Raw genomic sequence first — 56,665 nt, forward strand, 5'->3', positions numbered from 1 at the left:
CGGGATGGAGATCGAGGTGCTCGTCGAGGGCGCGGACGACGCGCAGGGCTACGTGCTCCGCGGCCGGCACCGCGGCCAGGCGCCCGAGGTGGACGGCGTGACGTACCTCGTGTCGTGCGAGGCGAAGGTGGGCGACATCGTCCGGGCCCGGGTGATCGATTCTTCCGACCACGACCTGGTTGCCGAGCCGATCTAGGCGCTGGCGCCCAGAACGGCGGAACCGCCGTGGTCCGCCGCCGTCTTGCGGCGGTCACGCCGCGACGAGCGACGAAAGGCTCGAAACGACGGGACCGCGCGTGTTGGCGTGACCCTTGCCAAGCGCTTCGCCCGGGAGGTGCCCATGGGCGAACGCGATCGCGGATATCGGAAGCTGTTTTCACACCCGGAGATGGTGCGCGACCTGCTCACCGGCTTCGTGAAGGAGGACTGGGTCGAGGAGCTCGATCTCTCGACGCTCGAGCGCCAGAACGGGAGCTACATCGCCGACGACTTGCGCGAGCGCCAGGACGACGCGGTGTGGCGGGTCCGCTTCCGCGACTCGTGGCTGTACGTCTACGTGCTGCTCGAGTTCCAGAGCGCCGTGGATCGTTTCATGGCGGTGCGGATGATGACCTACGTCGGGCTGCTCTATCAAGACCTCGTGCAGCGCAAGGAGCTCGTCGACGGCGCGCTCCTACCGCCGGTGGTTCCCATCGTTTTGCACGCAGGCGACGAAGGCTGGAGCGCAGCGACCGACGTCGCCGAGCTCGTGTGCGACGCCCCCTTCGGCCTCGATCGCTGGCGGCCGCGCGTCTCGTACCTGCTCCTCGAGGAGCACGCGCTCGCGACATCGCTGGATCCGTCGCTGCGCAACCTCGCCGCGGCGCTGTTTCGCTTGGAGCACGACCGCGGCGCGCGTGCTACAATCGAGCTCGTCGCCGCACTCGCCGAGTGGCTGGGGGCGCCGGGCCAGGCCGAGCTGCGGCGGGCGTTCGAGGTGTTGATCGAACGGGTGCTGCGGCCCGAGGCTGAACCGACGGGCACGGCGCCGACGCTGGAGGAGACGAAGGCGATGCTCGAGACGAAGATGGCGCGGTGGGAGCGCGAGTGGCAGGAACGCAGCGAGGCGCACGGGCGGGCTGCCCTGTTGGTGCGGCTCTTGGAGAGGAAGTTCGGCGCGCTCGACGCCGCCGCGCGCGCCAGGGTCGAGTCGGCGGATCCGGAACGGCTGCTCTGCTTCGCGGATCGCGTGCTCGACGCCACTGATCTCGAATCCGTTCTCGCGGATTGACCACGACCTCGTCGCCGAGCCGATCTGAGCCCTGTACAAGTCTTTCGTCCTCTTGCACCATCGCATCCATGAGACTTCACCACGCTGTCCCGTTGCTCGCTGTAGTGCTCGCGACCCTTGCCGGTTGTCAGCCGAGTGCACCTCCGAGGTCGGCAGCGGATCTGTGCGCGGCCCAGACGGGCGAGGGGCAGCAGGTCGATCGGGCGGTGCCCGCCACTGTCGGCGACATCAAGGACTGGATGACGGAGAAATCAAGAGGAGCCAAGCTGCTCGGACCGGACGGAAAAACGTCCGATTTCAAATTCGACTGGTCCAGCTACTCGGACGTGCTCTCCGGCGAGCCGCTGGACGCGAGGGTCGCCGTGTGTGTGATCTCCGCGGTGAAGGGGATGATGCTACTGTCGGAGAAGTTCTCGGCGGATTTCGGCTGGGTCGAGGCGATGGTGATCATCGCAGGCCCCGGCAAAGGGTGGACGTTCCACACGGCCGGACCGCGAGACAAGATGCTCTCCATCGCGCCGGCGAGTTTTCCGTACGAACCGCCGCCGAAGCCTGAACGGGAATCGCCGTAGGTTGGGGGAAAGAGGCGCGGTTGAAGAGCGTGTCCCTCCCTGGCCCCGAGCTCCGTTCCACCCCAGGCCAGGGAGGGTGCTCCCGCGTCTTCGTCCCGGCACCGCGCCCCTCGAAAGGTTAGTGGCCGGCACGTACGGAAATCGCCAAACGGGTTTTCGGGCGGCCTATCAGGGCTGCGCGCTGCAGCCCGCGTAGGACGGCAGCACCGCCCGGAGCGACTGGACGACGTTGGCGGCCTCGTCGCCGTAGATCGCGTTCAGCGTGCGGACCGTCTCCTCGACGTCGACATCGCGATCGTCGTTCGCGACCGGCCGACGCGTGTCGAAGGAGTGCTCCCAGACGGAGGTGTCGGCGCTCGGATCGCGCAGCCGCAGCGTCATCGCGAGCCGCGCCTCGATGAGCTCGCCGGTCGCGACGAGCTCGATCGCGTCGATCGTGGCGAGCACGGTCAGGTGGGTGCGGGCGCTCGCGATCTGCGGGTCCACGGCCTCGAAGAGCCGGGCCCGCTCGAGCTTCTGCGCGAGCAGCTGCTGGAACATCTCCTGCGGCCGGCTGACCCAGAAGTCGTAGTTGAAGTACTTGACCTCGTAGTCGCCGGTGCGGAACACGATCCGGTCGTCGTCGTACGGGACCGCGATCTCCACGGGCGTCACGACGGCCGTTCGGGCGCACGCGGGGCCGGCCGCGGCCTGGGCCTGCGCCTCGGCCCCGTTGACGATCGCGTAGAAGTGCTTGTCCGGGACCGCGCCGCACCCGCAGAGGAGGGCGAGGGCGGCCGCCGCGGCGAGGATCCTCATTGTGCATTCGCGTCGCGCCATGATCACTTGTCCTTCTTCGGATCGCGCTCCTTGGGCGCCTTGGAGTTGATGATCAGCGACGGCTGCTTCTTCAGGTCCGCGGTCAGCTCCTCGAGGTTCTGCATGGTCCTGCGCAGCGAGCGCGCCGAGGCGTAGATGTCCCCGCGCGACGCCTCCACGAGCTGGCGGACGCCCTTGATCGCGGCCTCCGCCTCGGCCACGGTCTCCTGCGCGCCCTTGGAGATCTTCCCGATCTCGGCCGCCTTCACCTGCTCGTTGAAGCTGTCGAGCGTGACGTTGATGTCCGCGAGGATCTTGTCGACCCGCGAGAGGCTCGACGCCACGCGCTTGAAGCTCTCCGTCGCGTCGGCGGCGTTGGTCAGGATCTTGCGCACCTCGGGCTGCGCCTCGGTCATCACCTCCTCGAGCCTCTCCGCGCTGCGGTTCGCCGAGGCGAGCCCCTCCTTGAGATCCGCGCTCGCGGCCTCCGCGTTCTCGATGAGCGCGGTGACCTTCGTGTCGTTCTCCTGCACGAGCATCGAGAGATCGCCGGAGAGCGTCGCGACGTTGGCGATGATCTCCCGGACACCGCGGATGTTCTCGTCCGTGAGCACCGCGTTGATCTTGTTGAGCGCGATCTCCATCTTCACCGCGATGTCCTGGGCCTTGCCCTCGAGCGAGCCCATGAACGACTGGCCGGCCTTGATTTCGGAGCCGACCGGGAGGAGATCCGCCTTCTTCGTGCCGCCGGTCAGCTCGACGAACTTGAGCCCCGTGATCCCCATCGAGACCATCACCGCCGTGGTGTCCTTCTTGACGGGCGTCCCCTCGCGGAGTTCGAGCACCGTCACGACGCTGTCGATATTCTTCGCGTCGATGCGGATGTCCGTGATCTGGCCCACGCGCACGCCGTTGTACTTCACCTGCGCGCCGACCTCGAGGCCGCTCACCGACTCGATGAAGCGGACGGTGTAGCGGTCGCTCTTTTCGGTGAGGCGGAACCCGGCGAGCACGACGAACGCGCCGACCGCGAGCGCGCCCGCGACGATGAGGAACACCCCGAGCCTGATCTTCTCCGCTCTCGAGATCATCGGTCCACGCCTTCCATGATCGACCGGAGCGACCGCGCGCCCCCGCGCCCGATCGACGGGATCCGCGCGAAGTAGTCCCGCACGATCGGGTGATCGCTCGCCTCCACCTCGGCGAGCGTCCCGCGAGCGAGGACGGTCCCCTCGTGGAGCATAACGACCTTGTCCGCGATTTTTCGCACGCTGTCGAGATCGTGCGTGACCACGACCATCGTGATGCCGTAGAGCGCCTTGAGGTGGAGCAGGAGCTCGTCGAGGCCGGCGGCGACGATCGGGTCGAGCCCGGCGGACGGCTCGTCGCAGAACAGGATCTCGGGATCGATCGCGATCGCGCGGGCCAGCGCCGCGCGCTTCCGCATGCCGCCCGAGAGCTCCTCCGGGTACTTCGTGATCGCGTCCTCCATGCCGACCTGCGCGAGCTTCATGCGGACGATCTGCCCGATCACCGGCTCGGGGACGGCGGACGTCTCGCGGATCGCCATCGCCACGTTCTCGCCGACGGTCATCGAGGAGAAGAGCGCCCCGCCCTGGAACAGGACGCCGATCCGCGCGCGGATCGCCTTCAGCTCGGCCTCGCCCATCGCGCCGAGCGGCCGCCCGAACAGGCGCACCTCGCCCGCCGCGGGCCGCATGAGCCCGAGCGCGTGGCGCAGGAGCGTGCTCTTGCCGCAGCCCGAGCCGCCGAGGATCACCGTGATCAGCCCCTGCTCCGCCGTGAGGTCCACGCCGTCGAGCACGGTCTCCGCCCCGTAGACCGCGACGAGGCCGCGGACCTCGACCATCGGGATTCGGCGCGCGGCTTCCGTCAACTCTCCTCCCGAGCGCCCCCGCTCACACGAAGCTGAAGGCGCAGTCCGCGACGATGATCAGGAAGATCGACATGACGACCGATCGCGTCGTCGCCCTGCCGACCCCCTCGGCGCCGCCGCTCACCTTGAACCCGTAGAACAGCCCGACCGCGACGATGATCCAGCCGAACACGGCGCTCTTCACCACGTTGAACACGAGATCTTCGGTGAACACCGCCGTGAGCGTCTCGTTGAAGTACGCGGTGGCGTTGATGCCGAGCACCGTCAAAGCGATGACGAACCCGCCGGCGATCCCGACGAGCGCCGCGAGCACGCCGAGGAGCGGCTGCGTGATCAGCGCCGCGTATACGCGCGGCACGCCCAGGTACTCGATCGGATTGACGCCGATCAGCTGGAGCGCGTCGATCTCCTCGTTGACCCGCATCGTCCCGATCTCGGCGGTGATCGCGGCGCCGCAGCGCCCGGCCACGAGGATCGCGGCCATGAGCGGCCCGAGCTCGCGGAGCATCGAGATGCTGACGAGGTCGGCGATGTAGATGTTCGCGCCGAACGTGCGGAGCTGGTACGCGGACTGGAGCGCCGTGGTGAGCCCGACGAGCAGCGACACGAGGAGGACGATCGGGGCGCTGCCCGCGCCGATGCGCGACATCTGCTCGACGAAGAGGCCGAGGCGCATCTTGTGCTTGCAAAACGGCGACACGGCCGCGTGGTAGAAGAGCTCGCTCATCAGGAAGAGGAAGTAGTGGACGTCGCTCAAGGCGTCGATCGCCGCGCCGCCGACCGATTCCGCGAGCCGCGCCTTCGGCTTCGCGTACAGGGCGATCGGGCCGTCGACGCTCCAGCCGGTCATGTCGAGGCGGCTCGCGACCGGCTCCGGGATCGCGTGCAGGCTCACCCGACCCGCGGAGCCCCCGCGCTGGCTCGCGCAGTGCCCGAGGAGCGCCACCCCGGCGCTGTCGATCTCGTCGACGCCCGACATGTCGATTTCGATAGCCGCGCCGCGCCCGAGCACCGGCCGGAGCCCGGAGAATGCCTCGGCAACCGTCCGTCGGGTCAGGGCCCCCTGGAGCCGGACGCGCGTCGCGCCCGGCCCGGCGATCATTTCGATGTGAATGTCGTTCATGTGACAGACCGACGTCCATGGTAGGGAGCCGAAAGGCAAAGGTCAAAAAAGGGGAAAGGATTCGGTTGATCAGGCTGATTCGACCGATCAGTCAGATCATGCCGCAGTTGCCTACTGAGAGCAGACTGTGCCAACATGGCGCAAATTGGCACGAGTTGAGCCATTCCAACACCGGGGATACGCTTGGAAAATCAAATCAGTCGTCGATACACGAAGGTTCGCGATCTCGGGTCCGGTGCCCAGGGGTCGGTTTCGCTCGTCGCCGACAGGTACCGCGGCGGGCGCCTCGTCGCCCTGAAGAGCCTGTCCTCCCGCGGGGACGTCGAATGGTTGAAGCTGTTCAAGCGCGAGTTCGAGGTGCTCGCGCAGCTCAGGCACCCGCGCCTCGCCCGGGTCCACGACTTCGGCACGACCGCGGACGGCCGCGCGTTCTTCACGCGGGACTACGTGCCGGGCGACGACTTTCGCGAGCGAACGTCCGGCATGGATGTCCTCGCGCTCCTCGCCGCGGCCGTGGACGTCTGTCGCGCGCTCGAGCCGTTGCACAGGTGCGGCCTCGTGCACGGCGACCTGAAGCCCGGAAACGTGATCGTCGGCGGAGACGGCGTCGCGCGTCTCATCGACTTCTCGTTCGTCCGCACGAACGACGAGGGCGGCGGCGGCCGCGGGACGCTCCAGTACATCGCTCCCGAGCTGCTCGAGGAGAAGAGCGCGGACGCGCGGGCCGACCTGTACTCGCTCGGCGCCATGCTCTTCGAGGCCGCTTCGGGCGAGCCCCTGTTCGAGGGCACGGCGCGCGAGATCGTCGCGGGCCACCTCGGAGACGCGCGGCCGGCGCCGAGGCCGGACCGGATCGCGATCCGCGGCGCCGTCGATGGCGCGGCGTGGCGCGGGCTCGCGGGCGTCATCTCCCGCCTCGTCGAGCGGCAGCCCGAGGCGCGCTACCCGTCGATCGAGGAGGTGGAGGCGGCGCTCACGGCGATCGCGCCCGCGGCGATCGCCCCGGATCCCGTGTCCGAGATCCCGGCGCTGCCGTCGGCCGCAGGGCGCGAGGCCGAGACGCGGCGCGTGCGGGAGAAGGTGCTCGGGCGGCTCTCCGAACCGAAGGGGCGGGGCGCCCTGTACGCCGTGGAAGGCGAGGTGGGCGCCGGCAAGAGCGCCGTGCTCGCGGACGTCAAGTGGCACGCCCAGCTGTCGGGCTACGGCACGATCGAGGCGGTGTGCTCCCGCGGCGGCGGCCCGGTCGCGCCGATCATCGCGCTCGCCGAGCAGATCGCGGATCTCCAGTCGGGCGACTCCGCGGACGCCGCGCGGGCCGAGGCGCTCGTCGCCGCGCTCCGCTCGCTCGCCGCGGGCAGGGCGGAGCTCGACACCATCGCGGTCGGGCTGGGCCGGGCCGCTGCGCGCGCGGCGCAGAAGCGGCCGCTCCTCGTGCTCGTCGACGATCTGGACCAAGCCGCGGACGAGGCGGCGGCGCTCCTGCGCGGGCTCATGGCGGGGGCGGGCTCCGACACGCCGCTCGCGGTCCTCGTCGCGTGCCGCACGGGGCACCCTTGGAAGGATCGGATCGGGCGCGGCGACGGCATCGCGCTCCCGCTGCTCGACCGCGCGGCGATCCGCGGCCTCGCCGCGGCGTACTTCGGCGCGGTGAGCGACGAGAAGGTCGATCGCATCCTGGCGCACACGGGCGGCAACCCCCTGTTCGTCGGGTCGCTCCTCTTTGACGTCGCGAAGCGCGGCGGCGGGCTCGAGCGGCTCGAGCGGCTCGGGCCGCCCGTCGAGCTCGGCGAGTACTGGCGCCAGCGCGTCGCGTCGCTCGGCGAGGGCGAGCGGCGCGCGGTCGAGGCGATCGCCGTGCTCGGGGGCAGCGCCGCGCCGAGCACCGTCGCGCAACTCGTCGGCGTCGCGGAGGATCGCGTCGAGCCGCTCCTCGCGAGCCTCGAGACGATGCGGCTCCTCAACGCGGACGCCAGCGGGCTCCGCCTGAGCTCCGGCTCGCTCGCCGCGGAGGTGCTCGCCGCGGGCGACCCAGGCGTGATCGCGGCGCTCCATGCCCAGGCTGCCGAGCTCGAGACCGACGAGGCGCGCCGCCTCCTGCACGCCGCTCTCGCGAAGGACGCGGGGGCGATCCGCAGGCGCTACGCGGAGGTCGCCGCGGGTCTCGAGCGCGCCGGCGCCCTCGCCGCGGCGCAGGAGCTGCTCGCGGCGGTGGCCGCGGTGCTCACCGAGCCGCCCGAGGCGGCCCTCGTGCGCCTCGGGCTCGGCCGGATCGCGCTCGCCCAGGGAGACCACGCGACCGCCGCGCTCCACCTCAAGGCGCTCGTCGACGAGCCGGCGCCCGTCGGGATGGAGGCGCTCGCGCTCCTCGGGAAGATGCACGGCGCGCGGAGGGAGCTCGTCGAGGCCGCGGAGGCGCTCGATCGGGCGCTCGAGCGGGCCGCCTGTCCGGCGGACACGGCGCGCATCCTCGCGGAGCTCGCGCAGGTCCAGTTCCGCCGCGGGGAGCTCGATCTCGCCGCGGACGCGGCGAGGCGGGGGCTCGACCTCGCGCCGCGCCGCGACCCGACGCGCGCCGAGCTGTACGGCGTGCTCGGGAAGATCGCGGCCGCGCGCGGGGATCTCGGGGGTTCCGCGGCGCACTGCACCGAGGCGGTCGAGGCGGCGCGGGCGAGCGGCGACAGGCGGGCGCTGGGCCTCGCGATCAACATGCTCGCCTGGGCGCGCCAGCAGGCCGGCGATCTCGCCGCCGCAGCCGAGGATCTCGCGACCGCGCTCGCCCTGTACCGCGAGATGGGCGATCTGCGCCGGCTCATGCGTGCCGAGATGATGGCCGGAGATCTCCACTGGTGGCTCGATCGCCAGGCCGAGGCGCTCGTGCACCACGAGGAGGCGATGCGGCTCGCCGCGGCGGTCGGCAACCCCGTGCAGGAGATCGAGGTGCGCGTGGGGCTCGGGCAGGCGCTGGCCAAGGTCGGGCGATTCGAGCGGGCGGCGCTCCTCCTCGTCGAGGCCCGCGAAGACGCCGCGCGGCTGAAACAGGAGGGGCTGGGCGCGACCGCGACGGCGTTCCTGGGAGACGTCGCCGCGTGCCGCGGGAACACGGACGAGGCGCTCGCCCTCTGGTCCGAGGCGCGCGCCGCCCAGGAGCGCGTCGGCAAGGCCGGCGTGTGCGCCGAGCTGGAGCTCGAGATGGCCGAGCTGGAGCTCGGGCGCGGCACCGCCGACGGCCTCGCGGCGGCGAAGCGGCTCGCCGCCGCAGCAGCTGGGCGCGCCCGGGAGGATCGGGGCCGGAACTTCGAGGGGATGCTCGCGCTCGTGCGGGGCGCGATCCTGGTCGCCGAGGGGCGGTTCGACGAGGGGATGCGCGCCTGGGACGAGCTCGGCGCCGGGCTCACGGCGCACGGCTCGCGGGAGCTCCTGTGGCAGGTGCACGCCGCCGCGGCGCGGGCGCTGCTCGATCGCGGCGCGGAGATGCTCGCGCGCCAGAGGCTGCGGACCGCCGAGCGGATCCTCGAGCAGATCGCGGCCGAGCTGCCGTCCGAGCACCGGCTCCCGTACTGGCAGGACGTGCGGCGCGCGGAGATCCGGCGCCTTCTCGCGGTGACCGTGCCGTCGTCGGCCGCCTCGCTCGCGCGGGGCGCCGCCTTCGCCGCCAAGCCGGACGAGCTCGATCCGGAGGCCGCGGCGCTGTACCGCGTGCTCGAGTGCAACAAGCGGATCTCGTCCGAGACGAATCACGATCACCTGCTCGAGGCGATCCTCGACGCCGCGATAGAGATGACCGGCGCTGAGCGCGGCTTCGTCCTCACGCGGTGCGGGGAGGGGCTCGATGTCGGCGCGGCCCGCGAGATCGGCCGCGGCGAGCCCCGCGATCCGCACGAGCAGTTCAGCCGATCGATCGCGGAGTCGGTGTGCCTCGACGGCGAGCCGGTGGTCACCGTGGACGCGGCGGGCGACGAGCGCTTCAGCGAGTTCCTCTCGATCCACGCGCTCAAGGTCAAGTCCGTCGCGTGCGTGCCCGTCAACTACCGCGGGACGTCGTTCGGCGTGCTGTACCTCGAGAACCGGCTGCGCCGCGGGCGGTTCGGCGCCCGGGATCTGCGCGTGCTCACGGCGTTCGCGGACCAGGTCGCGATCGCGATCGCCCACACCCGGCTCCTCGACGAGGCGCGCCGCCGGGAGGAGGAGCTCGCGCAGACGACCCGCGCCCTCGAGGAGGTGTGCGCGCGCCAGGCCGCGGATCTCAAGTCGCGCAAGACCGATCTGCGGCTCGTCGAGGAGAAGCTCGAGCGGGTCCGCGAGAGGCTCGAGGGGCGCGGCGACTACCACGGCCTCGTCGGGGCGGGCGACGCGATGGGCCGCGTCTTCGCCGTGGTGGAGCGCGTGAAGGATCTCGATCTCCCGGTGGTCGTCGTCGGCGAGAGCGGCACGGGCAAGGATCTCGTGGCCCGCGTGCTGCACGACGTCGGCGCGCGGCGGAACGGGCCGTTCGTCGTGCTGTCGTGCGGCGGCGTGCCCGAGACGCTCGTCGAGGCGACGCTGTTCGGCCACGGGCGCGGCGCGTTCTCCGGCGCGGACGCCGAGAGCCCGGGGCTTCTGGCTGCTGCCGCCTCCGGCACGCTCTACCTCGACGACGTCGGCGAGATGACGGCCCGGATGCAGGTCGATCTCCTGCGCGTGCTGCAGGAGGGGAGCTTCGTGCCGCTCGGCAAGTCGGAGCCCGTGCGCGCGCAGTGCCGCTTCGTCGCGTCGTCGCGCGTGCCGCTCGAGGCGCTCGTCGAGCGCGGCCGCCTGCGCCAGGATCTGTACTATCGGCTCGGCGTCGTCGCGATCGAGCTCCCGCCGCTGCGCGAGCGCCGCGAGGACATCCCGTCCCTCGCGCGGTGCATCGCGCACCGCGAGGCGGAGCGGCTCGGCCGGCCGGATCCGGGGCTCGACGCCTCCGCGCTCGAGGCGCTGGCGGCGCACCCATGGCCCGGCAACGTCCGCGAGCTCGAGCAGCTCCTGCGGCGGGCGCTCGTCGTCGATGACGAGACCGGGCCGCTCACCGCCGACCGGCTCTTCGGGGGCGCTGCGCCTTTGCCGCAGCCGATCGTCGCGCGGCGGGGCAAGATCGCGGCCGGCGCCGAGGCCGCGGAGCGGGACCGCTACGTCGAGGCGCTCGAGGCGAGCCAGTGGAACCGCAGCCTCGCGGCGCAGAAGCTCGGCGTCCCGCGGCGCACGTTCTACCGCCGCCTCGAGACGCTCGGGCTGCTGAAGGGGAAGTGAGGTGATGCGGATCGTCTCGACGGGTCGAAGCGTTCTGGCCGTGATCTCGATCCTCGCCCTCGGCTGCGGTCCGTCGCTGCGGCCGGCAGAGGAGACGCTCGATCCGATCCCGGCGCAGGCCGAGCCCGTCGCCGCCGATCCGAACGACGAGCTCGTCTACCCCGAGAGCCCGTCCGCCGAGCCCGAGGACCCGGTCGCCGAGCCCGACGCCGGCGCGCCCGCGGACGCACCGAACCCGCCTGAGGAGATCGCGAAGCTCGATCCCGGGCTCGCGAAGACGCTCGACGCCGCCGAGGCGAAGGCGTCGGACGAAGGAAGGCTCGTGCTCGAGACGGGGCGGCGGATGGCGCTCGTCGATCGCGTGGTGATCCTGGGCGCGTGCTGGGACTACGCGAACGCGATCTACAAGCGCGCCGGGTTCCCGGCCAACAAGCGCAAGACGGTCTTCAACAAGCCGAAGACCGGCCCGTACGCCGACCCGGGGCTGTTCGAGCCCGGTGACTTCCTCTCATACAACCGCGACGAGAAGGGGAGCTGGGTGCACAGCGCAATCTTCGTCGACTGGACGAAACCCGGCGGGCGCGTCGCCCTGATGCTGACCTACGTCGGCAGGCGCCAACCGATCCCCGCGCTCTACGCCCGCAACGATCTTTCCCGCGTCTTCCGCGTCGTGCGGCCCAAGCCGTGAGCCCGGCTCGTCCTTGGACAGATCCGCAGGGGGCAGGGCGCGTGCCATGCGCCCCTACTTCCGCAGGACGACGCTCCCGTACAGATCGCACAGCGGCACGAACGGGATCGCGACCTCTCCCTTCAGGCAGAACTCCTCGACCGCGGCGCGGGGGCCGGGATAGTTCCTGTGGTTGTTGTAGTCGTGCACCATCAGGAAACCCCCGGGCGATAGCCTCGGATAGAAGTAGCTCAGCCCCGCGAGCGTCGGGGTGAACAGATCGACATCGATGGAGACGAAACAGAAGATCTCGTCGATCCCCGCCGCCGTTTCGGGGAAGCGCCCTTTCTCCACGACGCAGAGCTCGGGGTGCGGCATGGCGGCGAGGGCGGTCTCGACGTCCGTGTCCTTGAAGTCCTTCGTCGGGTTGTGGAATCCGAATCTCCCCTCGTATTCCAGCTCCGCGGGGTCGAAGCCCGTGAACGTGTCGAAGAGGTACAGCTTCCGGTCGAGGAACAGCTCGTTCACGAGCCGCGCGAACTCGCCGCGGTACACGCCGAGCTCCGCGCACGCGCCGGGCACGTCTCGGCCGTGGATTTCGTGGCTGATCACCTCGAGCGTCGAGACCCGCACGTAGTCGTCGTAGTCGCCGAAGTCGAGCATCCTCCGGCGCTGGTTCTTCATGACGATCATCTCGGGCGCCGGGTAGCGCCGGTCCCGGTAGATCCATTCCAGCAGCTTCCTCGCGATGGAGCTTCTCATCATCACAGACTACACCCCGCGCCGGCATCGAACCGCTTCGCGATCTCCCGGCCACCGACACGTAGGATGATGTGCTCAGAGTCCACGCTTCACTCATCCGCGCCGTAGAACGTGTGCCAGTCGTAGCCGCCGCTCCCGTCGAGCGCGAGGATGTACGCTTCAGAGGGCGAGCCGAAATCGTGGAGAGGAGTCTCGCCGGAAGGACCGTTCCAGAGCTCACCGGACGAACCCACCACGTAGACATCACCTTCGAGCGACGTTGAGATCCCCCAGCCCGGATCGAATTTCATCGATCCGAAAAATGAGTGCCAGGCGTAGCCGCCTTCCGAGTCGAGCGAGAGCACGAAGGTGTCGACGTTGCCGGAGCCACCGGCGAAGGAATCGAGGGGATCTTCTTCCGCTGCACCGACCCAACCCGCTCTCGATTGGCCGATCGCGTACAGCGTCCCGCTCGGTCCGGTCGACAGCGAAAACGCGACGTCCCCGTCCGTGCCGCCGTAGAACGTATGCCACTGGTAGGATCCGTCTGGAGCGAGCTTCAGAAAAAACGCGTCTTCCAACGGTACGTCCTCACCCAGGGAGTGAGCGTGCAGCGGGGGCTGGCCGCTCGGCCCCGTCCACGAGGTCTCGGAGTTGCCGGCGACGTACAAGTCGCCAGCCTCGTCGACGGCCGCGTCGTACGCGATCATCATGTCGCTCTCATCCTCGATGGAGCCGAAGAAAGTGTGCCACTGGTAGTCACCGAACGAGTTCAGCTTCACGACGACCGCGTCGCCGAAGGTCCCGCCGCTTTGCGCATGGAGCGGCGCCTCGCCGCTTGGGCCGTTCCAGGTCGTCGCCGAACCGCCGGTCACGTAGATCTCGTCGGCGGAGCCCACGGCGATGCCGTATCCGTAGTCTCCTATCGGTGTCGCGTCTGAGCCGTAGAACGTGTGCCAGAGATAGTTGCCGCCGCCGCCCACCGCGAGCACCAGGATGTCGCTGTCGCCGCAGTGCGCGTGGAGCGGGGCCTCGCCGCTCGGGCCGTTCCACGGCTCGGACGAATGACCCACAACGTAGAGGTTCCCGTCCGCGCCAGCGCAGGCGGACGAGCCGAAGTCGTCATCGCTCGAACCGTAGAATGCGTGCCAGAGATACGCTCCGGATTCACCGACCGCGACGATGGCGATGTCCTTTCCGCCACTGTGATCGTGGAGCGGAGGGGTGTCGTCCGGGCCGTTCCAGCTCCCGTCCCCGTACGCGGTCACGAAAACCGTACCGGCGGAGGTGACGGCGACGGAATACGTCGCGTCGTGCACCCCCGGGGATCCGAAGATGATGTGCCACTGATACGTACCGGTCGCATCCAGCTTGAGAAGGAACACGCGGAGGAAATCGTCATCTCCCGCCTCTCCGCCCGTTTCTCCCCATACGCTGGCAGGAGGCTCCCCGTCCGGTCCGGCCCACGTTTCGCGGGTTGTTCCGACGACGTACACGCTTCCGTCCGGTCCGACTGCGACACCGGTCGCGTCGTCGAAAGTTTCGTCGCCGTCTGCGTCGCCATCGACGTCTGAATCGATGTCGACATCTGAATCCGAATCGATATTGGCGTCTCCGTCCGCATCGGAGCCGCTGATTCCGGATCCCTCGTCCGTGCATCCCATGGTGGTCAGAACGAGCGCGGTCGCGCCAAGCGCTATCGCAAAACTCTCAAGAAATTCCGGGAGCCGGTTTCGATTTTCTGACAACATGTGCCGTTCCTCCTCTTTTTCTTTCAATGAAGGAGCGAGCAAGAATCCTAGCATTTCCTATGCCGAGAATCCTGTCAGAAGAAGTCAGAAAAAAACGCTTGTGAGCGCGAGACTTGCAACAGAGCACCGATGATCGCTGTGCCAGATTGTTCCACCGCCGCGGGTCCCGGCGGTTAGCCGAAGGTGTAGGAGCGTCTCTCGCCCGGCGCGGCGGCGCGGTCCTCGGATCACCTCCGTCCGGCCGGCGCGGCGCTCAGAAGAACGTCGGCAGGCGCGGCGGCGTCCAGAGCCCCGCGAAGCTGCGCGGCCGTGGCGGCGGCGCCAGGATCGTCCCCGAGCGCGGGACGCGCCGCATCACGGGCAGCGGCGGCGGCGTGTTCCGGAGCGCCTCCCGGATCCGGATCCGGTCGAGCGGCCGCGCGTCGAGGAAGCGCACGCCGAACCCGGGCCGCCCGCGATCCGAGCGCCGCCGCAGGAGGTTCACGCGCACGATCTCGCCGAAGAAATCGAACGCGCGATCCTTGCCGAGGTCGAACGCGCAGACCACCTTCTCGCCGAGGTTGGGCAAGAGCTCGCTCGCGACGTACGCCCCGCGCGGACTCATGTCCGTGGTGGCGAGCACGACAGGCTCGTCCCACGCCGACGCGATCACCTCGATGGGTCGCGCCACGGCGCGCCGCATCTCGAAACGTCTCAACATGACACCCTCCCTCCTTCTTCGCCCCTCAGGGGCGCAGCCCGGCCAGCCACCGCCCCGGCTTCTGGAACGCGAGCGGCTGGCCGCGCAGGCACGATCGAATCGACAGGCGCTCCCGCGCCGTCGCGTCGAGGAACGTCACCCCGAACCCCAAGGGGCCGGCGTCGTTCCTCCGGCGCCCCCGGTTCACCCGCGTCACCGCGCCGAAGAAGCAGAACGGCTTGTCCGCGCCGTAAAGGTGGAACGAGCACACGATCTGCTCGCCGACCTTCGGCACGGCGTCGCTCATCAGGTAGGCGCCGCGCGGGCTCAGGTCGAACGTGACGAACTCGAGCGGCAGATCCGACTTGGCGGAGATCACCTCCATCGGAACCCCGGCGAGCCGCCTGATCTCGAAACGCTTGCTCATGAGAACCTCCTGTGTGTTCCTATCTTACATTTTATTACATTTGCATACCACAGTCAAGGAACCGTCGGCTTGCGCGAAAGCGAGGTTCTGCGCGACAACGGGGCTCGCGAGGAGGGACCCATGGACGTCTACGCGCTGCTCAGGGGGATCGAGGTTCTCGGGAGGTTCGACGACGAGGCGATCCGCAGGCTGGCGGCCGCCTCGCGGGTCGGCGAGTACACGGCGAACCAGCTCGTCCTGCGCAGCGGCGGGCCGGTGGAGTGCGTCGGCGTCGTCGCGAGCGGCGAGCTCGAGATCCGGCTCCCGGGCGGCGAGGGGACCGGCGCCCCTCCGCGGCTGCGCGAGGGCCAGCTGTTCGGCGAGATGAGCCTGCTCACGGGCGAGCCGGCGATCGCGGACGTCGTGGCCGCCTCGGCGGCCCAGGTCGTCCACGTCCCGCACGAGGCGCTCACGCGCGAGATAGGCGCAAACCCGCTCGGCGCGCACGGGCTCGCCAAGCTGCTCACGGCGAGGCTCGCGAAGCGCGGCGACGATCCCGCGGAGCGCTCGGCCGTCCGGCGCGCGCGCTCGGAGGCGAAGACGGCGTCGGGCGGCGGTGCGTCCGGCCCGGTGCTCGTGCTCAACCTCGGCAGCTCGTCGATCAAGTACGCCGTGTTCGAGGGCGGGGCGCGGCGCTTGGGCGGGCTCGTGGAGCGGATCGGCACCGGGGACGCGCGGCTCGCGCACGCGGGGCCGGCCGGAAAGGTCGAGCGCAAGCTCGGCGCCGCGGATCACGCGGCCGGGCTCGAGGCGGCGATCGAGCTCGTGAAGCACCCGGAGCACGGCGCGATCGCGCGGCTGGAGGATCTCGTCGCGGCCGGCCACCGCGTGGTGCACGGCGGCGTGCGGTTCACCGAGGCGACCGTCATCGACGCCGAGGTGAAGGCGGAGCTCGAGAAGCTCTCGGCGCTCGCGCCGTTGCACAACCCGGTCAACCTCAAGGGGATCGAGCTGTGCGAGCGGCTCCTGCCGCCCGGCGTGCTGCAGGTCGCGGTGTTCGACACGGCGTTCCACATGACGATGCCGGAGCACGCGTACAGGTACGCGCTCCCGAAGGCGTTCGCCGACGCCGAGCAGCTGCGCCGCTTCGGCTTCCACGGCACGAGCCACAAGTACGTCTCGGAGACCGCGACGGCGTTCCTCGGAGAGGCGCAGGGCGCGCTCAAGCTCGTCACCTGCCACCTCGGCAACGGCGCGTCGATCGCGGCGGTGGATCACGGCCGATCGGTCGACACGTCGATGGGGCTCACGCCGCTCGAGGGGCTCGTCATGGGCACGCGCTCGGGCGACGTCGACCCGGGCGTGCTGCTCCACCTCCTGCGCCGCGGCTTGAGCGGCGCCGACATCGACAGGATGCTCAACAAGGAGAGCGGCCTCCTCGGCCTCTCGGGGCTCACGAGCGACATGCGCGAGCTCGAGCGCGCGGCCGACGCGGGGCACGCCGGCGCGCTGCTCGCGATCCAGGTGTTCTGCTACCGGGTGCGCAAGTACGTCGGCGCGTACGCGGCGGCGATGGACGGGCTCGACGCGATCGTGTTCACAGGTGGCATCGGCGAGAACGGCGACGGCGTCCGCTCGCGGATCTGCGCCGGGCTCTCGTTCCTCGGCGTGGAGCTGGACGAGGCGCAGAACCGCGGCTCCGTGAAGGCCGCGGAGCGGGCGCGGATCGTGTCGTCGGGGCGATCCCGCGTGAGGGTGCTCGTGGTCCCCACGGACGAAGAGGCGATGATCGCGGCCGAGACGGTCCGCGCGCTCGGGCGCTCGGGCGCGGCGGCGGTGCTCTCGGCGCGGCGGGATCGGCCGATCCCGATAGGCGTGTCGGCGCACCACGTCCACCTCAGCCAGGCGCACGTGGAGGCGCTCTTCGGCGAGGGCGCCCGGCTCACGCCGCGCAAGGAGCTCACGCAGAAGGGCCAGTTCGCGTGCGACGAGGTGGTCGATCTCGTCGGGCCCAAGGGCGCGGTGCCCCGCGTGCGGATCCTCGGCCCGGCGCGGCCCGAGACGCAGGTCGAGATCTCGCGGACCGAGGAGTTCAAGCTCGGCATCGACGCGCCGATCCGCGCCTCCGGCGACGTCCGGAACTCGCCCGGCCTCCTCCTGCGCGGTAGCGCGGGCGAGGTAGCGCTCAAGGAGGGCGCGATCTGCGCGCTGCGCCACATCCACGCGAGCCCCGAGGACGCGCTCGCCTACGGGCTGCGCGACAGGGACGTGGTGCGGGTGAACCTGTCCGGCGAGCGGTCGCTCGTGTTCGGCGACGTGCTCGTGCGCGTGGACCCGAGCTTCACCCTCGAGATGCACATCGACACGGACGAGGCGAACGCGGCCGAGGTCAACCCCGACTCGACCTGCACCATCGACTCCATCCAGAGAAGGGGGGGGTGAGAGAGGCTTCAGCCCGAGAAGACCGAGTCGATGTCCCGCGCGTCGAGCACGCGGTCGGCGTAGTCGAGCAGCTCGTCCGGCGTCGCGGCGTCAACGCGCGCCCGGACCGAATCGTCGATCGGGCCGAAACGCCGTTCGAGCAGACGCACGAGGAAATCTGCTCGACCCTCTGCCCGGCCCACCTCGCGGCCGTGCGCCTCGCTGCGCTCCTGCCACTCGCGCTCCCACCGCGCCATCTTCGTCTCGAGCATCGCTTTCGTCTCCTCGAACGCCCGCCGCAGCTCGGCCAGGTCCGGTCCATTCTATCACGCCAGGCCGTCCACTGCGTCCATTGCGTCCACTGGGTCCACTGGCGGGCGCCGGATGTGGACCAAGTGGACAGAGTGGACCAAGTGGACAGAGTGGACGCCCGAGAAGCTCATCCGGCTCGAGGCAGCTCTTCCGACATGACGAAACGCATGGCCGGGGCGCGGGCCGCCCCGTACCCTTCCCGAGCCGCCGGATTCGGCTTGGCAACGCGCAGCGAAACGGACTATCTAGATGGTTCTCAAACCGTCGTGCGGATCGATGGAGGCACCATGAAAAAGGTCGAATCGAATTTCCCGAAAGCCAGGATCCCGTTCGGCTGCTGGGGGAGCAGCTACTTCCCGGCGTGGCAGACCTCGCCGCTCGCGGAGGTCAACATCGGCCAGTTCGCCGGCGAGGCGATGGCGCGCATCATGAGCCTGCGCGGCGTGCAGAAGTCGCAGCTCGAGTACCTCATCTCGGGCTCGACCATCCCTTGGCACTGGAAGTTCTGGAACTCGCCGATGCTGTCGCACTGCTTCGGGCAGCGGCTCCCCGGGTACCACATCGAGCAGGCGTGCGCGACCGGCGTGCAGACGATCGTGGCCGCGGCCAACGAAATCCAGGTCGCCCACCGCGAGGCGGTCGGCGTGCTGACGTTCGACCGCTGCAGCGACTCGCCGGTCGGCGTCTTCCCGGAGCGGCGCACCTACCAGCGCACGGTGCCGCTCGCGGACGTCTGGGACAACTTCGGTTTCGATCCGGCGACCGGCAAGGCGATGATCGCCGCGGCCGGCAACGTGGCGCGGAAGCACAAGCTCGACCGCAAAGAGATCGATGAGATGACCGCCAATTGCTACGAGAGCTATTTCGCGGCCAAGAAGGCCGGCCATCTCGACAACGTCCTCGTCCCCCTGGAGATCCTGAACGTGCAGGGCAAGAGGGTCGGCGTCGTCGACGACGACACCGGCATCCGGCCGGTCTCGCTCGCGGAGCTGCGCGGGATGCGCGAGCTCGACACCTGCGTGACCGGCGGCACGCAGACCCACGCCGCGGACGGCATGGCGTGCGTCGTCGTGGCGAGCGTCGACAAGGCCAAGGAGCTGTCGCGCCGGCCCGAGATCGGCGTCGAGGTGATCGCCAAGACCGAGGTCCGCACCGAGCCCTGCACCATGCCTCTCGGGCCGACCGAGGCCACGCGCAAGCTGCTCGCGCAGACCGGCCTCACGATGGACGACTTCTGCGTCGTCAAGTCGCATAATCCCTTCGCCGTCAACGACGTCGTGTTCTGCAAGGTGCACAACTACAGCTGGAAGAAGATGAACAGGACGGGATCCTCCATCGTCTGGGGTCACCCGCAGGGCCCGACCCTGACGCGGATCTCTCTCGAGGCGATCGACGAGGCGGCGAGGCTCGGCGGCGGGCTGGCGCTGGTCATGGGTTGCGCGGCGGGCGACGTGGGCATCGCCGCGATTTTCCGGGTTACCGACGCGGGAGGTCGATGATGACGAAGATGATGCGCAAGTCGTCCCTCGAGGCGATCGGCCTCGGGAGTGTCCTCGGTATTTTCGAGCGCGGCGCCATGCCGATCCGCGCCGATGAGCTCGTCGACGAGATGTTCGGCAAGAAGTCGCAGCGGGGCTCCTTCGTCGTGTCCGGCGCGGGCGGGATCGTGGGCGCCGGCAAGTGCGTGCAGATGAGCTCGCGGCTCCTGCCGTACGGCGTGCCGGTCGTGGGCATCGACCTCGCGGGCGCGCCGGACGGGCTCGGCGCGAAGGTCGACGGCCTCGTGAAGACGTTCGGCCGCGACAAGGCGCACGACGTCATGAGCAACATCGTGCGGATCACCTACGACGGAAAGCGGCTGCCGGCGCACCTCGCCCACTTCCAGCCGAGGATGCTGCTCGAGGCGGTCCCCGAGATCCTCCCGCTGAAGCGCGCGCACTTCGACATGTTCCGCGCCGCGTACCCCGGGATCGAGATCCGCTCCGTGACCTCGGGCTTCCCGAGCTCGGAGCTCGGCGTCGGGATCGCGCACCCCGCGTTCCCGCACGAGATCAACAAGATCTGGGAGGTCGTCGAGGGGCCGGACGCGCCGTTCTCGAAGCTCGTCTGGGCGCTCGGCATGATCCCGCTGCCCGTGTCGGACAGCTGGTCGTTCGTGCTCGACGTCCTGTTCTGCGGCCTCACCAAGGCCGCGGCGCGGTACGGCGAGACCTCCAACATGCCGGCCTGGAAGGTCGACAAGCACGTGCGCAGGCTGCTCGGGCCGAACCCGCTGCGCGCGCACGACGCCATCGGCATCAAGGGCTCGTCGTTCCTGACGTGGTCGTGCCTCCACCACCTCGCGGAGAAGTACGGCCCGCTGTTCGCGCCGCCCGCGAACCTCACGGAGCGCAAGGACAGCGGCGAGACGTGGTTCCCGCAGAACCACCTCCGCCCGATCGTGAACTGGAACCTGACCGACGCGGAGCTCGACGACCTCGAGGCGCAGATCGTGGGCCCGGTGATCCAGATGGCGTCGATCATGATAGCCGAGAAGCGCGCGTCGCTCTCGGACATGAACGCGGTCGGAGAGCTGTGCGCCCAGTTCCGGCGCGGCATCGTCGCCGTGATCCGCGGCCTCGGCTACGACAAGGCGGTGAAGCTCGTCGAGCGGCTGCACCAGCTCCAGCCCGACACCAAGGCCGGGTTCGAGCGCGGCGCCCTCGAGGCGATGAACACGCCCGAGTGGCAGCAGCTCTACGTCAACGCCGAGCACAACGGCAAGGTCGGCGTCATCACGGTGAGCCGCGAGGCGTACAACTGGGACGTCAACGACGAGCTCAACCGCGCGATCGACTGGCTCAAGGCCGAGGGGATCAAGCAGGTGATCCTCTCCCCCGACTTCCACCTCTCGACGCAGATGGTGGGCGCCGACATCCTCGACTTCGCGCCGGGGCTCAAGGACGAGGCCGCGGGCGCGAAGGTCGCCGAGAGCTGGACGCGGACCGCGCGCCGCCTCCACACGGACTTCGACGTGAGCGTCGGCTTCGTCAACGGCAAGCGCTGCCTCGGCGGCTGCCTCGAGCTGATGACCCACTGCCACTACCTGGTCGCCACCGACGGCGTCTCCCTCGGGTTCCCGGAGGTCACGCTGCCGGTCGTGCCCGGGATGGAAGGGTGCCACTGGCCGTTCCGCAAGGCGAAGGCCGCGGACTGGCCGAAGCTGGCGACGCTGCTCGTGACCGGCAAGCCGGTCGACGCGGCCGCGGCCGTGGGCTGGCTCGTCGACTTCGCGGGCCCGACCGAGGAGGCGCTCCAGGTCGCGTACAAGCTCGCGTCCGGCGGCGGCGGGATCGAGCGCCGGCCCTTGTGCGAGACGAAGCTCGACAAGATCGCCGCGCTCTCCGTGCCCGAGCTCGATCAGCAGGCGCCGGCGAACGTCGTCGCGGCGCGGCGGGCGATCTGGGACGCGGTCCAGAAGTCGTGCGGCTGCACGGCGGCGGAGGCGCTCACCCTGCAGGCGAAGGTCGCCGCGGGCTTCATGGCCGGGCCCCTGTGCAACAAGGGCAAGGTCGGCGCGGAGATCGGCAAGGCGCTCGGCGCCTGAGAGGTGCAACGAACATGACCGTCCTCCAAGAAGGCAAGGGCAAGCTGCTCGGCTGGCACGATCCGGACGAGCACCGGCGGTGGGTGCTCGAGCACAAGACGCGGAGGCTCGTGGACAAGCGCACCACGGTCGCCGACGCGGTCTCGAGGCTCGTCGCGGACGGCGACTTCATCGCCATGGGCGGCTTCGGCCACATCCGCGTCTCCATGTCCATCATCTACGAGATCATCCGGCAGAAGAAGCGGCACCTCAAGATGGCGGGCAAGACCGCCGTGCACGACGCGGACATCCTCGTCGCGGGCGGCGCCGTCGACGAGATCGAGGTCGCCTACACGTTCGGCCACGAGCTGCGCGGGCTCTCGAACGCCTCGCGCCGCGCGGCGCAGGAGGGCCGGCTCAAGGTCATCGGCGAGACGAGCAACGCCGGCTACCAGTGGCGCTTCCTCGCGGGGATGATGGGCCTGCCGTTCATCCCGGCGCGCAACCTCCTCGGCACCGACACGCTCGCCCACAGCTCGGCCAAGGTGATCGACGATCCGTTCACGGGCCGGCCGATCTGCCTCATCCCGGCGGCGTTTCCGGACGTCGTCGCGATCCACGTCCCGCGTTGCGACAAGTTCGGCAACTGCCAGATCGACGGCTCGCTCGTCGAGGACTTCGAGCTCGCGCGGTGCGCGCGCAAGCTGATCGTGACCACCGAGAAGATCATCGACGAGGAGGAGATTCGGGACAAGCCGCACGCGACCGTGATCCCGTTCTTCCTCGTGGACGCGGTGGTCGAGGTGCCGTTCGGCAGCCACCCGTGCCTCATGCCCTACCAGTACTACTTCGACGAGGAGCACATCGGCGACTGGCTCAAGGTCTCCAAGACCGACGCCGGTGTCGACGAGTACTTCCAGAAGTACGTGTTTTCGGTGAAGTCGTTCGAGGAGTACCTCGAGCTCGTCGGGGGCCGCGCGCAGATGGAGAAGCTCGCCCGCATCGAGCTGTACGAGGCGCCGGTCGAGCTGCCCTGGGTCAACGCCCGCGTGAAGGGAGGTGACAAATGACGATCCCCGGCTACAACGGGACCGAGCTGCTCGCCACCGTCGCCTCGCGCATCCTCCAGAACGGCGACTCCGTCTTCGTCGGCACCGGCCTGCCGGTGATCGCCGGCATGCTCGCCCAGAAGACCCACGCCCCCGAGCTGCTCGTGTTCTTCGAGGCGGGCGCGATCGGCCCGCAGGTGCCGCAGCTCCCGATCTCGGTGGGCGACTCGCGGACGATCCACAAGGCGGTCGCCGCCTCGTCGATGCACGATCTCATGTCCATGTGCCAGTCCGGGTACGCGGACTACGGCTTCCTCGGCGCGGCGCAGCTCGATCCGTTCGGCAACATCAACACGACCGTCATCGGCGACTGGGACAAGCCGACCGCGCGGCTCCCGGGGAGCGGCGGCGCGAACGACGTCGGGTCGTTCGTCCACAAGATGATCATCATCCTCCGGCAGTCCAAGCGATCGTTCGTGCCGAAGGTCGATTTCATCACGACGCCGGGCTTCCTGACCGGCCCGGGGGCGCGCGAGAAGGCAGGGCTGCCGAGTGGCGGCGGCCCGTTCCGCGTGATCACGCAGCTCGCGGTGTACGACTTCAACCCAGCGACCTGCCGGATGCGCCTCTTCTCCCTGCACCCGGGCGTGAAGGTCGACGACGTCCGGGAGAGCGCGGGCTTCGAGATCGAGATCCCCGAGTCGTACGGCGAGAGCCCGACCCCGACCGCCGACGAGCTCCGCCTCCTGCGCGACGTGATCGACCCGTCGGGCATCGTGATCGGGAAGTAGCTGCGCCGTCCGCTCGAAAGGAGATCGCCATGAAGAAGCTCGCGGGAGTCCTCGTCGTCCTGTCGCTCGCGCTCGCGCTCGGCGCGTGCCAGAGCTACGAGAAGGGCGTCGAGGTGATCTGCCAGGGGCCGAACAGCTGCGCGGAGTGCGCGAACATCGATCCGTCGATGCGGATGGCCATGATGGCCAAGAGCATCGACGACAACCTGAGCAACGGCAAGGCGACCGATCTGTTCGGCGCCATGGCCGCGATGTCGCCCGCCGAGCGCGTCGCCAAGCTGGAGGCCGAGGCCAAGGCCGCCGGGCTCGCCAGCTGCCCGCTCGTCGACGAGCTCCGCGAGGCCGCCGCGGCGGAGTGACGACGGCGGAGGTTCGTGTCGTCAGCCCCTTGACACCTCTGCGGGGCTGGCAGATTGTTTGGATACCGACAGAGCGCATCATCATGAGCAAACAAGAAGACAGCAAACGAGTTGCCCGCGGGACCCTCTCCCGTCTCTTCGTCCTAGGCCTCCTGATCTTTGCCGCGACGGCGCCCGCCGAGGCTCGCGCCGACGCCGCCCAGAACAAAGCCAAGACCGCCTTCCAAAAAGGGGCGAAGCTGTTCGAGGCGGGGGACTACACCGAGGCGGTCAAGGCGTTCCGCGCGGCGTACGAGGCCGCCCCGCACTGGAAGCTGCTCTACAACATCGCGCAGTGCGAGGCCGCGGCCAAGAACTACGGCCCTGCGCTCGAGGCGTTCGAGGCGTACTTGGTCTCCGGCGGAGACGACGTCCCCGCGGAGAGGCAGGACGAGATCCGCAAGGAGATCGCGCGGCTCCGGGATCTCTGCGGCGACGTCGTGGTGGACGCCCCCGCCGGCTCGGACGTGTTCATCGACGATCTCAGGCGCGGCACGACGCCCATCGCGGGCGAGATCCCGGTGGGCGCCGGGATGCACGTCGTCCGGATCGTCCACGGCGGGGACGAGCTGCTGAAGCAGGAGATCCAGGTCCGAGGGGCGAAGACCGTCACGGTCAGGGTCGGCGACGCGGCGACCGTCCAGCCCGGACCCCCGGAAGCGAAGCCCGGCGGCGCGACCGCGCCCGAACCGGAGCCCGAAACGGGGCCCGAGCCGCCGCTCGCGGAAACGCCGGCATCGCCGGAGGACGGCCCGCCGAACAAGATGGTCGTGATCGGGAGCGTGCTGACGGCGGTGGGAGGGGCGGCGCTGATCGCCGGGGTCGTCACCGGCGCCGTGTCGCGGGCGAAGACCAAGGATCTCGAGGAGAGCTGCCCGGACAAGCAGTGCACCGATCCGGGCGACGAGACGCTGCACGACCAGGCCGCGCGGCTGTCGCTGGCGACCGACGTGATGCTCCCGGTCGGGGCGGCCGTCGCCGTCGCCGGCGTGGTGCTCGTAGTGCTGGGGCTGAGGGGCGAATCCGCGGATGAGCCCGACGCCGAGGTGACCGCCGCCGCGGGGCCGGGACACGTCGGCGTGGCGTTCAGAGGGAGGTTCTAGAAGATGGCGAGGATGCTCGTCCGGACGGCGGTGGCGTCGTTGGTCGCCTTGGCCGGCTGCTCCGCGATCAACGACCTCGACGGGTACCACTACGGGTCCGACACGGACACCGATACGGACACCGACACGGACACCGACACGGATACCGACACGGACACCGACACGGACACCGACACGGACACCGACACGGATACGGATGCGGATGACGTAACAACCGCGGTGAACGCGACCTCCGGCTCGGGCGCCGTGTCCTCGGAGACGGTCCGTGGGTTCATCAGCGTGGGCGGGGTGCTCCCGGCGGGCAACACCCAGAGCGAATCGTACCAGGCCAGGATCGGCGTGGGCGCGTTGGTCCAGCAATAGGAGTCAGGAAACCATGAGACAGAGAGCGATTGCGTGTGCGGTGGCGTTGGCGGTGAGCGCGTTCGCGGGGAACGCGTCGGCCACGGTCTCGGACTACCTGCCGGTGGGAGGCGTGCTCGCCGACCTCGACGGCACTCCCCTCGACGGCCCGTACAGCGTGGTCTTCTCCCTGTACGACGACGTCATGGCCACGACCCCGATCTGGACCGAGACCTACGACGCCCTTGATATCGATGACGGGCTGTTCACGGCGTACCTGGGGACGGAGACGCCGCTCGTGTTCGGCGACCTGATCCTGGCGGACGAGCTGTGGCTCGGCGTGAAGGTGGGCGCCGACTCGGAGATGGACCGGATCGCCATCGGCAGCGTGCCGTTCGCCGTGGAGGCGTACCAGTGCCGGCAGGTGGGGAGCCTCGAGGAAGGCGACATCCAGCCGATCCTCTCCGGCGCCAACCAGTGCGCGGACGGGACGTTCCTCCAAGGTTGGGACGCGGACGGGGGCGTCTCCGTCTGCGACGCGCCGGAGCCGGAGATCGTGATCACGGATTGGGCCAGCGACGGCTTCACGGGATGGACGGCTCCTTACTCGCCCACCGGCGGCTTCGCGTCGTTCATCGAGTACAGAAAGATGGGAGACATGGTCTTCCTGAGGGGGGCGGGGAACGCCGGCAGCACCCATGTGCTCGCCGGGCAGACCATCGCCACTCTTCCTGTGGGGTTCAGGCCCGGGAAAGGGCTCGGCTTCCTCAGCCTCGTCCGGTGCTGCTCCGACCCCGCCGGGGCCGCATACGTCTACATCTCGACGTCTGGTGTGATTTACGTCAACGACCTCGTTGTGAATCCGGGGGCCAGGCAGTTCGTATACTTCGACGGCGTCAGCTTCTCGACGTTGCCGTAGGTCATTCTCGCTCCCGCTCAGAACTCGCCGTTGACCTCGCCGGCCGAGCCGCCGTCGTCGACCGCCGCGGCGATCCCGGCCACCGCGCTGCCCACGACCACGAGCCCCACCGCGCCCCAGAACCACCAGCTCTTGTACCAGATCTTCTTCCCGTCCTCGGGCGGCTGCTCCGGCGGGGTCGGGACGGTGGGGGCCGCGATCTCGGGCGGCGGCGGCGGGAAGCGCTCCTCGAGCTTCAGCTTCAACCCCTTCGCCCAAGTGCCGCGCTCGCCGAGCGCCATGGGGTGGCGCGACGGCTTCTCGTCGCCTCCGGTCGGAACGATCTGCAGGACGAGCCACTCCGCGCCGTCCGCCGTGCGCTTCGCGATCGCGGCGACGACCCACTGCGTGCCGATCGCCTTCCCCAGCGCCGCGATGGCCTCGGGCGCGTGCTCCCTCGGCTGCCACGCCGCTCGCTTCTCCAGCGCCGAGAGCCAGACCGCCTGCATCGCCGGCGGGTGCTCGACCGGATCGAGCCGCAGCCCGGGCTCGCGCTCGAGCATCAGGACCGCGAGCTCGAACGCCGCGTCGCGTTCGCCGAGATCGAGAAGCGTACGCATCATCAGGAGCTCGGCCTCGGCGAGCGCGGGCTCCGCGAGGAGATCGCCGCGGTGCTCGAGGTGAGCCGCCTGGACCGCGCGCGCGGCCTCGAACGACTCGCGCAAGTGCAGGCCCAGGTGCAGCTCGCGGGCCTCGCCGAGATCCGGCGCCGACGCGTCGAGCCTTCTCCCCGCTTGCCCGGCGTCCGTCACCGCGAACCCGAGCTCCTCGAGCGCCGTGACGATCAGGAGATCGAGCGTCGCCCGCGACGCCGCCTCTGCGATGGGCACGCGGGTCGGCAGCACGAGGACTGTCTGTCCCGCCGGCTTCGGCGGTCCCTCCGCGGCCGGTTCCGCAGCCGAAGCGCAGAGCGACACCGCCGCGATCCACGCCGCACAGATCAGGGCGGCGGCGCTGCGCCCGACGACATCCGTGATCATCCGTTCCCTCTCGAGAACACGCGGCCCCGTCGCCGCGGGTTCATGATACCATCACGGGCGATCAGAAGAGAACCGGCCAAGATCCTTTGCCGTCGCCGGACGTAACCTCGGGGGACCGCCGCGAACGGAGGGTGGAGATGGACACTGCGCGCAGCCGTACCACGTCGTATTTCGCCGTTGGCCTCTGGGCCGCGATCGGCCTCCTCGCCGCCGGGTGCGAGGATCAGGCCGGCGGGATCACGCCCCTCGGGAAGGATACGGCCGGTGCCGGAACCGCGAGCGGGGCGCGTGTCACGGCGCTCATCGGGCTGCCCGCGGAGCACCGAGCGACCGCCTCGTCGGAAAAAGGCGTATCGCGCGCCGTCGCCGAGGGCGACGCCCTCCGCCCCGGCGAGGCGATCGAGACCGGGCCGAAGTGCGAGGCGATAGTGACGCTCGCGGACGGGACGACCGTCCACATCGGCGAGGCTGGGATCGTCGCGCTCGGCAAGGGCGCTGGTGCGCCGGACCTCGAGCTCGATCGCGGCGCGATCGCGATCACCCGGCCGTTCGGCGGCGCCAAGGCCACGAGCCTGGGGCTCGGCGAGAAGCGGCTCGAGGTGGCGAGCGGGCGCGCGTCCGTCTTCGTCGACGGCGAGAGCTACACCGTGCGCGTGGACTCGGGCACGGCGGCGCTCGCGCCCGGCGGAGAGGCGATCCTCGCGGGAGACATCGTCCGTATCGAGAAGGGCGGAGCGATCGCGCGGGACGCGGCGGTGTTCGCTGCAAGGCTCTCCCACTACGTCTCGCCGCTCTACGGCAGGGAGCCGGAGCTCGCGGTGGAGCCGGCGGTGCTGCGCGGCATCGGCACGCTCACGGCGCGGCTGCCCGGGACCGGCCGCTCCAACGAGGAGGCGCTCGAGCTCGCGTCGCACGATGTCGACGTAGTGCTTCGGGACGGCGTGGCGTTGACGCAGATCGAGGAGGCGTTCGTGAACCGCTCCGGGAGGACGGTGGAGGCGACGTACAGGTTCGTGCTCCCGTCGTCCGCGAGCATCACGCGTCTCGCGCTCGAGGTGAACGGTCGCGTCGAGGAGGGCGAGGTGCTCGAGACCGCCCGGGCGAAAAGGATCTTCAAGGAGATCGTCGACGACTCGGTGCGGCCGCGGGATCCGGCGCTCCTCGAGTGGGTGCGCGGCTCGACGTTCAGCATGAAGATCTTCCCGATCAAGCCCGGCGAGACCAAGCGCGTGTTCCTCTCTTATGTCGAGCCGACCGCGATGCAGCGGGGCGCGGCGCGTTACGTCTACCCGCTCGGCGGCCCGGCGGGCGCGCCGACGGCCGGCAGGTTCAGCATCGACGTCGACATTCAGAACGCTTACGGGATCTCGTCCGTGCGCACGCCGCTCTACCCGACCGAAGTGCGGGCGGGCGCCGATCGCGCCACCGTGTCGTTCAGCGCCGATCGCTACGCGCCGAGCGTCGACTTCGCAGTGGAGTACGCCGTCGCGAAGCAGCCGGCCGAGATGCGCGTGGCCGCCCAGACCGAGACGAACGGCGCGACCTACGCCATGCTGCTCGCCTCCCCCGTCGCGGGCGCCGCGACGCACCGTGTCTCCACGAAGGGCAAGCGGCTGCTCGCGGTCGTCGACACGTCGTACGGAACCGCCGAGGAGCTCCACGCGCTCGCGTCGGCGACCGTGCTCGAGCTCGCCGCGAGCCTCGGGCGCGGCGACGAGATCAACGTGCTCGCGTGCGACTCGGGCTGCCGCTCGATGTCGCAGCGGTTCGAGACGATCGACGAGCGCCTCCTCGACAGGATGCGCGGTTTCCTCGCCGACAACCCGCCGGGCGGGGCGAGCGACATCCTCGGCGCCATCGAGCGCGCGTTCACGTTCACGTCCGACGGCCTTCCTGCGACGATCGTCTACCTCGGCGACGGCGTGCCGACCGCGGGGGAGACGGATCCGGGTAAAATCGTCGATCTGCTCACGCGCACGGCGCCGCCGAACGTCCGGGTGCAGACGATCGGGATCGGCCCGAACGTCGACGCGCTGCTGCTCGATGCCGTGGCTGCGGCGCTCGGCGGAGCGAGCTACGATCTCTCGCTCGGCGAGGCGCCGGCCGAGGCCGCGTGGAACGTGTCCCGGAGGCTGTGGTCCGCGGGGCTCGTCAACGTCGCGGTCGAGTGGCCCGCGGGCGTGCGCAACGCCTACCCGCAGCGCGTCGGCTTCGTGCCCGCGGGGACCGAGGTCGCGTTCTTTGCGGCGCTCGACGGGAGCGACGTGTCGGGCGACGTCGTCCTGCGCGGGACGACCGTCGACGGCGCGCCCGTCGAGCGGCGGTTCCCGATCTCGATCCGGGCCGAGCGGCCCGAGCCCGGCTTCATCAGCCGCCTGTTCGCCAAGTCGCACATCGATCATCTACAGCTCGTCGGGGGTTCGGCGAAGGAGATCATCGAGACGTCGCGCCGCGCGCGCGTCGCGAGCCGGCTGACGAGCTGGATCGTGCTCGAGAACCAGCGCATGTACGATCGCTTCAACGTGCAGCGCACGGCGGCCGGCGAGTGGGACGGGCAGGCGGCGACGTTTACCGAGGTCGCCGCCGCGGACCTCGACGAGGGCGTGGACGACGTGCTCGCGGGATCGCTCGACGCGCTCGAGGCGCTCGGGTACGCCGGGGACGAGGCCGCCGCGAGGGGGCGCAGCGGATCCGGTTTGCTCGGCGCGCTCACCGGCGGCGGCGCGGGCGGCGGCGGGAAGAAGGCGGGCGGTTCCTCCTACGGGCCGACGACCGGGAGCACGGCCGCGCCTTCCGCGGCGCCTCCGGCCAAGGCGGCGCGGGCCGCGGAGGACGAGCCGGCGCCGTACGCCGAAGAGAAGAAGGCAAAGCTGGCGGATAGCGCCAAGGATTCATACGACAGCGCTGCTCCGCTCGCCCAGGGCTCCGCGCCGATGGCCGAGCCCTCGGGCGGGCTCGGGACCGCCTACGGCACCGGAACCGGGTGGGGATACGGCGCGCCGATCGCCAAGAACGACTACGAGGATCAGTGGCGCTGCAACCGCGGGCCCGTGTACGAAATTCAAATCACGCGCGCATCGGGCGCGGGCCTGGGCGGGGCACAGATCGACGCGCTCGCCGCGGAGGTGCGGGCGCGACCGCTGAGCCGGCAGGCGCACCGGAAGTACGTGGGAGCGCTCGCCCGCACCGGCCGGATAGAGGACTCGCTCGTCGCCGCAGACGCGTGGCGAAGGGCCGATCCGCTCGACGGCGGGGCGCTCGCGGCTTACGCCGACGCCCTCGCACGACGCGGGGACCGGGCGATCGGGCTGCGCGCGTACGCGTCCATCGCGGAGGTCGATCCGAAGCGCGCCGCCAACCACGCCCGGGTCGCCGAGGCGTTCGAGGCGCTCGGCGCGTTCGACGCGGCCGCCTCGCACAGGCGCTCGGCCGCGGCGTTCGATCCGAAGGGCCGCGGCGAGTCGATGCTCCGCTACCTCTTCTGTCTCGCCGCGGCGCGCATGACGGCGCTGCTCGACGTCGAGGCCGCGGCCGTGCTCGGCGATCCCGGGCTGCGCAAGGTGCGCGGCGACGTCCTCGCCCTCGTCGAGGGCGCGCGACGGGGTGTGCTCCCGGAGCGGGCGGCGCAGCAGGCCCGCGGCGAGCTCATCGTGAAGCTCACGGGCACAAGGAGCGCGGGCGACCTCGATCTCGCGGTGCTCGATCCCGCGGGCCGGCGCATCTCCGGCCTGTGGCCGCGCGGTGCGACGTCGGTCGATCTGCCGGGTGCGGACGGCGAGACGCTCGCGCTCAAGGGGCTCTCGAACGGCCGCTACAAGATCCTCGTCTCCACGACCGGCGCCGCCGCGCCGTACGGGCAGGCCGTGTCCGGCAGCGTCACGATCCGCGTGCGCGACAAGCGACAGACGTTCCCGTTCTCGTTCTCGGGCACCGACGCGGTCGTCGCCGAGGTGCGCTACCAGAAGCGGGATCGCCCGGTCGGCTGCTACTGATCTCCGCCCCGCCGTGGCACGGCCCCCGGGAATAGTCGCGGGAGCCGGTTCGTCGTGGCGAAGAGGTGAAAATGAAGACGATCCCCATCGTGCTGGCCGTCCTCTGCTTCGCTGAGCTGATCGCGGCGGGCGCCTCGGCCCAGACCCTGAGCTGCGACGACGGCGTCGTCGAGATGAGCGACTCGAAGTACCTGGTCGAGTCGAAATGCGGCGAGCCCACGTTCACGGACGCAACTCGGGTGACGCGCGTCTCCGAGCGGGGCGACGAGGTGTTGCAGGAGTTCGTCGAGGTCGAGGACTGGCTCTACGACTTCGGCCCGAACCGCCTGGTCGTGGTGCTCACCTTCGAGAAGGATCGGTTGATCGGCATGCGCAGCTTCGGCTACGGCCGCGATTCGGGCGGGAGCCCGGCCTTCGACAAGGTCGTGGCGATCGGAGAACCGACTGTCCGCGTGCTGTTCCTCTTCGGGCCCCCTTCCTACAAGGAGGAGCGTATCGACACGTCAGTCGTCAGCCGCGAGCACGGCGGTGCCTTCCCGAAGCAGGTCTCCGTGGAGACGTGGACCTACAACCTGGGACCCAACCGCTTCATGAGGATCTACCACTTCGTCAACGGCCGCCTGACCGCGATCGAGCGAGGCCCGCGGGGGTTCTGAGTCACTTCGTGCCGAAGAGCCGGTCGCCCGCGTCGCCGAGCCCGGGGACGATGTACGCGTGCTCGTCGAGGTGCGAGTCGAGCGACGCGACGTAGACGTCCACGCCGCCGTGCTCGCGGTTGAAGACGCGCATCCCCTCCGGCGCCGCGACGAGCGCGAGGAACCGGATGTCGCCGTCCTTCACCCCGCGGGAGTTCAGCACCGAGACCGCGTGGGCGGCCGAATTGCCGGTGGCGAGCATCGGATCGACGAGGATGAACGTGCGCCCCTCGACCTCGGGGAGCTTCACGAGGTACTCGTGCGGCATCTTCGTCCCGGGATCGCGGTACAGGCCGACGTGACCGACGCGCGCGCCCGGCACGAGCTCCAGGAGGCCGTCGGCCATCCCGGCACCGGCCCGCAGGATCGGCACGATCGCGAGCTTCTTGCCCGCGATCACGCGGGCCGTCGTCTCGGCGAGCGGCGTGCGGATCGTCTCCTCGGCGAGCGGCAGGTTGCGCGTCACCTCGTACCCCATGAGGAGGGCGATCTCCCTGAGCAGCTGGCGGAACGTGCGCGTCGACGTCGCCGCGTTCCGCATGTGCGTCAGCTTGTGCTGGATGAGCGGGTGATCGAGGATGAAGAGGTTCGGAAACTCTTCGACTTGTCGCATGGAGCCCCCGGGGCCGGCGTCAATGCAGCGTGCGGTTGCGGACGCCGTCGGACGGCGCCGGCTCGTCGTCGTCACCGTCGAACGGGTCGATCTCCTCGCCCGGGACCGGGAGCAGCGCCGGGTGCGGCACCGCGCGCCACTCCTCGTCCTCGCCCGCCAGCTCCTGCACCGCGACGTGCGTCGCCCCGAGCTGGCGCAGCAGGTCCTCCGCCTCGCCCGCGTCCGCACCCGGCGCGAGCGTCCAGGCGAGATCCGCGCCGCGGCTCGCGATCGAGTGACCCGTCTCCCAACCGATGGCGTCACCGAGGCCGTGGCGCGCGTAGATCGCCGCGACCTCGTCGGCGTCCGCCTCGCCGCCTCGCCGCTCGAAGAGGGCCGCGACCTCGACCGACGCCGCTTCGATGATCGACTCGAGCGTCTCCTGGGCCGTCTCCGCGGCGATGGGGTTCTCGAACCGCGCCAGGACGACGGTCCTCGATACGGGCTCCTGTGATCTGCCGTTGTGCATGCGATCCCTTCTCCCGATGGCCATACCACGAACGGCGACCGCTTTCCACCGGCAGCGGGTTCGCGTTACGCGTTCCGCAGGGTGAACGAGGTGTCCTTGAACGTGTCGCTCAGGTAGGCGACGCGGCCGTCGGCGTCGAGCTCGATCACGGTGACGCCCGCGTTGCGGTACGGCGCGCCGTCGCGGCTCGTACCCTCGTTCGTCCATTCGACCGCGGCGTGGCGATCGTCGCAGATGACGCGGCGCGGCTCGAAGGCGAGCGCCGGGAACTTGAAGAAGAGAATCTTCACGAACTTCTCGATCCGCGCGCAGCCCTCGACGGGCGCGGTGCCCGGGAAGTGGAAGACGGCGCCCTCGGCGAGGAGCGAAGCGAAGGCGGCCGGATCGCGCGCGTTCATGGCGCGAAACAGCGCCCTGGCGGTGTGTGCGGTGTCCTGGCTCATGGGGCCTCCCTGCAATTCGCCCATTTTCGGGAGAAAACGGTTAGAATGACAGCAAATCCATGCCTCGCGGGCGTCAGGAGGGTCGAATGAGAAGCCGGACGATCGCTGCTTTCTTGGCCGTATCAGCCTGCGCGCTCGCCTCGGGCGCTCCGCTCGCCGGGTGCGAGGGCGACGGCGGCGGCGGTTTCCAGCCTTCGGACACCGACACGGACGCGGACACGGACGCGGACACGGATGTGGATTCGGACTCGGACTCGGATACCGATTCCGACACGGACGGCGACACCGATGCGGACACGGATTCCGACGCCGACACGGATGGAGATACGGATGTCCCGGAATGCACGGACGGCGACAGCGACGGCTGGTGCCTGCCGTTCGACTGCGACGACTCGGACAACTCCGTCCACCCGGGCGCGACCGAGGATCAGACCAACGGCGCCGACGACGACTGCGACGGTACGACCGACGAGGCGTCGCCGTTCGGGGACGAGTTCGTGGCCGGGACCGTGTGGGCGCCGGCCGGGACGTTCCCGATCTCCGGCGCGCTCGTTTACCTCACATCCGAGCTGCCGGATCCGATCGAGGACACGACGTTCTGCTACGATTGCGAGAACATGGGCGGCAAGCCGTGGGCGCTTTCCGGCGCGGACGGGAGCTTCTCGATCACGAACGCGCCCTCGGGTACGGTCTACCTCGTCACGCGCAAGGGGCTGTTCCGCCGGGTGCGGCAGATCACGATCACGGCCGGAGAGCCGTACTTCGTCCCGGACGATGAGTCGACCCTGCCCGGTGCGAACTCGGCGCCGTACGACGAGATCCCGAGCTACGCGGTGCTGCTCAACGGCTACGACCTCCCCGAGGACATGCTGGCCAAGATGGGGCTCGGCGAGCTGACGAGCTCGGGCAACCTCGATACGGCGCAACCGTACAGCTTCGATCTCTACAACGACTCGTACTCCGACAGCACGGCCGTCGGGTCGTCTTCGTCGCTCGTGTCGAGCCTCACGAACCTCGAAAACTACCACATGGTGTTCTTTCCCTGCATCTGCCACACGCTGACCGCGACGAGCTACACGTCGAACCTCCAAAACTACGTCATCGGAGGCGGCAAGATCTACTCCTCGTGCTGGGCGTCGCAGTGGGCCGAGACCCCGTTCCCGAACGCGATCGAGTTCAACGGCAGCGACACGGCGTACAACGCGGGCAACGTGGGGTACTGGGACAGCTTCGGCACGATCACGGACACGGAGATGCGCGCCTGGCTCGCCGAGGTGAACCCGAGCTCCAGCCTCGACAATTACCCGTTCGACGGCGGCTACATCCTGATCGACTCGTTGACGACGGGTGCCTACGCTGGCCACGGCCTCGAGGAGGACGGCGGCCTGGTGATCCCGAAGTCGTGGGTCAACGACGTGAGCGACTACCCGGGCCACCCGCTGACCGTCACGTACAACTACGACTGCGGCAAGGTGTTCTTCTCCACCTACCAGGTCGTCGAGAGCACGCCGTCGACGGCCATCCGCCCGCAGGAGTGGGTGCTCATCTACCTCTTCTTCGAGGTCGGCGTCTGCGATGGCGACTACACCATCGAATAGGGGCGCCGCTCGCCGCGCCCGCCGCCAACGGCGGGAATGATGCGCCACCTCCCGCCGGGGCTTGACTCGATATGCCCAAACGAACATAACGCAGATGACATTTGCCGTTCCTTCGCGGAAAAGGAGGAGATCCATGTCGAGATCTCGCGTTTTGTTCACGGCGGCTTCGCTGCTGCTCGCGGCGATCTGCGCCGCGTGCGACCAGAAGGTGGACAAGGGCGACGACAAGCTGACCGAGGGGAACCAGAGCGTGGAGGTCGTCTACAACGGCGGCGCTCCGGAGATCGTCGAGTTCGACAACCTCACGACCGTCTACAAGTTCAACGATACCCCGGTGGTTTCGATGACCGACGTCGTGCTGGGCTCGGGCCTGGTGCTGTCGGTGGACGGCTTGTGGCTCAACTTCGTCGCGAGCGACGGCTACTCGCCGCTCGGAAACGACAACTGCGGCGACGCCTTCACGCCCACGCCGGCGTCCATCATCGGATCGGCGTACGTCGAGCGCGGCACCCGCAACATGCTGTGGGAGGAGGCGCTCGAGGCGCCCTCGTGCATGTCGGTGAAGGACGTCGAGACCGTGTACGTCGCCGACGACCCCGCGGATCTGCCCGTGGGCGGCGACTCGGACAGCGACTCGGACACCGATTCGGATGTGGACACAGACGTCGTGGGGCACGTCACCGTGGACTTCGACGGCGACACGGAGGAGGTCGAGCTCGCCGGGCTCGAGACCGCCGAGCTGGACGGCGCCACGGTCGCGCTGCTTTCCACGATCTTCGCCGCGACCTCGTTCGCCTTCGAGCTGGGCGCGGTGTCGCTTTCCTTCGAGGGCTCGGACGGGTACAACCCGGTCGTGGAGGGCACCTGCACCGAGGCGCTGCCGGCCGCGGGCACGCTCGCGACCCAGGCGGGCATCGATCCGGCGACGAACGATGTCGAGTGGGATCCGGCCCTGGAGTACCCGGGGTGCGCCCACGTGAAGGAAGTCGCCATCGTCTACGTGACGTCGAACTGACGCCGATCCGATGACCAGAGCCGCACCCGTGATCGCCATCGCGCTCGTCGCGCTCGTCGCCTCCCGCAGCGCCGCGGCCGACGACGCGGGGCCCGGCGATCCGGACGCGGGCGCCGGGGATCCGTGGGCCGTGGATCCGGGCCACTTTCCCGCGGGAGACGGCGTCGTTTACGAGACGATTGTAGAAGGCCGGTCGCCCGAGGAGGACGGCCTGAGCCGCCGGCGCATCGATAGGGAGGAGCTCCGCGAGACGGGCTCTAATACCGTGACCGAGGCTTTGGAGCGCGAGCCCGCGGTGTTCGCCTCGAGCGGCAGGAAGGGGGAGCGCAGCTTCCGCCTGCGCGGCTTCGATCAGCGCGGAGTCGCGGTCTACCTGGACGGCGTGCCGTTCTCGATGCCCTACGGCGGCTCGATCGATCTGAACAAGATCCCGGTCCAGATGCTCGACTCGATCCTGCTGCTCAAGGGGCCCACCTCCGTGGTCTTCGGCCCGGGCGGGATGGGCGGTGCGCTGCTGCTCGAGACGCGCGAGCCGGAGGCTGCGCCCCTCGTCGAGGCGGAGCTCGCCCTCAGCACCGACGCGGAGACGAGCGGCACGATCTACCACGGCTACGACGCGGGGCCGTTCGCCTACGCCATCGGCGCTGGGACGTTCGCGTCGGACGGGTACTCGCTCTCCTCCCAGTTCGAGCCGACCGAGTACGAGGATGGGGGCGGGCTCGACAACAGCGAGAGGAGGCTCCGCCACGCCGCCGGCAAGCTCGTCGTCCCCATGCCCGGGCCCAACCGCTTCGTCGCCCAGGCGTTCGCGGTCGACGGCGAGTTCGGCGTCCCGCGCTCGACGACCGACACGCGGCCGTTCTACAGCCGGTTCGAGTACTGGCGCGCGGCGGTGGGGCAGGTGGCCCACGAATACGACACGCGGGACGCCGGGATCGAGGAGGCGGTATACGTCGCCTCGTTCGACAACCGCCTCGCCTCTTACGACGACGCGACGTTCACGACGCAGGACGGCCCCAACGCGTACACCTCCTGGTACCACGATCGGACGTTCGGTGGCCGCGTCACGGCGAGGCGGGCGATCCGCGGGCTGCCGGGCGGCGCGACGCAGCTGCGGCTCTGGCTGGGCGCCCAGCACGACGTCCACCGCGCGAGCCTGGAGCTCGATGGGCCCCAGGAGAGCTACCGCCGCACGTTGTTCACGGCCGTGCCGGAGCTCGAGATCCCGATCGTCCGCCGCCTCGTCGCGCTCGCTTCGGCCCAGACCGACGTGGAGCGCACGCACAACGCGGGCGCCGCGCTCGACGGCTACGAAGGGGAAATGCGCGACAGGACCACGGCGATCTTCGGGCCGCTCCTCGCCGTGCGGTGGGATCCGCGCGACGAGCTGATGCTCCGGCTCTCGGGCGCGAGGCGCAGCCGCATCCCGACGCTCTCGGAGCGGTACTCGAGCCGCCTCGGCTTCACGGTGCCCAACCCCGGGCTCGATCCCGAGACCGCGTGGCACGTCGGCCTCGACGCGGCCTGGAAACCGACGCGCGGCGTCGAAGTCGATCTCTCCGGCTTCGACGCCGAGGTCACCGATCTGATCGCGTCCGAATACCTGCCCGAGACGAACGGCGTGACGCGGAAGCGGAACGTGGGCCGGGCGCGGCTCGCGGGCGCCGAGGCGGCGATCTCGTGGCGGCCGGCGCGCCTCGTCGAGCTGAGCGCGGGCTACGCGTTCCTCCACGCGCGCCGCCTCGATCCGGACGACGACGAGGAGGATCGGATCGCCCAGATCCCGGCCCACCAGGCCGTCTTCGGGCTCGCGTTCGATCCCGCGCGCTGGCTGCGCGCGACGAGCTCCCTGCGCGTGATCGGGCCGCAGGCGTTCGACGACTACACCATCCTGGGGCTCGGAGAGCTCGGGACCTACGCGGTCTGGGACGCGCGCGTCGAGCTCTCGCCCGTCCCGTGGGCCTCGTTCTGGGTGCACGGCTCGAACCTGCTCGACATGAACTACCAGACCGAATACGGCTACCCGGACCGCGGACTGAACGTCTGGTTCGGCGTCCGGGTCACGGAGCGCTGAGCGTGTTCACGACCGGAAACCACCTATGGCTGTACGGCGCGGGCGGCCTCTACGCCGCGGCGATGCTCCTCGCGCTCTTGCGTCTGCGGCGCGCGGCGATGGGCCCACTGCTCCTCGGGCTCGTCGCGCACGCGCTCTACCTCGTCGGACGGGGGTGGCTCGCCGGGGCGTTCTACGCCAACCCGATCTTCGAGGGGCCGTTCTTCCTGCCGTGGTGCCTCGCGGCCTGCGCCGCGGTCGCGTGCGCGCGGGACAGGGAGATCCCGCTCGCGCCGCTGATCGGCACGGTCGTGGGCTTCATGATCCTGGCGGTCGCCTACTCCAAGGGCGCGATCCCGCCCACGCCGAAGAAGATCACCGCCCTGGCCGCAGCGTTCTTCTTCACCGAGAACCTGGGGTACGGCCTGTTCTACTGCGGCGCCGCGCTCGCGTTCCACGGACTCGTGCGGCGGGCCGACGACGAACGGGGCCATCCGTTCTTGGTGTGGGGCTTCGTGGTGTTCAGCCTCTCGCAGATCGTCGGCGCGCTCTGGTGCTGGGTGGGTTGGGGGAACACGTTCCGCTTCAGCACGCGGCACTTCACATCCGCGGCGATCTGGATCGCGTTCGCGGCGTACGTGCACCTCAGGTTCACGCCGGCGTGGGGCCCTCGAAGGCGGGCGGTCTTCGCGGTGGCCGCGGCGGTCGTGGCGTTCGTCGCCACCTACGGCAACCATTTGCGGGAGATGGCGTTCCCGCGGGTGGGAGGATAGAGGTGCGCGGGCTGTGGACATTCCTCGGTGACACCAGGCTGACCTTCTGGAGCCTGTGCGTCGTCGCCGCGCTGTTCCTGGTAGGCGGCGTCTTCGCCGTCGACAACTTCGAGCTGATCAACGGCCTCAACGAGACGCGGATCCAGGACTGGATCGCCGCGAACCTCGCCGCCAACCTGTCCGTCGCGTGGTGGCTGCCGGCGCTGCTCGCCGCGCTCCTCGCGCTGGGGTTGAACATCGCCGCGTGCACCGTGCAGCGATTCTCCGCCCTGTGGCCCACGCGCCGGGGGAGGCCGCTCGTCGATCTCCTGCGGGATCTCACGCCGACCGCCGTCCACGCGCTGTTCGCCGTGGTGATGGTAGGTCACCTCGTCACGATCACCTGCGGCGAGTGGCGCCGGATCCCGCTGACAGAGGGCGCTGCGATCGGGTTTCCCGGCGACGCGGATCTCGTGGTGTCGAGCCGGAGGGACGTGCTGTTTCCCGCCGCGAAGGGGCAGCCTCGGCGCGTCGCCGAGACCCGGGTGAAGTTAGTCTCCGGGGACGGCGCCGTCCTCGAGGTGAGCCACGGATCGCCCCTCTCGTACGGCGGTGCGCACATCGTGCTGGATCGCAGGAAAGCGAAGAGCGCGAAGACCGCGAAGAAGGCGGCCGACGAGGACTGCAACGGGGAGAAGGACTCTCGGATCGATACGAAGATCCCGAAGACGGGGGACACGCTGCTCGTCGTCGACGACCCAGGTGTCCGCATCATCGTCCCCGCGTTCGTCCTGATCCTCCTGCTCATGGGCGCGCACTTCGCGACCCGCCACCTGGGCCCGATCCGAAAGGTCCGCGGCCTGCGATAGTCCCTCGGCAGCGACGTCTTGGCCCCCCCACCTTGCGCCGGGAGAAATCATGATAATACTTTCAAGTATTGAGGGGACAGGAGGGAACACAATGAAGGAGATACTGGGAATCGGGATCGCGGCGGGGCTCTTCGCGGGCGCCGCGCTCGCGCCGGGCGAGGCGGCGGCGCAACCCGCCAAGGCCGCAGTATCGCCCGCGGAAGTGGCGCGCGTGCCGGTGGCGCAGGCCCGCGAGCGCGTGCGGGAGGGCAGGGCGCTCCTCGTGTGCGCCTACGAGAGCGACGACAAGTTCGCGGCGATGAAGCTCGAGGGAGCGATCTCCTGGAACGCGCTCCAGAAGCGGCTCCCCGCCTTGGACAAGAAGGCCGAGATCATCCTCTACTGCGCCTGACACGCCGAGGCGAGCGCTGCCGGTCGGGCAGCCGAGCTGATCGCGAAGGGGTTCGTGAACGCGAAGGCGCTGGGCGGCGGCATCGCCGCGTGGAAGGAGGCCGGGTACCCGTAAGCCCTCCCATCCTCTCCTGGACGCGGCGCGCGTTTTCGGTGAAAAGGGGAGAGCGCTCGCTCGCGGCGCGGCGCACCTGCGAAAGGAAGCCCTCGTGTTTCAAGGAATCTACACCGCGCTCGTGACGCCCATGCGCAACGGCACCGTCGACCTCTCGGCGCTCGCCCGGCTGATCGAGCGGCAGGTCGCCGCCGGCGTGCAGGGCGTCGTGGTCTGCGCCACGACCGGCGAGGGGACCACGCTCACCCAGGACGAGCGGCGGCTCGTGCTCGAGTCGGCCGTCCGCCGCGCCGGCGGCAAGATCCAGGTGCTTTTCGGCACGAGCCTCGTGGCGACGTGGGCGGTGATCGACGCCGTGAACTCGGCCGCGGACCAGGGCGCGGTGGGCGCGCTCGTCTCGTCGCCTTCGTACGTCAAGCCGTCCCAGGACGGGATCTACGGCCACTACGCGGCGATCGCGGATCAGTCGAAGCTGCCGATCGTGCTGTACAACGTGCCGTCGCGGACCGCGTCGGACATCAAGCCCGAGACCGTGGCGCGGCTCGCGGCGCACGATCGCGTCGTCGCCATCAAGGAGGCGAGCGGCTCGATCGAGCGGGCGCAGCAGATCGTCGCCGCCGCGGGCGACACCGTGAAGGTGCTGTCCGGCGACGATCCCTTGACGCTCTCGATCCTCGTCGCGGGCGGGCACGGCGTGATCAGCACCGCCGCGAACGTCGTGCCCGAGAAGTGGTCCGCGCTGTGGCGGCACTGGCTCGCGGGGGACATCCAGGCGGCGGCCGCGGCGCAGGCCGGGCTGCTCGGGCTGCACGGCGCGCTGTTCGCGGAGACGAACCCGGGCCCGGTCAAGGCCGCGCTGCACCTGCTCGGCCTCCTCGAGGACGAAGTCCGGCTGCCGCTCACCTGGCCCTCGCGGCCGACGGTCTACAGGCTCGCCGCCGAGCTCGAGAAGCTCGGCCTCGCGCTCGCCCGGAGCTCGCAGTGACCGCGCCGATCGGCCTCGCGTTGGTCGGCGCCCTCGGCCGGATGGGGCTCGCGATCGCGAGGGCCGCCGCGGCGCGGGACGATCTGCGCGTCGCTGCGGCGATCGAGCGGGACGGTCACCCGGGGCTCGGCGCGGATCTCGCCGCGCGCGCGGGGGCCGGCGAGGCGGGGGTGAAGGTCGGCGCGGATCTCGCGGGCGGCATCGCAGGTGCGGACGTCGTGATCGACCTGAGCCACGCGGGAGCGGCGGCGGCGGTCGCGGGGGCGGCGGCGGCCTGCGGGAAGGCGCTCCTGTGCGGTACCACGGGGCTCGACGAGGCGGCGATCGCGGCGCTGGATCGCGCGGCGCAGTCGGTCCCCGTGCTCTGGACCCCGAACCTGAGCCCGGGCGTCGCCGTGCTCGCCGGGCTCGTCCGGCACGCGGTCGCGGCGCTCGGCCCCGAGTACGACGTCGAAATCGTCGAGCTGCACCACAGGAAGAAGGCCGACGCCCCCTCCGGAACAGCGCTCCTCCTCGCCGCCGAGGCGTCGACGGGCGCAGGGAGGCTGGCGCCGGCGGCGATGTGCTTCGGCCGGAGCGGGCGTACGGGCGAGCGTCCCGGCGGGCAGATCGGGATCCACGCCGTGCGCGGCGGCACCGTCTTCGGCGAGCACCGGGTGATCCTCGCCGGCCCGCACGAGCGGATCGAGCTCTCGCACGCGGCCGAGTCTCGCGAGCTGTTCGCGGAGGGCGCGCTCCGTGCCGCGCTCTTCCTCGCCCGCGCCCGACCCGGGCGCTACGCGATGAAGGACGTCCTCGCCCGTGAGGCGTGATCCGGCTACGGCGGCAGGAGCGCCGCGAACGCGCCGTCCGCGTCCGCCACGGTGCGGCCCACGGCGTACGCCCGACCGCCGATCTCGCGGTACCACTCGACGACCGATCCGCCGACGTCGATCGGGTTGACCTGGTCGCTGCTCGCCGCGACGACCCCGCGCAGGGCGAACGGCAGCGGCAGATCGAAGGAGATCGACAGGGTCTCTTCGGGCACCGTCACCTCGACGAGATCCCACGCGAAGCGGCTCTCGGCCGGCGCCTCGGCGACGACGACGTAGGGCGCCGCGTCGAGCCAGAACCGGAACTTGCCGGAGCTGCCGCTCATCGCCGAGTTCGACCGCGCGGTGATCGACGCGCCAGCCGCCGGCTCGGCCGAGATCGCGCTCGTCGGCACGGGAAGGCCGCCCGCCGCGACGGCCCCCGTGACCGTCGGCCGGAACGAGAGGAGCAACTCCAAAGGAGAGTCGTTCTCGAAGACCGCGACGGGCTCGGTCGAGGTGTAGACGGCGTAGTCGCTCGTCGATCCCACGGACGCGTACGCCGGGATCACGGTGATCGAGTAGCCGCCGGGGTAGAGGATGACGCCGGTGACCCCGGGCGTCTCCTCGAGCTCGCCGCTCTCGTTCGTCAGCACCCACTTCTCCACCTTGCCGCCGGCCACGTCCGCCGAAGAGAACGCGACGAAGCACGACGGCGCCGTGTCGTACACGGTGACTCCGGTCTGGGTCTTCGTCGGCTGCAGCACCTTGGCCTGGAAGCGGATCGGGACGCCGAGCGCGCCGATCTCGACCCCGAGGTCCTCGAGCACCTCGCCCGCTTCCGGGGTCTCGAGATCGTGGATCTCCAACACCGGATGCTGCGCCTCGTTCAGCCGCGACACGCTCAGCGAGAACGGCGTTCCCGCCTCGACGGTGCTCTTCGCGAGCCCGATCGAGAAGGCGCCGCACGTCTCCAGATCCTCGCACGAGGTCTCGTCGACGGTCGAAACGATCCGGGAGGTCTCCGGATCGAACGCGACGATCTCGAAGCCGCCCATCGGCACGTCGGCCTGCGTGATCCGCCCTTCGACCGTCGCCGCCGCGCGCGGGAGCACGACGCCCATCGGATCTCCGTGCTCGTCGAGAAAGACGCCCGTGGTGTCGAGGACGACGCCGTCCAGGTAGCGGATCGGGAAAGAGCTCGCCTGGTCGCCTTCGGGAACGGCGATGATGTCGTAGGTGCTCGGCAGGAGCGCGAGGTCGAACACCGAGCTGGCATACGACTCGTAGACCGTTATCTGCGCCGGATGGCCGGGCAGGCGGTTCCCGACGTCGGAGAAGACGATGTGGCCCAGGAACTCGGACGAGACGTCCCCGTCGTCGACGTCCCCGGCGACGGTCTCTCCCGTCACCGTGACCGGCACCCGCACCGCGAGGGGATTCCCGATCTCTCCGCCGAGGACGGACACGGGGTACACCTGCGCCGGCGCGCCGGTCGCCGGGTCCGGGACGACCCGCGCGAGCAGCGCCTCTTCGGGAGGCGGGCTCACGACGCACGCACCGAGCTCCGGATCGCAGGTGCCCGCCGCGCAGGCAACCCCGGCGCCGCACGCGTTCACCGGGCCGTCGTAGGTCCACTGTCCGGGGCCGCCGTCGATCTTCGCGCAGGCCGCGAGGAGAAGCGCCGCGACGAGCGAGCCTTCGCGCCGCGCCCGCGCGCCCATCACGGCGGGCACTCCGAGGTCGGGAGCACGTCGAGCGACCAGAACACCTTCGCGGTCCGCGCGGTCGGGGGCGGCTCGCCGTTCACGAACGGCCGATCCGACACGAGCACCCGCGTGGGCAGGAGGCCGTCGGAGACGTAGCCGGGCTGGGTCAGGATGTTCAGGGTGCAGCTCGCGATGAGGTGGACTCCCCCCACGTAAGCGCTGTCCGCCGTCGCCGACGTCGCGGTGACCGTGCAGTCCCCGGCCTTCACCCCCTCGTCCGCGCTGTTGATGTCGAGCCAGACGCGGATCTCCGCCTCGGTCATGGGCGGCGCGTCCTCCTCGTCCGGATCCCACAGGAACACCTCGTACTCGGGCGCCTCCGCCCCGCGGCAGACGGTCTGCACGGTGCTGTTGTCCGGGATCACGCCCGTCACTTCCTGCGGGTAGTTGATGTCCTCCGTGAAGTCGATGTCGTCGGTGACGATGCAGCCCGCCGCGGCGAGCGCGAGGATCCCTGCGGTGGCGGCGAGCCGTGCCATCCGCCTACGCCTTCTCGAGGTAGCGGTAGATCGTGCGGGGATCCACGTCGAGATCCTGCGCGGTCTTGGTGCGGTTCCCGTTGTTGCGCGCGAGGACGTCGAGCACGTACTGCCGCTGGAAGGCCTCCCGCGCCTCGGCGAGCGGGACGACGACGGGCAGCATGCCCTCGCCGAGATCGAGATCGCGCGGACCGACCATGCTCCCTTCGCAGAGGATGACCGCCTTCTTGAGGCGGTTCTCGAGCTCGCGCACGTTGCCGGGCCAGCTGTGCTTCTTGAGCGCGATCGACGCGTTCGGCGTGAACCCCTTGACCTTGGTCCCGAACTCCTCGGCGTAGCGCTTGAGCAGGTAGCGGGCCAGGAGCACGATGTCCTCGCCGCGCTCGCGCAGCGGCGGCAGGTCGATGTGCAGCACGTTGAGCCGGTAGAAGAGATCCTCCCGGAAGCGGCCGGCCTTGACCTCCTCCTCGAGGTTGCGGTTCGTCGCCGCGAGCACGCGGATGTCGAGCGTCTCGGGCTTGGTCGCCCCGACCTTGACGACCTGGCGCTCCTGGAGCACGCGCAGCATCTTGACCTGGAGCGCGAGCGGCATCTCCCCGATCTCGTCGAGGAAGATGGTGCCGCGATCCGCGGCCTGCAGCTTTCCCGAGTAGGTCGTCACCGCGCCGGTGAAGGCGCCGCGCACGTGGCCGAAGAACTCGCTCTCCATCAGGCTCTCGGGGATGGCGCCGCAGTTGACGGTGACGAACGGCCCGGTGCTCCTGTGGCTGCGGCGATGGATCTCGCGGGCGATCAGCTCCTTGCCGGTCCCGGTCTCGCCGCCGATGAGCACCGACACGTCGGCCGTCGCGACCTTCTCCACGCAGCGGAACACCTCCCGCATCGACGCGGAGGTGCCGATGATCTCGCCGAACCTCTGCTGCACGAGCTCGTGCGAGAGCGACATGTTGCGCAGCCGCAGGTCGTCGACGAGCAGCGCGGAGTGCACGAGCAGCGACGCCTGCGCCGCGAACACGTCGAGCAGCTCGAGCGCCGAGGCGTCGAACATCCCGGTCACGGAGTCGTTTCCGACGTAGATGAGCCCGAGCAGCCGGCCGCGCTGCATGAGCGGCACGCACATGACCGAGCTGAGCTTCAGGTTGATGACCGACTCCGCCTTCGAGAACGCGGTGTCGGTCATGGCGTCCGAGACGATGAGCGAGCGCCGCGTCTCGACGACCCGCGCGACGATGCTGTCCGAGAGCTGCGCCACGGCCGCGTCGAGGTTCTCGCGGTGGACGTTGCGCGCGACCTTGATCACGGGCTGATCGTCCTCGAACAGGACGAGGAACCCCTTGGCCGCGCCGGTGATGTCGATCACCGCGTCCATCAGCTTGTCGATGAGATCGTCGATCGACTCGCGCTGCATGAGCTCCGCGGAGAACTGCTGCAGCTTCTTGAGGCCGTCGAGCATGGCGCGATCGCCCGGGCGCTCCTGGGAGTCGTCGGCGCCGGTCGGCACCTCGAGCAGGCTGAACGCGAGCTGCGCCTCGCCGACCGTGATGCGATCCTCGTGGTCGAGGCGCGCCTTGCGCTTCTTCTTGTTGTTGACGTGGAGCTCGGCGCCCGCCTCGGTGTCCGTGATCGTGAACTCCCGGCCGTCGAAGACGATCCGCGCGTGGTGCGGCGCGAGCCCCATCTTCAGGATGACGACGTCGTTGCCGCGATCGGCGCCGATCGTCGTGATCGACTTCACGATCCTGTACACCGCGCGATCGCCGCCGGCGGGCTTCCAGCTCAGAGTCGCCATCTCCCCACGCCTTTCCCGAACGGACGAGGGGAAAGTCTAGCCGGTTTGAATCCCAGGGTAAACGGGGTTCGGAGTGGCGTGGGACTCGGGCCGGTGGGACATCTGAGACCGCTGAGACTCGTGGGAGCCGGGCAGCGCTCCCACTTGTCCTGCCTGTCTCCGCTGTCCCACTCCGTTGTCCCACTGCGCCCCTTTTCGTGATAGGAAGGGGCCCTTCGCGAAAGGACGGCGCATGGCGAACCGGTTCCGGGAGCAGCTCGATTCGGGGAAGGTGATCGTCTTCGACGGCGGCACGGGCACGATGCTGTTCGACCGCGGCGTGTTCATCAACCGCTGCTTCGACCAGCTCAACCTCGCCGATCCCGAGCTCGTGCGATCCATCCACCGCGAGTTCGTGGCCGCGGGCGCCATGGCGCTCGAGACGAACACCTTCGGCGCGAACCGGTTCAAGCTCGCCGCGTTCGACCTCGCCGGCCGCGTCGCCGAGGTGAACCGGCGCGGCGCCGAGATCGCGCGGGAGGCCGCGGGCGAAGGCTCCCTCGTGATCGGGTCGATGGGGCCGCTCGGCCTGCGGATCGAGCCTTGGGGGCCGACGTCGCTCGACGAGGCCAAGGCCGCGTTCCGCGAACAGATCGAGGGGCTCGTCGCGGGCGGGGTCGACGGCCTGATCCTGGAGACGTTCACGGATCTCGACGAGATCCGGCAGGCGATCGCGGCCGTTATCGAGTGGCGCGAGGCTTTCCGGGCGGATCTCCCCGTGATCGCCTCGATGACCGTGGACCAGTCGGGGCGGTCGCTGTACGGCGCCGATCCGGAGACGTTCGGACCCGCGCTCGAGAAGGCGGGCGCGGACGTCGTCGGCGTGAACTGCTCGGTCGGCCCCAAGCCGATGCTCGAGACCGTGGAGCGGCTCCGCCTGGTGACGAAGCTGCCGCTCTCCGTGATGCCGAACGCCGGCCTGCCGACCGAGATCGAGGGGCGCACGATCTACCTGTGCTCACCCGACTACATGGCGAACTACGCCCGCCGCTTCGCGCAGATCGGCGCGAAGATCGTCGGCGGGTGCTGCGGCACCACGCCGGAGCACGTCCGCGCCATCGCCACGTCGATCCGGCAGATGTCGGCGGAGACGCGCTCCTTCGAGGTGCAGGCCGCGGCGCACGACTCGATCTCGCCGAAGGACGTGGCGCCGGTGCCGCTCGCGCAGCGATCGCGGTTCGCGCACATGATCTCCAAGGGCGCCTTCGTCGCCACGGTCGAGCTCGCGCCGCCCCAGGGCTGGGATCTCGGGCGGATCCTGAAGAGCGCCCAGGCGGTCCACTACGCGGGCTTCGACGCGGTGAACATCCCGGACGGGCCGCGCGCGTCGGCGCGCATGGGGCCGCTCGCCATGGCGTCGGTGATCGAGCGCGAGGTCGGCATCGAGACCGTCATGCACTACGCCTGCCGGGACAGGAACCTGCTCGGCATGCAGTCGGATCTCATCGGCGCGTACGCGCTCGGCCTCAGGAACCTGCTCGTGATCACCGGCGATCCCCCGATCCTCGGCGACTACCCCCAGGCGACGGCGGTGTTCGACGTCGACGCCATCGGGCTGACCAACATGATCACGCGGCTGAACAACGGGCTCGACCTTTCCGGCAGGTTGATAGGCGATCCGACCGGGTTCTTCGTCGCCGTTGGGCTGAACCCCACGGCGCTGAACCGGGAGAAGGAGCTCGCGCGCTTCAAGTGGAAGGTGGAGGCCGGCGCGCACGCGGCGTTCACGCAGCCGGTGTTCGACGCGGAGCAGCTCCTGCGGTTCCTGGACGCGCTCGGGCCGTCCGAGCGGATCCCGATCCTCGCGGGCATCTGGCCGATGCAGAGCCTGCGGAACGCGGAGTTCCTCGCCAACGAGGTGCCGGGCGTCTCGGTGCCGGCCTCGGTGCTCGAGCGCATGGCCGCGGCTCAGGCGCGGGGCGACGAGCGCGAGGAGGGCGAGCGGATCGCCGTCGAGATCCTCGGGCGCGTGCGCGACAGGATCCAGGGGATCCAGGTGGCGGCGCCGTTCGGCCGGATCCGTTCCGCCGTCGCCGTGCTCGAGGCCGCCGGCACCCGCACGAGGGCGTGAGCCGATGGCCGCCCGCAAGCTCAAAGTCCTCATCGCGCACCACAGGTGGTGGTACCCGACCTCGGTCAGCGGCGCGGACATCGCGAACCACGAGTTCGCGCGGCGCCTTCGCGCGCGCGGCGCAGACGTCCGCGTGTACGGCATCTCGCCGCCCGAGATCGAGAGGCGGGGGGGGCAGCGGGAGTACGTGACCGACGGCCTGCCGGTCTGCCTCGTCACGACCGACTTCATCCAACGGCTCTCGGAGATGGTGCGCGACGCCTCCCCGGACGTCGTGCTGACGTCGTGCCCGGGGCCGTCCTGCGGCGCGGACGACGTCACGCGCATGGTCGAGACGCTTTGCCGGCATGGCCTGCCGGTCGTCCTGTACGTGCACGACATCGGCGGCACCCTGCCGCTGTTCGAGGCGGTCAAGGATCGCCTGGCCGCGGTGATCACGAACAGCAACTTCATGGCCGCGCGGATCCGCGCGTTGTGGGCGATCGAGGCGGACGTGGTCTACCCGGTGCCGGAGCGCGCGGCGGTCGACGCGGGGGGCACGCGCGGCCCGTTCATCACGTTCTTCAACCCGTCGCCGCACAAGGGGCTGAGCGTGGCGCACAACCTCGTGACGCGCCGCCTTCCGGACCGGCCGTTCCTGTTCGTCGAAGGGTTCATCGACCCGGAGTCCCACGGCATCGCCCTGTCGCGCTCCGGCAACCTCGTGCACGCGCGGCGCTCGCCGAACGTCGCGGCGATCTACAGGATGACGCGGACGCTCATCGTGCCGTCGCAGTGGGAGGAGCCATTCGGCCGGGTGGCGCTCGAGGCGATGTACAACCGCGTCCCGGTCGTCGCGTCGCGGACCGGCGGCCTGCTCGAGTCCGTCGGCGACGGCGGCGTGCTGATCGACGACTTCGGCAACGTGGAGCGCTGGGTGGAGGAGATCGAGCGGCTCGACGACCCGGCCCACCGCAGGGAGATCGTCGCGGCCGGCGTCCGCCACGCGGCCCTGTTCTCCGCCGAGGAGGAGACGGAGAAGCTCGCCGCCGTGCTCCGCCGCGTCGCCCGCCCGCGGAAGCGGCCCCGCCGCAGGAGCGGAGCGCCCGCCGGCATCTAAAAAAAAAGGGCCGTCGCCGAAGCGACGGCCCAGTCTGTTGAAGGGCCCGTAAGCCGAGTTCTGTTCCCCGCCGAAGTCGCCTGCGGCGGGGCGGCGATCATTCATCTACGACGACCGTCGCCGGCCGCCTCCAGCGGCCTACCCGGGAGCGTCGGACGGGCCGCCCGTGCCGCGCCGAAACGCGGCTGCTCCCTGTTTGGCCTTGCTCCGGGTGGGGTTTGCCTTGCGGATCGCGTTGCCGCGATCCCGGTGCGCTCTTACCGCACCGTTTCACCCTTGCCCGCGCCGAAGCCCGGGCGGTCTCCTCTCTGTTGCACTTTCCTCGGGGTCACCCCCACCGGGCGTTACCCGGCACCCTGCCCTACGGAGCTCGGACTTTCCTCCCGCGAACGGCGCTAGGCGCCGCCCGCCGGCGATCGCCAAGGCCGCTTCAACAGCTTCGTTCAGTCCGTGGCGCCGACGCTCGCGTCGGGCCCGGGCTCGATCGGCCTCTTGTAGACGAGGATCCGCACGCAGGCCGGGCACGTGAACAGCTTGTCGCCGCGCATGAGCTCGTTGTACTGCTGCGGCGGCAGGTTCATGTGGCAGCCGGTGCACTTCCCGTCCACCGCCTCGACCACCGCGACCCCGATCCGCTTGTGGAGCCGCTCGTACTGCCTGAGCAGCGGCGCCGACACGTGGCTCGCGAGCTCGGTGCGCTTCGCCCCCGTCTCGCCGATCTTCCGCTCGACCTCGGCCATCTTGACGCGCCCCTCGTCCTCGACCGCCTTGAGGTGCACCTCGAGCTCGGCGAACTCCCGCGAGTGATCCTCGATCGCGACGCGGTACTGTTCGAGCGCCTCCATCACCTGCAGCACCTCCTTCTCGCGGTCCTGGATGGTGTGCCGGATGGTGTCGATCTCCCGCTGCGCGGCCTTGTTCTCTTTCTCGTTGCGGGCCGCCTGGAGCTTGGCCTTGCTCTTGCCCAGCAGCTCGTTCTGGATCTCGACGTCGCGCTCGCGCTCGCGACGCCACGCCTCCGCGTCCGCCACGCGCTGCCGCTCCTTCTCGAGGATCTCGCCGATGTGGGCGACGTTGCGGCGTGTCTCTTCGATGTTTTCGGGAATTCCTTGGAGTGTCTTGCGGAGCTCGAGGTTGTCGAGGTCGAGCTTCTGGAGCTCCAGCAGGGCAGCGAGATCTTGCAACACCGTACTCATCCTCGCTAGGTTGGGCCGAATCGTGTTTTCATCGCGACGTCCGCTCACGGTGGGCCCGCCCGGAATCGAACCGGGAACCACCCGGTTATGAGCCGGGGGCTCTGACCTAGTTGAGCTACAGGCCCGACCAGGGCCGGGATTATAGCCGTCGCCTTTTTCGATGCAAGGAGATTCCCCATCTGGTATCGGTTGGCGGCGACGGAGGTGGGACGGACATGAAGATCGGCATCGTCGGATTCCCGGGCTCAGGCAAGACGACCCTCTTCAACGCGCTCACCGGGCAGAGCGCGCCGACCGGTTACGGCGGGGGCAAGGTGAACCTCGGCGCGATCAAGGTCCCGGACCGGCGCGTCGATCGCCTCGCGGAGATCGACGATCCGCGGAAGATCACCTACGCCGAGATCGCGTTCGCCGACGTGCCCGGCGGCCGCGGCGGCTCGAGCCTGGATCCGCAGACGCTCTCGCGCATCCGCGAGATGGACGCGCTCGTCCAGGTGGCGCGCGGCTTCGACGCCGGGGAGGGCGCGCCGACTCCCGCGCACGAGCTGCGCGAGTTCGAGGCGGAGCTGATCCTCTCCGACATGCAGGTCGTGGAGAAGCGCGTCGAGCGGCTGAAGAAGGATCGCTCGGACATGCGACAGCTCGCGCTGCTCGAGCGGTGCCTCGCGCACCTCGCCGAGGAGCGGCCGCTGCGCGATCTCGATCTCGCGGAGGAGGACGGCGCGACCCTGACCGGTTTCGCGTTCCTCAGCCTGAAGCCGCTCATGGTCGTCCTGAGCCTGCCCGAGGGCGTGCCGGGCGGCGCCGTGCCCGACGAGCTCTTTGCGCTCGCCGCGTCGAGGGCGATCACGGTGATGCCGATGTGCTCGGCGATCGAGGCGGAGATCGCCGCGCTGCCGCCTGCGGACCAGAAGGAGTTCCTCGCGGATCTCGGGCAGACCGGGCCCGCCGCGGCGCGCTTCGCCCGCGCGGCGTTCGGCATGCTGGATCTGATCACGTTCCTGACGCACGGTCCGGACGAGTGCCGCGCGTGGCCGCTGCGCCGGGGCGCGACGGCGGTCGAGGCGGCGCGCACGATCCACAGCGATCTCGCCCGCGGGTTCATCCGCGCCGAGGTGATCGCCTTCGAGGACTTCGACGCGCTGGGCACCGAGGCAGCCTGCCGCGACGCGGGCAAGCTCCGCATCGAGGGGCGCGACTACGTGGTCCGCGACGGGGACATCTGCCACATCCGGTTCAACGTCTGACAGGCGGTCACGCGTTTTCGCCCGGGGCGTGACATTCTGTCGCCTGGACCCGCGCGACCCGGCGGCGAGCAGTGAAGAAATTCGAATAAAAACGTAGCGTTGTAAAAGCCGTACGATCTGGCACGGAGCGTGATGATGCTCGCCGCGCGGGCGGGCGGGCCCGCTACGAGGCGCGGCCGAGGGCCGCTGCGGAGGTTTCGATGCGAGCCAAACGACTGATGCTCATCGCCGTGACGGACGGCATCGAGAACGCGGAACAGGAGACGATCTGCGGTGCGCTGGCTGGCCGCGTGCGGGCGCGCATCGCCAGAAGGCCGGGCCGGTGGCGCGAGCGGATGCACGAGCTTCCGAGACCGGGCGGCGATGAGCCGGTCTGTCCGGAGGCCGCGTAACTCTGCTGAAGGGGTTTGAATAAAAAGAGGCCCGTCGCTGAGGGCGGGCAGCGACGGGCCAGTCAAGAGAAGGAGCAAAAATTTGAGCGAGCTAAGTGTTCGCCAGAGCGCAAAAAGAGCTAAGTCAACGATCTAAGAGCCCGGAACCTACTTATAAAAGTCAACGGCGGAGGAGATCATCGACTCAACTGTCCTGTCCGCCGGTTGCCGGGACCCAATGCAAGGGCGGTGCCAGGACCGCACCGCTGCGGTGTCCATCGCGCAACCTCCTCTCGTTCAACGCGTTTTCAACCCGGAGCGCGGTCCGTGTGGCACGAGGAAGGGCGACGGTCCGCGGTACCGGAAGGAAAAACGTGACAACCATGTCGCGATTCCAGCCGAACCATGCAAAACTTGCGGGGAAAGGTGGACGGATGAGCAGCCCGCCGAGGATCGTCGGAGTGGATCGTCGGAGTTGCGCCCGCCGCGCGCCGCGGGGTATACGACGCCATGGGCTACGCGCGGTTCATCGGTGCGCGGTACACGCAGTCGAAGAAGAAGCGATCGATCTCCGCGATCACGGCGGTCGCGATCTTTGGCGTGGCGCTCGGCGTCGCCATGCTCTCGATCGTCATTTCCGTTTCGAGCGGATTCCAGGACGAGTTCATCAAGAAAGTTCTCGGCGTGAACGCCCACGTCCTCGTGATGAAGTACGGGATCGATTTCACCGAGTACCGCGACGTCCTGCGCACCGTGCGCGAGCTCCCCGAGGTGCGCGGCGCGGCGCCGTTCGTGATCCAGGAGATGATGATCTCCAAGGGCGAGCACACCGCGGGCGTGCTGCTCAAGGGCGTGGATCCGAAGCTGCTCGGAGAGGTGCTCGATCTCTCGAAGCACATCGTGGAGGGCGGGGTCGATCGCCTGCGGCTGCCGGGCTCTGGCCCGCCGGGCGCTCCCCGCGCGCGCGCCGCGAACGACGCGGAGCTGGCGACCCAGATCGAGGAGGATCTTCACGGCGACGCGGGCCCGGACGGGGAGGGCGACGCGGCGCGGGCCGCGCGGAGCGGCGGGCGGGCGCCGGGGATCGTGCTCGGGCGGACCCTGGCCGAGAACCTCGAGGCGCGCGTCGGAGACTCCGTGCAGGTGACGACGCCGCTCATGGGGCTCGACGTGCTCGGCTGGTCGCCGTCCGAGGCCCGGCCCACGACGATGAGCTTCGAGGTGGTCGGCGTCTTCTACGCCGGGTTCCTCGAGTACGACACGAAGCTCGTTTACGTGGATCTCTTCGAGGCGCAGCGGTTCTTCGATCAGGGCGACTCGGTGACCGGCGTGGAGGTCACGGTCCACGACATCCAGACCGCCCCGGCCACGGCGCGGCGCATCCGGGAGACCCTCGGCGGCGGGCCGTACCACACGGTCGACTGGGAGATGCTCAACGCGCCCTTGTTCACGGCGCTGCAGACGCAGAAGATCGTCCTCGCGATCGTCTTCGCGGTGATCATCGGGGTCGCGGCGTTCAACATCATCGCGACGCTCGTGATGATGGTGTTCGACAAGCGGCGCGAGATCGCGATCCTGAAGTCGATGGGCGCGTCGCACTCCGCCATCCTGCGGATCTTCGTCTACGCCGGGACGGTGGTCGGCGTTTACGGCGTCGCCATCGGCCTGACGATCGGGATCGGCGTGTGCCTCCTGCTCGACAAGGTCGGATGGCCGCTGGATCCCAAGGTCTACCTCATCGATCACCTGCCCGTGACGATCGACTGGCTGAGCTTCGCGGTCACGGCCGTCGTCGCGTTCGTCATCTGCCTGATCGCGACGATCTGGCCGAGCATGAGCGCGGCGCGGATGCGCCCGGTCGACGGGCTGCGGGACGGTTGAACCCCGGGCGCGGGGCTGCCGGGAATTTCCGGGCGCCGTGAGGCGTCCAACTCTGCTGGCGGTCGCCCGCCGCGGCGGGAGAGCCGTGTCGGGCGCCCGCGAGGTGCGGTAGATGGCGATGCGATCTTCCAGTCGGCCGTTCGTCGGCCTCGCCGGCGCGGCGCTCATCGCGTGCGCGGCGTCCCTCGCGAACCCCGTCCCCGCCTTCGCCGCGGGGCGCGCCGAGACGTACGTCATCAAGAAGGGCGACACGCCCGGGTCCGTGGCCAAGCGGTTCGGCGTGACCGTGGAGGAGTTGCTCCGGTTCAACAGCCTCGGCCCCAAGGGCCCGTTCCGAGTCGGCGACACGCTCGACGTCCCGGCCGCCGGGGAGGTGACCGGCGCCAAGTACGTCGTGCAGGCGGGCGACTCGGTCGCGAAGGTGGCGGACTTCCACGGCGTCTCCCAGGACGACCTGCGCGCGGCGAACGACCTCCGGCCGGACGAGGCGCTCAAGACCGGGGACGAGATCGTGATCCCCACCTCGCTGCGCGGCGGCGCGTCGGACGGCCACGTGGTACGCAAGGGCGACACGCTCGCGTCGATCGCGAAGAAACACGGCGTCACGGCCAGGAAGCTCGCGGCGGCGAACAAGCTCAAGAAGGGCTCGCCGCTCAAGCTCGGCCGCACGCTCGTCATCCCCGAGCCCGAGGAGGTCGACGACGGCGACAAGATTCCGCCGGCCGCGCGGTCGAAGCTCGTCGTGAGCGGCGAGAAGATCCCGGGGGGCGTGCGCCACACGGTGCAGCCCGGGCAGACGCTGTGGATCATCGCCCGCGCCTACAACGTCAAGGGCGGGGCGATCGCGGTCCGCAACGGGATCGCGACGGACACGCCGCTCAACGTGGGCCAGACGCTGTTCGTCCCCGGCGCCAAGGAGCCCGTGCCGGTGCGCGTCAAGGGCTACTCGGCGCAGCCGATCCACTTCGTCCGCGTGTGGAACAACGCCCAGGTGACGACGCGCCTCCTCAACAAGGCGGGCAAGCTCCTCCCGGACGCGAGGCGCAAGGTGAGCGCCCTCGCGGGCGCGCGGACCAAGACGAAGCGCGTCAAGACGCGGCTGCTCAACCCGCGGCTCTTGCAGATGGTCCAGCGCGTGGCCGAGAGGTGGCCCGGCCAGACGGTCGAGATCGTCTCCGGCTACCGCCCCAGGATGCGCGGCCGCGAGTCGCGGCACAGCCAGGCGAAGGCGCTCGACTTCCGCGTCAAAGGCGTGCCGAACCGCGAGCTGTACGAGTTCTGCAAGGAGCTGCCGAACTCGGGCTGCGGGTACTACCCGAACTCGGTGTTCGTGCACATGGACACGCGAGAGAAGAGCGCGACCTGGATCGACTACTCCGCGCCCGGGGAGCGGGCGAAGTACAGACGGCCCAAGGACGAGCAGACCGAGGAGGCGCCGAACGACGAGGCCGAGTCCGATCTCGAGGAGTCCGGCGACGAGGGCGGCGAGGTCGGCGCGCCGGCACCGAACCCGTAGACGACTGCCGCGAGCCGTGACACAAATCGACGCCATGAGCGACAAGGCGTTTCAGGACTTCTATTCGGACGCGGTGAGCCAGTGCTACGGCTGCGGCAGGCTCAACCCGCACGGGCTGCAGATCAAGAGCTTCTGGGACGGGGACGAGAGCGTGTGCCGCTTCACGCCGCGCCCGTACCACACCGCGCTGCCGGGCATCGTGTACGGCGGGCTCGTCGCGTCGCTGATCGACTGCCACGGCACCGGCACCGCCGCCGCGGCCGCGTACCGCGCCGCCGGCCGCGAGATGGGCACCGAGCCGGAGCTGCGGTTTGTCACCGCATCGCTGCACGTCGACTACCTCAGGCCCACGCCGCTCGACGCCGAGCTCGAGCTGCGCGGGACGATCGAGGAGCAGAAGGAGCGCAAGGTGATCGTCGCCGTGGCGCTCTCGGCCAGGGGCGAGCTGTGCGCCAAGGGCCGGGTGATCGCGGTGCTCATGCCCGCCGCGATGATGGCCGCCGGCAAGAAGTGACCTGCGACCTGGCTCTCAGTTCTTTCCCCGTCCACTCGGTCCATTCCGTCCACTCGGTCCACTTCGTCCATTTTCTTCCCTCCCCCCTTGCCCCGCTCCCGACGGTGCTTATACTTTACCTTGTGTTCAGGATTTAGCCGCGAGGGCCCAGCGCCCCCGCCGCGATTGAAAACTGCGTCGAGAGATCATCTCGCAAACCCCACACCCCCCCGTGCCGCGGCCGGAGCCAGGAGGATCCGGCGGCGGCCCCGCCTATCCGCGATCCCGGCGGTGTGGTAACAGCGGGACGCAGGTGCGAGATGAAGTGGACCGCTGACGATATCCCCGATCTCTCGGGCAGGACGGCGCTCGTCACCGGCGCGAACAGCGGACTCGGCTTCCACACCGCGCTCGAGCTCGCGCGCCACGGCGCCGAGGTGCTCCTCGCCTGCCGCGACCTATCGAAGGCGGAGGCCGCGGCGGCGTCGATCCGAGCAGAGGTCCCGGGCGCCGCACTTGCGCTCGTCGAGCTCGATCTCGCGGATCTCTCCTCGGTGCGCGCCGCGGCAGCGGAGCTCCTCGGGAAGCGCGGGGCGCTCCACCTGCTCGTCAACAACGCGGGCATCATGGCGGTCCCCCGCGCGAAGACCGCAGACGGCTTCGAGCTCCAGCTCGGCGTCAACCACCTCGGCCACTTCGCGCTGACCGGCCTGCTCGCGGGGCTTCTCGCAGGGACGGGCGGCGCGCGCGTCGTCACGGTGACCAGCCTGATGCACAAGCTCGGGCGGCCCCGGCCCGACGACCC

Annotated in this window: 49 protein-coding genes, 1 tRNA gene and 1 other RNA gene (1 of these 51 running past the window's edge); 32 read left to right on the forward strand and 19 right to left on the reverse strand. The window is 69.9% G+C overall.

The window, feature by feature from the left end:
• The 3 genes from rimO to M0R80_05225 all read left to right on the forward strand — a co-directional run.
• Window positions 1-196 carry the final stretch of a 30S ribosomal protein S12 methylthiotransferase RimO gene (gene rimO / locus M0R80_05215; protein ID MCK9459019.1) on the forward strand. Its footprint begins 1,142 nt before the window's first position, so the window shows 196 of its 1,338 coding nt (coding positions 1,143-1,338); its start codon lies off the left edge, out of view; its stop codon occupies window positions 194-196.
• Between the two features lie 144 nt (window positions 197-340).
• Window positions 341-1,270: an Rpn family recombination-promoting nuclease/putative transposase gene (locus M0R80_05220; protein MCK9459020.1), complete on the forward strand. Its 930-nt coding sequence runs from the start codon at window positions 341-343 to the stop codon at window positions 1,268-1,270.
• Window positions 1,271-1,338: 68 nt separating this feature from the next.
• A complete protein-coding gene (locus tag M0R80_05225) occupies window positions 1,339-1,842 on the forward strand; it encodes a hypothetical protein (GenBank protein ID MCK9459021.1) in 504 nt (167 codons plus the stop codon).
• Between the two features lie 168 nt (window positions 1,843-2,010).
• On the opposite strand, the gene M0R80_05230 is transcribed toward M0R80_05225, so the two are convergent.
• From M0R80_05230 to M0R80_05245, 4 genes are read right to left on the reverse strand one after another with little or no spacing between them, the layout of a single operon-like run.
• Window positions 2,011-2,661, reverse strand: a complete 651-nt coding sequence (locus tag M0R80_05230; protein ID MCK9459022.1) for a PqiC family protein — start codon at window positions 2,659-2,661, stop codon at window positions 2,011-2,013.
• A gap of 2 nt (window positions 2,662-2,663) precedes the next feature.
• Window positions 2,664-3,731 carry an MlaD family protein gene (locus tag M0R80_05235; protein MCK9459023.1) on the reverse strand — a complete coding sequence of 356 codons (1,068 nt, stop codon included), beginning with the start codon at window positions 3,729-3,731 and terminating at the stop codon, window positions 2,664-2,666.
• Window positions 3,728-4,537 (reverse strand): ATP-binding cassette domain-containing protein, encoded by an 810-nt coding sequence (locus M0R80_05240; GenBank protein MCK9459024.1) that lies wholly within the window; start codon window positions 4,535-4,537, stop codon window positions 3,728-3,730. Before M0R80_05240 ends, M0R80_05235 begins: the two co-directional genes overlap by 4 nt.
• A 22-nt stretch (window positions 4,538-4,559) precedes the next feature.
• Entirely contained in the window at window positions 4,560-5,660 is a 1,101-nt protein-coding gene (locus tag M0R80_05245) for an MlaE family lipid ABC transporter permease subunit (protein MCK9459025.1), read from the reverse strand.
• Between the two features lie 183 nt (window positions 5,661-5,843).
• Between M0R80_05245 and M0R80_05250 the strand changes: the two genes are divergently transcribed.
• Together M0R80_05250 and M0R80_05255 are read left to right on the forward strand one after the other, a co-directional pair.
• Window positions 5,844-10,928, forward strand: coding sequence for a sigma 54-interacting transcriptional regulator (locus M0R80_05250; GenBank protein MCK9459026.1), 5,085 nt, complete (start codon window positions 5,844-5,846; stop codon window positions 10,926-10,928).
• A gap of 1 nt (window position 10,929) precedes the next feature.
• Entirely contained in the window at window positions 10,930-11,616 is a 687-nt protein-coding gene (locus M0R80_05255; GenBank protein MCK9459027.1) for a hypothetical protein, read from the forward strand.
• A gap of 54 nt (window positions 11,617-11,670) precedes the next feature.
• Here the strand turns inward: M0R80_05255 and M0R80_05260 are convergent, their stop codons facing one another.
• The 4 genes from M0R80_05260 to M0R80_05275 form a co-directional block, all read right to left on the reverse strand.
• Window positions 11,671-12,360: a TylF/MycF family methyltransferase gene (locus M0R80_05260; GenBank protein ID MCK9459028.1), complete on the reverse strand. Its 690-nt coding sequence runs from the start codon at window positions 12,358-12,360 to the stop codon at window positions 11,671-11,673.
• An 86-nt stretch (window positions 12,361-12,446) separates the two neighbouring features.
• On the reverse strand, window positions 12,447-14,000 hold the full coding sequence (locus tag M0R80_05265; protein MCK9459029.1) for a hypothetical protein: 1,554 nt from the start codon (window positions 13,998-14,000) through the stop codon (window positions 12,447-12,449).
• Between the two features lie 340 nt (window positions 14,001-14,340).
• Window positions 14,341-14,787, reverse strand: a complete 447-nt coding sequence (locus tag M0R80_05270; GenBank protein MCK9459030.1) for a PilZ domain-containing protein — start codon at window positions 14,785-14,787, stop codon at window positions 14,341-14,343.
• A gap of 25 nt (window positions 14,788-14,812) precedes the next feature.
• Window positions 14,813-15,193 carry a PilZ domain-containing protein gene (locus M0R80_05275; protein ID MCK9459031.1) on the reverse strand — a complete coding sequence of 127 codons (381 nt, stop codon included), beginning with the start codon at window positions 15,191-15,193 and terminating at the stop codon, window positions 14,813-14,815.
• A gap of 120 nt (window positions 15,194-15,313) precedes the next feature.
• Here M0R80_05275 and M0R80_05280 point away from each other — a divergent pair, with 120 nt between their 5' ends.
• Window positions 15,314-17,614 (forward strand): acetate/propionate family kinase, encoded by a 2,301-nt coding sequence (locus M0R80_05280; GenBank protein MCK9459032.1) that lies wholly within the window; start codon window positions 15,314-15,316, stop codon window positions 17,612-17,614.
• A gap of 8 nt (window positions 17,615-17,622) precedes the next feature.
• Here M0R80_05280 and M0R80_05285 read toward each other — a convergent pair whose 3' ends face one another.
• A complete protein-coding gene (locus M0R80_05285) occupies window positions 17,623-17,865 on the reverse strand; it encodes a DUF4351 domain-containing protein (protein MCK9459033.1) in 243 nt (80 codons plus the stop codon).
• 327 nt (window positions 17,866-18,192) lie between these two features.
• On the opposite strand from M0R80_05285, the gene M0R80_05290 reads away from it, so the two are divergent.
• The 8 genes from M0R80_05290 to M0R80_05325 all read left to right on the forward strand — a co-directional run bounded on the left by M0R80_05290 (window position 18,193) and on the right by M0R80_05325 (window position 26,072).
• Window positions 18,193-19,404 (forward strand): hypothetical protein, encoded by a 1,212-nt coding sequence (locus M0R80_05290; protein MCK9459034.1) that lies wholly within the window; start codon window positions 18,193-18,195, stop codon window positions 19,402-19,404.
• Entirely contained in the window at window positions 19,401-21,491 is a 2,091-nt protein-coding gene (locus tag M0R80_05295; GenBank protein MCK9459035.1) for a hypothetical protein, read from the forward strand. The genes M0R80_05290 and M0R80_05295 overlap by 4 nt, the downstream gene beginning before the upstream one ends.
• A 14-nt stretch (window positions 21,492-21,505) precedes the next feature.
• Window positions 21,506-22,540, forward strand: a complete 1,035-nt coding sequence (locus M0R80_05300) for a CoA transferase subunit A (protein ID MCK9459036.1) — start codon at window positions 21,506-21,508, stop codon at window positions 22,538-22,540.
• Entirely contained in the window at window positions 22,537-23,310 is a 774-nt protein-coding gene (locus M0R80_05305) for a 3-oxoacid CoA-transferase (protein ID MCK9459037.1), read from the forward strand. The genes M0R80_05300 and M0R80_05305 overlap by 4 nt, the downstream gene beginning before the upstream one ends.
• Before the next feature lie 29 nt (window positions 23,311-23,339).
• Window positions 23,340-23,669 (forward strand): hypothetical protein, encoded by a 330-nt coding sequence (locus M0R80_05310; GenBank protein MCK9459038.1) that lies wholly within the window; start codon window positions 23,340-23,342, stop codon window positions 23,667-23,669.
• Between the two features lie 83 nt (window positions 23,670-23,752).
• On the forward strand, window positions 23,753-24,811 hold the full coding sequence (locus M0R80_05315; protein ID MCK9459039.1) for a tetratricopeptide repeat protein: 1,059 nt from the start codon (window positions 23,753-23,755) through the stop codon (window positions 24,809-24,811).
• 3 nt (window positions 24,812-24,814) lie between these two features.
• Complete coding sequence (locus M0R80_05320) at window positions 24,815-25,174, forward strand: hypothetical protein (GenBank protein MCK9459040.1); 360 nt, start codon at window positions 24,815-24,817, stop codon at window positions 25,172-25,174.
• A gap of 13 nt (window positions 25,175-25,187) precedes the next feature.
• Window positions 25,188-26,072: a hypothetical protein gene (locus M0R80_05325; protein MCK9459041.1), complete on the forward strand. Its 885-nt coding sequence runs from the start codon at window positions 25,188-25,190 to the stop codon at window positions 26,070-26,072.
• Between the two features lie 17 nt (window positions 26,073-26,089).
• Here M0R80_05325 and M0R80_05330 read toward each other — a convergent pair whose 3' ends face one another.
• Window positions 26,090-27,091, reverse strand: coding sequence for a hypothetical protein (locus M0R80_05330; protein ID MCK9459042.1), 1,002 nt, complete (start codon window positions 27,089-27,091; stop codon window positions 26,090-26,092).
• A 137-nt stretch (window positions 27,092-27,228) separates the two neighbouring features.
• On the opposite strand from M0R80_05330, the gene M0R80_05335 reads away from it, so the two are divergent.
• Entirely contained in the window at window positions 27,229-31,083 is a 3,855-nt protein-coding gene (locus M0R80_05335; protein ID MCK9459043.1) for a hypothetical protein, read from the forward strand.
• 71 nt (window positions 31,084-31,154) lie between these two features.
• Window positions 31,155-31,739 carry a DUF2845 domain-containing protein gene (locus M0R80_05340; GenBank protein MCK9459044.1) on the forward strand — a complete coding sequence of 195 codons (585 nt, stop codon included), beginning with the start codon at window positions 31,155-31,157 and terminating at the stop codon, window positions 31,737-31,739.
• Window position 31,740: 1 nt separating this feature from the next.
• Here M0R80_05340 and upp read toward each other — a convergent pair whose 3' ends face one another.
• The 3 genes from upp to M0R80_05355 form a co-directional block, all read right to left on the reverse strand.
• Window positions 31,741-32,391, reverse strand: a complete 651-nt coding sequence (upp, locus tag M0R80_05345; GenBank protein MCK9459045.1) for a uracil phosphoribosyltransferase — start codon at window positions 32,389-32,391, stop codon at window positions 31,741-31,743.
• 19 nt (window positions 32,392-32,410) lie between these two features.
• A complete protein-coding gene (locus tag M0R80_05350) occupies window positions 32,411-32,899 on the reverse strand; it encodes a hypothetical protein (GenBank protein ID MCK9459046.1) in 489 nt (162 codons plus the stop codon).
• Between the two features lie 65 nt (window positions 32,900-32,964).
• Window positions 32,965-33,342, reverse strand: a complete 378-nt coding sequence (locus tag M0R80_05355) for a nuclear transport factor 2 family protein (protein MCK9459047.1) — start codon at window positions 33,340-33,342, stop codon at window positions 32,965-32,967.
• A 371-nt stretch (window positions 33,343-33,713) separates the two neighbouring features.
• Here M0R80_05355 and M0R80_05360 point away from each other — a divergent pair, with 371 nt between their 5' ends.
• The 8 genes from M0R80_05360 to dapB all read left to right on the forward strand — a co-directional run bounded on the left by M0R80_05360 (window position 33,714) and on the right by dapB (window position 41,931).
• On the forward strand, window positions 33,714-34,940 hold the full coding sequence (locus M0R80_05360) for a MopE-related protein (GenBank protein MCK9459048.1): 1,227 nt from the start codon (window positions 33,714-33,716) through the stop codon (window positions 34,938-34,940).
• Window positions 34,941-35,073: 133 nt separating this feature from the next.
• The gene (locus M0R80_05365) at window positions 35,074-35,955 is read left to right on the forward strand and encodes a hypothetical protein (protein ID MCK9459049.1); all 882 of its coding nucleotides are present in this window, start codon (window positions 35,074-35,076) and stop codon (window positions 35,953-35,955) included.
• Between the two features lie 10 nt (window positions 35,956-35,965).
• Complete coding sequence (locus tag M0R80_05370; GenBank protein ID MCK9459050.1) at window positions 35,966-38,029, forward strand: TonB-dependent receptor; 2,064 nt, start codon at window positions 35,966-35,968, stop codon at window positions 38,027-38,029.
• 2 nt (window positions 38,030-38,031) lie between these two features.
• A complete protein-coding gene (locus M0R80_05375) occupies window positions 38,032-38,781 on the forward strand; it encodes a hypothetical protein (protein MCK9459051.1) in 750 nt (249 codons plus the stop codon).
• 2 nt (window positions 38,782-38,783) lie between these two features.
• Window positions 38,784-39,629: a hypothetical protein gene (locus M0R80_05380; protein ID MCK9459052.1), complete on the forward strand. Its 846-nt coding sequence runs from the start codon at window positions 38,784-38,786 to the stop codon at window positions 39,627-39,629.
• Window positions 39,630-39,720: 91 nt separating this feature from the next.
• Entirely contained in the window at window positions 39,721-40,020 is a 300-nt protein-coding gene (locus M0R80_05385) for a hypothetical protein (GenBank protein ID MCK9459053.1), read from the forward strand.
• 208 nt (window positions 40,021-40,228) lie between these two features.
• On the forward strand, window positions 40,229-41,119 hold the full coding sequence (dapA, locus tag M0R80_05390; protein MCK9459054.1) for a 4-hydroxy-tetrahydrodipicolinate synthase: 891 nt from the start codon (window positions 40,229-40,231) through the stop codon (window positions 41,117-41,119).
• Window positions 41,116-41,931 carry a 4-hydroxy-tetrahydrodipicolinate reductase gene (dapB, locus tag M0R80_05395; protein ID MCK9459055.1) on the forward strand — a complete coding sequence of 272 codons (816 nt, stop codon included), beginning with the start codon at window positions 41,116-41,118 and terminating at the stop codon, window positions 41,929-41,931. The genes dapA and dapB overlap by 4 nt, the downstream gene beginning before the upstream one ends.
• A gap of 5 nt (window positions 41,932-41,936) precedes the next feature.
• Here dapB and M0R80_05400 read toward each other — a convergent pair whose 3' ends face one another.
• From M0R80_05400 to M0R80_05410, 3 genes are read right to left on the reverse strand one after another with little or no spacing between them, the layout of a single operon-like run.
• Window positions 41,937-43,637, reverse strand: a complete 1,701-nt coding sequence (locus tag M0R80_05400) for a hypothetical protein (GenBank protein ID MCK9459056.1) — start codon at window positions 43,635-43,637, stop codon at window positions 41,937-41,939.
• The gene (locus M0R80_05405) at window positions 43,634-44,158 is read right to left on the reverse strand and encodes a hypothetical protein (protein ID MCK9459057.1); all 525 of its coding nucleotides are present in this window, start codon (window positions 44,156-44,158) and stop codon (window positions 43,634-43,636) included. The genes M0R80_05400 and M0R80_05405 overlap by 4 nt, the downstream gene beginning before the upstream one ends.
• Window positions 44,159-44,162: 4 nt before the next feature.
• Window positions 44,163-45,947 (reverse strand): sigma 54-interacting transcriptional regulator, encoded by a 1,785-nt coding sequence (locus M0R80_05410; GenBank protein MCK9459058.1) that lies wholly within the window; start codon window positions 45,945-45,947, stop codon window positions 44,163-44,165.
• Between the two features lie 232 nt (window positions 45,948-46,179).
• Between M0R80_05410 and M0R80_05415 the strand changes: the two genes are divergently transcribed.
• Together M0R80_05415 and M0R80_05420 are read left to right on the forward strand one after the other, a co-directional pair.
• On the forward strand, window positions 46,180-48,057 hold the full coding sequence (locus M0R80_05415) for a bifunctional homocysteine S-methyltransferase/methylenetetrahydrofolate reductase (protein ID MCK9459059.1): 1,878 nt from the start codon (window positions 46,180-46,182) through the stop codon (window positions 48,055-48,057).
• A gap of 4 nt (window positions 48,058-48,061) precedes the next feature.
• Complete coding sequence (locus tag M0R80_05420; GenBank protein MCK9459060.1) at window positions 48,062-49,156, forward strand: glycosyltransferase family 4 protein; 1,095 nt, start codon at window positions 48,062-48,064, stop codon at window positions 49,154-49,156.
• A gap of 34 nt (window positions 49,157-49,190) precedes the next feature.
• Here the strand turns inward: M0R80_05420 and rnpB are convergent.
• The 3 genes from rnpB to M0R80_05435 form a co-directional block, all read right to left on the reverse strand.
• Window positions 49,191-49,589, reverse strand: an RNA gene (gene rnpB / locus M0R80_05425) — RNase P RNA component class A.
• A 10-nt stretch (window positions 49,590-49,599) separates the two neighbouring features.
• Window positions 49,600-50,343: a C4-type zinc ribbon domain-containing protein gene (locus tag M0R80_05430; GenBank protein ID MCK9459061.1), complete on the reverse strand. Its 744-nt coding sequence runs from the start codon at window positions 50,341-50,343 to the stop codon at window positions 49,600-49,602.
• 59 nt (window positions 50,344-50,402) lie between these two features.
• Window positions 50,403-50,477 (reverse strand) — tRNA-Ile (locus M0R80_05435).
• A 90-nt stretch (window positions 50,478-50,567) separates the two neighbouring features.
• Between M0R80_05435 and M0R80_05440 the strand changes: the two genes are divergently transcribed.
• The 6 genes from M0R80_05440 to M0R80_05465 all read left to right on the forward strand — a co-directional run.
• A complete protein-coding gene (locus M0R80_05440; protein ID MCK9459062.1) occupies window positions 50,568-51,599 on the forward strand; it encodes a YchF family ATPase in 1,032 nt (343 codons plus the stop codon).
• Window positions 51,600-51,799: 200 nt separating this feature from the next.
• A complete protein-coding gene (locus M0R80_05445; GenBank protein ID MCK9459063.1) occupies window positions 51,800-51,991 on the forward strand; it encodes a hypothetical protein in 192 nt (63 codons plus the stop codon).
• Window positions 51,992-52,480: 489 nt separating this feature from the next.
• Complete coding sequence (locus M0R80_05450; GenBank protein ID MCK9459064.1) at window positions 52,481-53,851, forward strand: ABC transporter permease; 1,371 nt, start codon at window positions 52,481-52,483, stop codon at window positions 53,849-53,851.
• Window positions 53,852-53,963: 112 nt separating this feature from the next.
• Window positions 53,964-55,367 (forward strand): LysM peptidoglycan-binding domain-containing protein, encoded by a 1,404-nt coding sequence (locus M0R80_05455; protein ID MCK9459065.1) that lies wholly within the window; start codon window positions 53,964-53,966, stop codon window positions 55,365-55,367.
• Between the two features lie 34 nt (window positions 55,368-55,401).
• Window positions 55,402-55,881: a PaaI family thioesterase gene (locus M0R80_05460; protein MCK9459066.1), complete on the forward strand. Its 480-nt coding sequence runs from the start codon at window positions 55,402-55,404 to the stop codon at window positions 55,879-55,881.
• Between the two features lie 299 nt (window positions 55,882-56,180).
• On the forward strand, window positions 56,181-56,665 hold a 485-nt coding region (locus tag M0R80_05465), incomplete at its 3' end, for an SDR family NAD(P)-dependent oxidoreductase (GenBank protein MCK9459067.1).

The organism is Pseudomonadota bacterium (assembly GCA_023229365.1).
GTDB lineage: Bacteria > Myxococcota_A > Polyangia > JAAYKL01 > JAAYKL01 > JALNZK01.

Bases quoted from the DNA above. Each gene is read 5' to 3' on its own strand.
- M0R80_05340 (MCK9459044.1), top strand. From the start codon at position 31,155: ATGAAGACGATCCCCATCGTGCTGGCCGTCCTCTGCTTCGCTGAGCTG.
- M0R80_05235 (MCK9459023.1), bottom strand. From the start codon at position 3,731: ATGATCTCGAGAGCGGAGAAGATCAGGCTCGGGGTGTTCCTCATCGTC.
- M0R80_05440 (MCK9459062.1), top strand. From the start codon at position 50,568: ATGAAGATCGGCATCGTCGGATTCCCGGGCTCAGGCAAGACGACCCTC.
- M0R80_05455 (MCK9459065.1), top strand. From the start codon at position 53,964: ATGGCGATGCGATCTTCCAGTCGGCCGTTCGTCGGCCTCGCCGGCGCG.
- M0R80_05300 (MCK9459036.1), top strand. From the start codon at position 21,506: ATGACCGTCCTCCAAGAAGGCAAGGGCAAGCTGCTCGGCTGGCACGAT.
- M0R80_05460 (MCK9459066.1), top strand. From the start codon at position 55,402: ATGAGCGACAAGGCGTTTCAGGACTTCTATTCGGACGCGGTGAGCCAG.
- M0R80_05330 (MCK9459042.1), bottom strand. From the start codon at position 27,091: ATGATCACGGATGTCGTCGGGCGCAGCGCCGCCGCCCTGATCTGTGCG.
- M0R80_05275 (MCK9459031.1), bottom strand. From the start codon at position 15,193: ATGAGCAAGCGTTTCGAGATCAGGCGGCTCGCCGGGGTTCCGATGGAG.
- M0R80_05305 (MCK9459037.1), top strand. From the start codon at position 22,537: ATGACGATCCCCGGCTACAACGGGACCGAGCTGCTCGCCACCGTCGCC.
- M0R80_05310 (MCK9459038.1), top strand. From the start codon at position 23,340: ATGAAGAAGCTCGCGGGAGTCCTCGTCGTCCTGTCGCTCGCGCTCGCG.
- M0R80_05410 (MCK9459058.1), bottom strand. From the start codon at position 45,947: ATGGCGACTCTGAGCTGGAAGCCCGCCGGCGGCGATCGCGCGGTGTAC.
- M0R80_05355 (MCK9459047.1), bottom strand. From the start codon at position 33,342: ATGAGCCAGGACACCGCACACACCGCCAGGGCGCTGTTTCGCGCCATG.
- M0R80_05260 (MCK9459028.1), bottom strand. From the start codon at position 12,360: ATGATGAGAAGCTCCATCGCGAGGAAGCTGCTGGAATGGATCTACCGG.
- M0R80_05350 (MCK9459046.1), bottom strand. From the start codon at position 32,899: ATGCACAACGGCAGATCACAGGAGCCCGTATCGAGGACCGTCGTCCTG.
- M0R80_05445 (MCK9459063.1), top strand. From the start codon at position 51,800: ATGCGAGCCAAACGACTGATGCTCATCGCCGTGACGGACGGCATCGAG.
- M0R80_05315 (MCK9459039.1), top strand. From the start codon at position 23,753: ATGAGCAAACAAGAAGACAGCAAACGAGTTGCCCGCGGGACCCTCTCC.
- M0R80_05280 (MCK9459032.1), top strand. From the start codon at position 15,314: ATGGACGTCTACGCGCTGCTCAGGGGGATCGAGGTTCTCGGGAGGTTC.
- M0R80_05335 (MCK9459043.1), top strand. From the start codon at position 27,229: ATGGACACTGCGCGCAGCCGTACCACGTCGTATTTCGCCGTTGGCCTC.
- M0R80_05365 (MCK9459049.1), top strand. From the start codon at position 35,074: ATGTCGAGATCTCGCGTTTTGTTCACGGCGGCTTCGCTGCTGCTCGCG.
- M0R80_05450 (MCK9459064.1), top strand. From the start codon at position 52,481: ATGGGCTACGCGCGGTTCATCGGTGCGCGGTACACGCAGTCGAAGAAG.
- M0R80_05405 (MCK9459057.1), bottom strand. From the start codon at position 44,158: ATGGCACGGCTCGCCGCCACCGCAGGGATCCTCGCGCTCGCCGCGGCG.
- M0R80_05225 (MCK9459021.1), top strand. From the start codon at position 1,339: ATGAGACTTCACCACGCTGTCCCGTTGCTCGCTGTAGTGCTCGCGACC.
- M0R80_05415 (MCK9459059.1), top strand. From the start codon at position 46,180: ATGGCGAACCGGTTCCGGGAGCAGCTCGATTCGGGGAAGGTGATCGTC.
- M0R80_05420 (MCK9459060.1), top strand. From the start codon at position 48,062: ATGGCCGCCCGCAAGCTCAAAGTCCTCATCGCGCACCACAGGTGGTGG.
- M0R80_05220 (MCK9459020.1), top strand. From the start codon at position 341: ATGGGCGAACGCGATCGCGGATATCGGAAGCTGTTTTCACACCCGGAG.
- M0R80_05270 (MCK9459030.1), bottom strand. From the start codon at position 14,787: ATGTTGAGACGTTTCGAGATGCGGCGCGCCGTGGCGCGACCCATCGAG.
- M0R80_05325 (MCK9459041.1), top strand. From the start codon at position 25,188: ATGAGACAGAGAGCGATTGCGTGTGCGGTGGCGTTGGCGGTGAGCGCG.
- M0R80_05245 (MCK9459025.1), bottom strand. From the start codon at position 5,660: ATGAACGACATTCACATCGAAATGATCGCCGGGCCGGGCGCGACGCGC.
- M0R80_05370 (MCK9459050.1), top strand. From the start codon at position 35,966: ATGACCAGAGCCGCACCCGTGATCGCCATCGCGCTCGTCGCGCTCGTC.
- M0R80_05385 (MCK9459053.1), top strand. From the start codon at position 39,721: ATGAAGGAGATACTGGGAATCGGGATCGCGGCGGGGCTCTTCGCGGGC.
- M0R80_05295 (MCK9459035.1), top strand. From the start codon at position 19,401: ATGATGACGAAGATGATGCGCAAGTCGTCCCTCGAGGCGATCGGCCTC.
- M0R80_05230 (MCK9459022.1), bottom strand. From the start codon at position 2,661: ATGGCGCGACGCGAATGCACAATGAGGATCCTCGCCGCGGCGGCCGCC.
- M0R80_05285 (MCK9459033.1), bottom strand. From the start codon at position 17,865: ATGCTCGAGACGAAGATGGCGCGGTGGGAGCGCGAGTGGCAGGAGCGC.
- upp (MCK9459045.1), bottom strand. From the start codon at position 32,391: ATGCGACAAGTCGAAGAGTTTCCGAACCTCTTCATCCTCGATCACCCG.
- M0R80_05320 (MCK9459040.1), top strand. From the start codon at position 24,815: ATGGCGAGGATGCTCGTCCGGACGGCGGTGGCGTCGTTGGTCGCCTTG.
- M0R80_05290 (MCK9459034.1), top strand. From the start codon at position 18,193: ATGAAAAAGGTCGAATCGAATTTCCCGAAAGCCAGGATCCCGTTCGGC.
- M0R80_05265 (MCK9459029.1), bottom strand. From the start codon at position 14,000: ATGGGATGCACGGACGAGGGATCCGGAATCAGCGGCTCCGATGCGGAC.